The sequence below is a fragment of the Bacillus sp. FSL R5-0603 genome, assembly GCF_038050295.1.
In the GTDB taxonomy this organism is placed as follows: domain Bacteria; phylum Bacillota; class Bacilli; order Bacillales; family Bacillaceae; genus Bacillus; species Bacillus subtilis.
In genome coordinates, this window is the sequence record NZ_JBBOYP010000001.1 from 2,508,436 (window position 1) to 2,566,106 (window position 57,671).

At 36.2% G+C, this 57,671-nt stretch carries 56 protein-coding genes and 11 pseudogenes (1 of these 67 running past the window's edge); 23 read left to right on the plus strand and 44 right to left on the minus strand.

Annotated elements, in window-relative coordinates; translation table 11 throughout:
- Positions 1-102, minus strand: the beginning of a protein-coding gene (locus tag NYE56_RS12925) for a helix-turn-helix transcriptional regulator (RefSeq protein WP_341283952.1). 108 nt of this gene lie to the left of the window's left edge; the window shows 102 of its 210 coding nt (coding positions 1-102); its start codon is at positions 100-102; its stop codon lies off the left edge, out of view.
- Positions 103-257: 155 nt separating this feature from the next.
- Between NYE56_RS12925 and NYE56_RS12930 the strand changes: the two genes are divergently transcribed.
- Complete coding sequence (locus NYE56_RS12930; protein WP_021480133.1) at positions 258-611, plus strand: helix-turn-helix domain-containing protein; 354 nt, start codon at positions 258-260, stop codon at positions 609-611.
- Between the two features lie 298 nt (positions 612-909).
- On the opposite strand, the pseudogene NYE56_RS12935 reads toward NYE56_RS12930, so the two are convergent.
- From NYE56_RS12935 to NYE56_RS12945, 3 genes and pseudogenes are all read right to left on the minus strand, one after another.
- A pseudogene (locus NYE56_RS12935) lies at positions 910-1,273 on the minus strand (transposase family protein); the annotation flags it as partial.
- Between the two features lie 44 nt (positions 1,274-1,317).
- The gene (locus NYE56_RS12940; protein ID WP_341283953.1) at positions 1,318-1,767 is read right to left on the minus strand and encodes an AraC family transcriptional regulator; all 450 of its coding nucleotides are present in this window, start codon (positions 1,765-1,767) and stop codon (positions 1,318-1,320) included.
- Between the two features lie 199 nt (positions 1,768-1,966).
- Complete coding sequence (locus tag NYE56_RS12945; RefSeq protein ID WP_341283954.1) at positions 1,967-2,533, minus strand: cysteine dioxygenase family protein; 567 nt, start codon at positions 2,531-2,533, stop codon at positions 1,967-1,969.
- Between the two features lie 341 nt (positions 2,534-2,874).
- Between NYE56_RS12945 and NYE56_RS12950 the strand changes: the two are divergent.
- From NYE56_RS12950 to NYE56_RS12960, 4 genes and pseudogenes are all read left to right on the plus strand, one after another.
- Positions 2,875-3,078 (plus strand): annotated as a pseudogene (locus tag NYE56_RS12950) (ImmA/IrrE family metallo-endopeptidase); the annotation flags it as partial.
- A pseudogene (locus NYE56_RS21340) lies at positions 3,073-3,297 on the plus strand (transcriptional regulator); the annotation flags it as partial. The pseudogenes NYE56_RS12950 and NYE56_RS21340, both read left to right, overlap by 6 nt.
- A 507-nt stretch (positions 3,298-3,804) precedes the next feature.
- Positions 3,805-4,647, plus strand: a complete 843-nt coding sequence (locus tag NYE56_RS12955) for a sialate O-acetylesterase (RefSeq protein ID WP_341283955.1) — start codon at positions 3,805-3,807, stop codon at positions 4,645-4,647.
- Positions 4,644-5,186: a PadR family transcriptional regulator gene (locus tag NYE56_RS12960; protein WP_015483459.1), complete on the plus strand. Its 543-nt coding sequence runs from the start codon at positions 4,644-4,646 to the stop codon at positions 5,184-5,186. Before NYE56_RS12955 ends, NYE56_RS12960 begins: the two co-directional genes overlap by 4 nt.
- A gap of 196 nt (positions 5,187-5,382) precedes the next feature.
- On the opposite strand, the gene NYE56_RS12965 is transcribed toward NYE56_RS12960, so the two are convergent.
- Positions 5,383-5,919: an ATP-binding protein gene (locus NYE56_RS12965; RefSeq protein ID WP_327829544.1), complete on the minus strand. Its 537-nt coding sequence runs from the start codon at positions 5,917-5,919 to the stop codon at positions 5,383-5,385.
- A gap of 229 nt (positions 5,920-6,148) precedes the next feature.
- Here NYE56_RS12965 and NYE56_RS12970 point away from each other — a divergent pair, with 229 nt between their 5' ends.
- Complete coding sequence (locus NYE56_RS12970; protein WP_341283956.1) at positions 6,149-6,667, plus strand: ImmA/IrrE family metallo-endopeptidase; 519 nt, start codon at positions 6,149-6,151, stop codon at positions 6,665-6,667.
- Positions 6,667-7,065 (plus strand): annotated as a pseudogene (locus tag NYE56_RS12975) (sigma-70 family RNA polymerase sigma factor); the annotation flags it as partial. The gene NYE56_RS12970 and the pseudogene NYE56_RS12975, both read left to right, overlap by 1 nt.
- A gap of 82 nt (positions 7,066-7,147) precedes the next feature.
- Here NYE56_RS12975 and NYE56_RS12985 read toward each other — a convergent pair.
- From NYE56_RS12985 to fumC, 3 genes and pseudogenes are all read right to left on the minus strand, one after another.
- A pseudogene (locus NYE56_RS12985) lies at positions 7,148-7,344 on the minus strand (recombinase family protein); the annotation flags it as partial.
- The gene (locus tag NYE56_RS12990; protein ID WP_080467334.1) at positions 7,302-7,466 is read right to left on the minus strand and encodes a hypothetical protein; all 165 of its coding nucleotides are present in this window, start codon (positions 7,464-7,466) and stop codon (positions 7,302-7,304) included. The gene NYE56_RS12990 and the pseudogene NYE56_RS12985, both read right to left, overlap by 43 nt.
- A gap of 123 nt (positions 7,467-7,589) precedes the next feature.
- Positions 7,590-8,978, minus strand: a complete 1,389-nt coding sequence (fumC, locus tag NYE56_RS12995) for a class II fumarate hydratase (RefSeq protein WP_341283957.1) — start codon at positions 8,976-8,978, stop codon at positions 7,590-7,592.
- 166 nt (positions 8,979-9,144) lie between these two features.
- Between fumC and NYE56_RS13000 the strand changes: the two genes are divergently transcribed.
- Entirely contained in the window at positions 9,145-10,035 is an 891-nt protein-coding gene (locus NYE56_RS13000) for a LysR family transcriptional regulator (protein ID WP_341283958.1), read from the plus strand.
- A 309-nt stretch (positions 10,036-10,344) separates the two neighbouring features.
- On the opposite strand, the gene NYE56_RS13005 is transcribed toward NYE56_RS13000, so the two are convergent.
- The gene (locus NYE56_RS13005; RefSeq protein WP_123373257.1) at positions 10,345-10,755 is read right to left on the minus strand and encodes an Lrp/AsnC family transcriptional regulator; all 411 of its coding nucleotides are present in this window, start codon (positions 10,753-10,755) and stop codon (positions 10,345-10,347) included.
- A 216-nt stretch (positions 10,756-10,971) separates the two neighbouring features.
- On the opposite strand from NYE56_RS13005, the gene NYE56_RS13010 reads away from it, so the two are divergent.
- The 3 genes and pseudogenes from NYE56_RS13010 to NYE56_RS13020 all read left to right on the plus strand — a co-directional run bounded on the left by NYE56_RS13010 (position 10,972) and on the right by NYE56_RS13020 (position 12,870).
- The gene (locus NYE56_RS13010; RefSeq protein WP_268555560.1) at positions 10,972-11,733 is read left to right on the plus strand and encodes an MBL fold metallo-hydrolase; all 762 of its coding nucleotides are present in this window, start codon (positions 10,972-10,974) and stop codon (positions 11,731-11,733) included.
- A gap of 45 nt (positions 11,734-11,778) precedes the next feature.
- The gene (locus NYE56_RS13015; RefSeq protein ID WP_341283959.1) at positions 11,779-12,192 is read left to right on the plus strand and encodes an ester cyclase; all 414 of its coding nucleotides are present in this window, start codon (positions 11,779-11,781) and stop codon (positions 12,190-12,192) included.
- A gap of 266 nt (positions 12,193-12,458) precedes the next feature.
- Positions 12,459-12,870 (plus strand): annotated as a pseudogene (locus NYE56_RS13020) (VOC family protein).
- Between the two features lie 224 nt (positions 12,871-13,094).
- Here NYE56_RS13020 and NYE56_RS13025 read toward each other — a convergent pair.
- The 4 genes from NYE56_RS13025 to NYE56_RS13040 all read right to left on the minus strand — a co-directional run bounded on the left by NYE56_RS13025 (position 13,095) and on the right by NYE56_RS13040 (position 15,409).
- Positions 13,095-13,682 (minus strand): HD domain-containing protein, encoded by a 588-nt coding sequence (locus tag NYE56_RS13025; RefSeq protein ID WP_341283960.1) that lies wholly within the window; start codon positions 13,680-13,682, stop codon positions 13,095-13,097.
- 85 nt (positions 13,683-13,767) lie between these two features.
- On the minus strand, positions 13,768-14,391 hold the full coding sequence (locus NYE56_RS13030) for an FMN-binding negative transcriptional regulator (RefSeq protein ID WP_341283961.1): 624 nt from the start codon (positions 14,389-14,391) through the stop codon (positions 13,768-13,770).
- 25 nt (positions 14,392-14,416) lie between these two features.
- Entirely contained in the window at positions 14,417-14,935 is a 519-nt protein-coding gene (locus NYE56_RS13035) for a GNAT family N-acetyltransferase (RefSeq protein ID WP_341283962.1), read from the minus strand.
- A gap of 18 nt (positions 14,936-14,953) precedes the next feature.
- Positions 14,954-15,409: a MarR family winged helix-turn-helix transcriptional regulator gene (locus NYE56_RS13040; protein ID WP_123373029.1), complete on the minus strand. Its 456-nt coding sequence runs from the start codon at positions 15,407-15,409 to the stop codon at positions 14,954-14,956.
- Positions 15,410-15,525: 116 nt separating this feature from the next.
- On the opposite strand from NYE56_RS13040, the gene NYE56_RS13045 reads away from it, so the two are divergent.
- Positions 15,526-16,152, plus strand: coding sequence for a YczE/YyaS/YitT family protein (locus tag NYE56_RS13045; RefSeq protein ID WP_341283963.1), 627 nt, complete (start codon positions 15,526-15,528; stop codon positions 16,150-16,152).
- A gap of 89 nt (positions 16,153-16,241) precedes the next feature.
- Here NYE56_RS13045 and NYE56_RS13050 read toward each other — a convergent pair whose 3' ends face one another.
- On the minus strand, positions 16,242-17,042 hold the full coding sequence (locus NYE56_RS13050) for a dihydrodipicolinate synthase family protein (RefSeq protein WP_123373027.1): 801 nt from the start codon (positions 17,040-17,042) through the stop codon (positions 16,242-16,244).
- A 129-nt stretch (positions 17,043-17,171) separates the two neighbouring features.
- Here NYE56_RS13050 and pdxR point away from each other — a divergent pair, with 129 nt between their 5' ends.
- The gene (gene pdxR, locus NYE56_RS13055; RefSeq protein ID WP_268555567.1) at positions 17,172-18,551 is read left to right on the plus strand and encodes a MocR-like pyridoxine biosynthesis transcription factor PdxR; all 1,380 of its coding nucleotides are present in this window, start codon (positions 17,172-17,174) and stop codon (positions 18,549-18,551) included.
- A gap of 614 nt (positions 18,552-19,165) precedes the next feature.
- Here pdxR and NYE56_RS13060 read toward each other — a convergent pair.
- The 4 genes and pseudogenes from NYE56_RS13060 to NYE56_RS13075 form a co-directional block, all read right to left on the minus strand.
- Positions 19,166-20,293 carry a Rap family tetratricopeptide repeat protein gene (locus tag NYE56_RS13060; RefSeq protein ID WP_268555569.1) on the minus strand — a complete coding sequence of 376 codons (1,128 nt, stop codon included), beginning with the start codon at positions 20,291-20,293 and terminating at the stop codon, positions 19,166-19,168.
- A 322-nt stretch (positions 20,294-20,615) separates the two neighbouring features.
- Positions 20,616-20,753: pseudogene (locus NYE56_RS13065) on the minus strand (BclA C-terminal domain-containing protein); the annotation flags it as partial.
- 98 nt (positions 20,754-20,851) lie between these two features.
- Complete coding sequence (locus NYE56_RS13070; RefSeq protein ID WP_326980839.1) at positions 20,852-21,160, minus strand: pirin family protein; 309 nt, start codon at positions 21,158-21,160, stop codon at positions 20,852-20,854.
- 91 nt (positions 21,161-21,251) lie between these two features.
- Complete coding sequence (locus tag NYE56_RS13075; protein WP_268555570.1) at positions 21,252-21,581, minus strand: pirin family protein; 330 nt, start codon at positions 21,579-21,581, stop codon at positions 21,252-21,254.
- Positions 21,582-21,967: 386 nt separating this feature from the next.
- Here NYE56_RS13075 and NYE56_RS13080 point away from each other — a divergent pair, with 386 nt between their 5' ends.
- Entirely contained in the window at positions 21,968-22,285 is a 318-nt protein-coding gene (locus NYE56_RS13080; RefSeq protein WP_268555571.1) for a winged helix-turn-helix transcriptional regulator, read from the plus strand.
- Between the two features lie 72 nt (positions 22,286-22,357).
- Positions 22,358-22,980, plus strand: a pseudogene (locus tag NYE56_RS13085) (NAD(P)H-dependent oxidoreductase).
- A 617-nt stretch (positions 22,981-23,597) separates the two neighbouring features.
- Here the strand turns inward: NYE56_RS13085 and NYE56_RS13090 are convergent.
- Both NYE56_RS13090 and NYE56_RS13095 read right to left on the minus strand, forming a co-directional pair.
- On the minus strand, positions 23,598-24,011 hold the full coding sequence (locus NYE56_RS13090) for a hypothetical protein (protein ID WP_268555572.1): 414 nt from the start codon (positions 24,009-24,011) through the stop codon (positions 23,598-23,600).
- Positions 24,012-24,269: 258 nt separating this feature from the next.
- Positions 24,270-24,423: pseudogene (locus NYE56_RS13095) on the minus strand (NAD(P)H-dependent oxidoreductase); the annotation flags it as partial.
- Between the two features lie 362 nt (positions 24,424-24,785).
- Between NYE56_RS13095 and NYE56_RS13100 the strand changes: the two are divergent.
- A complete protein-coding gene (locus NYE56_RS13100) occupies positions 24,786-25,637 on the plus strand; it encodes a RhaT/GlcU family sugar-proton symporter (RefSeq protein ID WP_268555573.1) in 852 nt (283 codons plus the stop codon).
- A 56-nt stretch (positions 25,638-25,693) separates the two neighbouring features.
- Entirely contained in the window at positions 25,694-26,479 is a 786-nt protein-coding gene (gdh, locus tag NYE56_RS13105) for a glucose 1-dehydrogenase (RefSeq protein WP_268555574.1), read from the plus strand.
- Between the two features lie 690 nt (positions 26,480-27,169).
- Here gdh and NYE56_RS13110 read toward each other — a convergent pair.
- Complete coding sequence (locus tag NYE56_RS13110; RefSeq protein WP_341283964.1) at positions 27,170-27,568, minus strand: hypothetical protein; 399 nt, start codon at positions 27,566-27,568, stop codon at positions 27,170-27,172.
- A 416-nt stretch (positions 27,569-27,984) separates the two neighbouring features.
- Here NYE56_RS13110 and NYE56_RS13115 point away from each other — a divergent pair, with 416 nt between their 5' ends.
- Both NYE56_RS13115 and NYE56_RS13120 read left to right on the plus strand, forming a co-directional pair.
- Positions 27,985-28,827, plus strand: a complete 843-nt coding sequence (locus NYE56_RS13115; RefSeq protein ID WP_014477429.1) for a sialate O-acetylesterase — start codon at positions 27,985-27,987, stop codon at positions 28,825-28,827.
- A complete protein-coding gene (locus NYE56_RS13120) occupies positions 28,824-29,351 on the plus strand; it encodes a PadR family transcriptional regulator (RefSeq protein WP_335450918.1) in 528 nt (175 codons plus the stop codon). The genes NYE56_RS13115 and NYE56_RS13120 overlap by 4 nt, the downstream gene beginning before the upstream one ends.
- A gap of 564 nt (positions 29,352-29,915) precedes the next feature.
- Here NYE56_RS13120 and NYE56_RS13125 read toward each other — a convergent pair.
- On the minus strand, positions 29,916-30,077 hold the full coding sequence (locus tag NYE56_RS13125) for a hypothetical protein (protein ID WP_100506537.1): 162 nt from the start codon (positions 30,075-30,077) through the stop codon (positions 29,916-29,918).
- 206 nt (positions 30,078-30,283) lie between these two features.
- Positions 30,284-31,105 (minus strand): multidrug efflux transcriptional regulator BltR, encoded by an 822-nt coding sequence (gene bltR / locus NYE56_RS13130; protein ID WP_041850099.1) that lies wholly within the window; start codon positions 31,103-31,105, stop codon positions 30,284-30,286.
- 116 nt (positions 31,106-31,221) lie between these two features.
- Between bltR and blt the strand changes: the two genes are divergently transcribed.
- Together blt and bltD are read left to right on the plus strand one after the other, a co-directional pair.
- Positions 31,222-32,424 (plus strand): multidrug efflux MFS transporter Blt, encoded by a 1,203-nt coding sequence (gene blt / locus NYE56_RS13135; RefSeq protein WP_341283965.1) that lies wholly within the window; start codon positions 31,222-31,224, stop codon positions 32,422-32,424.
- Between the two features lie 199 nt (positions 32,425-32,623).
- Positions 32,624-33,082: a spermine/spermidine acetyltransferase gene (gene bltD, locus NYE56_RS13140; protein ID WP_041850101.1), complete on the plus strand. Its 459-nt coding sequence runs from the start codon at positions 32,624-32,626 to the stop codon at positions 33,080-33,082.
- Between the two features lie 156 nt (positions 33,083-33,238).
- Here bltD and NYE56_RS13145 read toward each other — a convergent pair whose 3' ends face one another.
- The 3 genes from NYE56_RS13145 to NYE56_RS13155 all read right to left on the minus strand — a co-directional run bounded on the left by NYE56_RS13145 (position 33,239) and on the right by NYE56_RS13155 (position 35,958).
- On the minus strand, positions 33,239-34,543 hold the full coding sequence (locus NYE56_RS13145; protein WP_341283966.1) for a hemolysin family protein: 1,305 nt from the start codon (positions 34,541-34,543) through the stop codon (positions 33,239-33,241).
- A gap of 288 nt (positions 34,544-34,831) precedes the next feature.
- The gene (locus tag NYE56_RS13150) at positions 34,832-34,975 is read right to left on the minus strand and encodes a YrzO family protein (protein ID WP_014477437.1); all 144 of its coding nucleotides are present in this window, start codon (positions 34,973-34,975) and stop codon (positions 34,832-34,834) included.
- Between the two features lie 17 nt (positions 34,976-34,992).
- Positions 34,993-35,958: a DMT family transporter gene (locus NYE56_RS13155; protein WP_268555584.1), complete on the minus strand. Its 966-nt coding sequence runs from the start codon at positions 35,956-35,958 to the stop codon at positions 34,993-34,995.
- 128 nt (positions 35,959-36,086) lie between these two features.
- Here NYE56_RS13155 and czcR point away from each other — a divergent pair, with 128 nt between their 5' ends.
- Positions 36,087-36,953 carry a LysR family transcriptional regulator CzcR gene (czcR, locus tag NYE56_RS13160; RefSeq protein WP_015384170.1) on the plus strand — a complete coding sequence of 289 codons (867 nt, stop codon included), beginning with the start codon at positions 36,087-36,089 and terminating at the stop codon, positions 36,951-36,953.
- 122 nt (positions 36,954-37,075) lie between these two features.
- On the opposite strand, the pseudogene NYE56_RS21345 reads toward czcR, so the two are convergent.
- The 8 genes and pseudogenes from NYE56_RS21345 to NYE56_RS13195 all read right to left on the minus strand — a co-directional run.
- Positions 37,076-37,153: pseudogene (locus tag NYE56_RS21345) on the minus strand (hypothetical protein); the annotation flags it as partial.
- Positions 37,154-37,620: 467 nt separating this feature from the next.
- Positions 37,621-38,688, minus strand: coding sequence for an isocitrate/isopropylmalate dehydrogenase family protein (locus NYE56_RS13165; protein ID WP_268555586.1), 1,068 nt, complete (start codon positions 38,686-38,688; stop codon positions 37,621-37,623).
- Between the two features lie 245 nt (positions 38,689-38,933).
- Positions 38,934-39,398 carry a (2Fe-2S)-binding protein gene (locus NYE56_RS13170; RefSeq protein ID WP_063335475.1) on the minus strand — a complete coding sequence of 155 codons (465 nt, stop codon included), beginning with the start codon at positions 39,396-39,398 and terminating at the stop codon, positions 38,934-38,936.
- Positions 39,391-40,233: an FAD binding domain-containing protein gene (locus NYE56_RS13175; RefSeq protein WP_341283967.1), complete on the minus strand. Its 843-nt coding sequence runs from the start codon at positions 40,231-40,233 to the stop codon at positions 39,391-39,393. The genes NYE56_RS13170 and NYE56_RS13175 overlap by 8 nt, the downstream gene beginning before the upstream one ends.
- Entirely contained in the window at positions 40,220-42,550 is a 2,331-nt protein-coding gene (locus NYE56_RS13180; protein WP_341283968.1) for a xanthine dehydrogenase family protein molybdopterin-binding subunit, read from the minus strand. Before NYE56_RS13180 ends, NYE56_RS13175 begins: the two co-directional genes overlap by 14 nt.
- A 5-nt stretch (positions 42,551-42,555) precedes the next feature.
- Positions 42,556-43,176 carry an NTP transferase domain-containing protein gene (locus NYE56_RS13185; RefSeq protein WP_268555589.1) on the minus strand — a complete coding sequence of 207 codons (621 nt, stop codon included), beginning with the start codon at positions 43,174-43,176 and terminating at the stop codon, positions 42,556-42,558.
- Positions 43,173-44,207: an XdhC family protein gene (locus tag NYE56_RS13190; protein ID WP_335450930.1), complete on the minus strand. Its 1,035-nt coding sequence runs from the start codon at positions 44,205-44,207 to the stop codon at positions 43,173-43,175. Before NYE56_RS13190 ends, NYE56_RS13185 begins: the two co-directional genes overlap by 4 nt.
- Before the next feature lie 67 nt (positions 44,208-44,274).
- Positions 44,275-45,288, minus strand: coding sequence for an FUSC family protein (locus NYE56_RS13195; RefSeq protein WP_335450932.1), 1,014 nt, complete (start codon positions 45,286-45,288; stop codon positions 44,275-44,277).
- Between the two features lie 758 nt (positions 45,289-46,046).
- On the opposite strand from NYE56_RS13195, the gene NYE56_RS13200 reads away from it, so the two are divergent.
- Positions 46,047-46,913 carry a DUF1259 domain-containing protein gene (locus NYE56_RS13200; protein WP_024571956.1) on the plus strand — a complete coding sequence of 289 codons (867 nt, stop codon included), beginning with the start codon at positions 46,047-46,049 and terminating at the stop codon, positions 46,911-46,913.
- Between the two features lie 1,018 nt (positions 46,914-47,931).
- Here the strand turns inward: NYE56_RS13200 and NYE56_RS13205 are convergent.
- The 10 genes and pseudogenes from NYE56_RS13205 to NYE56_RS13250 form a co-directional block, all read right to left on the minus strand.
- Positions 47,932-48,969 carry a flavin-containing monooxygenase gene (locus NYE56_RS13205; RefSeq protein WP_217019454.1) on the minus strand — a complete coding sequence of 346 codons (1,038 nt, stop codon included), beginning with the start codon at positions 48,967-48,969 and terminating at the stop codon, positions 47,932-47,934.
- Positions 48,970-49,056: 87 nt separating this feature from the next.
- A complete protein-coding gene (czcD, locus tag NYE56_RS13210) occupies positions 49,057-49,992 on the minus strand; it encodes a CDF family zinc transporter CzcD (protein WP_341283969.1) in 936 nt (311 codons plus the stop codon).
- 416 nt (positions 49,993-50,408) lie between these two features.
- Positions 50,409-51,731 carry a branched-chain amino acid transport system II carrier protein gene (gene brnQ, locus NYE56_RS13215; protein ID WP_123373017.1) on the minus strand — a complete coding sequence of 441 codons (1,323 nt, stop codon included), beginning with the start codon at positions 51,729-51,731 and terminating at the stop codon, positions 50,409-50,411.
- Between the two features lie 164 nt (positions 51,732-51,895).
- On the minus strand, positions 51,896-52,228 hold the full coding sequence (gene azlD / locus NYE56_RS13220; protein ID WP_003245988.1) for a branched-chain amino acid transporter AzlD: 333 nt from the start codon (positions 52,226-52,228) through the stop codon (positions 51,896-51,898).
- On the minus strand, positions 52,225-52,989 hold the full coding sequence (gene azlC / locus NYE56_RS13225; RefSeq protein WP_046381210.1) for an azaleucine resistance protein AzlC: 765 nt from the start codon (positions 52,987-52,989) through the stop codon (positions 52,225-52,227). Before azlC ends, azlD begins: the two co-directional genes overlap by 4 nt.
- 12 nt (positions 52,990-53,001) lie before the next feature.
- Positions 53,002-53,475, minus strand: a complete 474-nt coding sequence (azlB, locus tag NYE56_RS13230; RefSeq protein WP_015251617.1) for an azlBCD operon transcriptional regulator AzlB — start codon at positions 53,473-53,475, stop codon at positions 53,002-53,004.
- Between the two features lie 628 nt (positions 53,476-54,103).
- On the minus strand, positions 54,104-55,339 hold the full coding sequence (locus NYE56_RS13235) for a cytochrome P450 family protein (protein ID WP_133954233.1): 1,236 nt from the start codon (positions 55,337-55,339) through the stop codon (positions 54,104-54,106).
- 685 nt (positions 55,340-56,024) lie between these two features.
- Entirely contained in the window at positions 56,025-56,591 is a 567-nt protein-coding gene (locus NYE56_RS13240; RefSeq protein ID WP_014480365.1) for a cysteine hydrolase family protein, read from the minus strand.
- Positions 56,592-56,818: 227 nt separating this feature from the next.
- Positions 56,819-57,180 (minus strand): annotated as a pseudogene (locus NYE56_RS13245) (YrdB family protein).
- A gap of 44 nt (positions 57,181-57,224) precedes the next feature.
- The gene (locus tag NYE56_RS13250; protein WP_174245731.1) at positions 57,225-57,380 is read right to left on the minus strand and encodes a hypothetical protein; all 156 of its coding nucleotides are present in this window, start codon (positions 57,378-57,380) and stop codon (positions 57,225-57,227) included.
- Between the last annotated feature and the right edge of the window lie 291 nt (positions 57,381-57,671).

The window sequence follows — 57,671 nt, forward strand, 5'->3', positions numbered from 1 at the left end:
TCTTTCAATTGCCCCTAGCATCTGTGGAGTTATGTTTAAGTCATTAGCAACAACTGTTCTTGACGTGTTTCCACGTAAGGAAAACAAAACTTCCCTTTCCACTCATAACACCCCCTTAGAAACGTTTTGTTTCCTTTTACGATTTATAATATACAGGACACAAAACGTGTCCGTCAAGTGTTTTTAGAAACTTTTTGTTTCTAAATGTAGAAACGCTTAGTTTCCAAGTTATAATTAATAACAAGGAGTGAGTGTATATGTTAGGTAAAAGGATAGCGGCTTTAAGAAAAGAAAAAGGTCTAAGCCAATATGAACTCGCAGATAGATTAGGCTTTTCAAGAGGAAAACTTGCTAATTATGAACAAGGCACTCGCGAACCTGATTACGAAACATTAATCAAAATAGCCGACTTTTTTGATGTATCTACAGACTACCTTTTAAGAGGAAAAGATAAATCATCCAATATAATCACTGACGATGCAAAAAAAGTGTTAAACGATCCTGAAACATTCCTTGCAGCTAAAGACGGTGAAGTAACTGATGAAATTTTACAGGCTGCTTTGGAGATTATTACGGAGCAATTAAAAGAAAGACGGAAATCAGATAAATAAACGGAGTTAGTTTATTATTATTTATTTCTGTTTATTATGTTTAATTCTGTTTACTAATAAGATTTAGATTCTCATTTATATCTCATTCATATCCTCATTTATAAAGTGATTTTTGAATCCCTTACAAACCCTTACGTGGCAAGGGTTTTTGTTGTTTTTCTCATTTATATTTTCATTTATGTTTCTTTTGCATTTTCATATATAAAAAAGAGCGTTTGTTGTGAAAAAAACTGCTAAGTATCGAATTGGAAAAAGAGGGCTTCTTGTTAAAAACCTTGCAAGGTGTAAATGAAAAAAATACGGTTTTCTCGTCAACGCCAACGCTTTCTGCGACCTCTACAAAAGTCTTAGACATGGATTGCTCTTGGATGGACTTTAAAAGCCTTTTGGTCATACTACGTTTTTCATCAATGGATATTAAGCGTTCCCAGATTCACGACACTTGTATCGTCTGCGGTTCAATTGTAAGCCCACTCGGTTTAAACGAATGGGCAAATCAATAATGGTTTCTTTCTTGAACTGTGTTTGTACAACTTGTCAAAACCACATTCAGGACAACGTTCAGGTGGATCGACTGCTTCAACTTTAAACATCATATCTGTGTTATTTTCTTGTGGTGATTCAATTGCAATTAGATCTGAAATACATAGTAGGCCTCTCATGTTTTTCATCCTTTAAACAGAGGGTAGGAAATATCCCTGCTTCGTTACTGTATAGGAACTAATATTTCACACAAATGATTATCAATCATTTGTGAAGTATATCTTTCTATAATTGGTTGTTCTCTTATTGATAGATTATTTCTTTCTATCTCAGTAAAAATACTGCCCCAAAATTCACTGACTGCCTCTTTTATATGGTCAAGCAAGAAAACAGCGTATTTCCCACCAGAAAATTCACCAACATGAGCTGGTTTTTCCACATTAAAATCTTTATTTATAACAACGCAAACATCATAACGACATTCCTCTTTAGGAGTAATCTCTGGGTTATCTTGTGGTATGCCTAAAATTGTAGAATTATCAAATACACCATTCGATTTTGCCCACTTTTTAAAATTCTCCATTAATTCTTTGTTTTGCTTTTCACCATACTCCCCAACATTTCGGAAGTAAGCAATCCTTGATTCAGGTAATTCTTCAATAGTTATTTTCATATTTTAATCCTCCTTTCTTAGAAAAGGTAATTCGATTTAAAATGTTTTTCAAGTTATTTTTAAAAATATTCTGATTATTATGCAGTTTAATTAATCCATTATTCCACTTTACTATATTTTAAGCACATCTGTTAAATAAAAGTAAGCTACATAAACTTTACTCAATGATTTATACAGTCATTAGGCGTAAAGATGCGACTTACTGTCGGGAAGCTGGTACAGGAACCCAGTGACTAACCGCTACCCGTTTTTTCCCCGTATGTGTATCGTAGATATGACGCTCTATTTTTCCAATATTGCCGCCGTACACATGAATTCCTACACACGGATCATTGGAGGCACACTCCACTTTGTGAAGGTCTTGGTCAGTGGAGCAACAGACGACAACCTCCCCTTGCAGAATATAACGGTCATTACATGCTATCAGTTCCTCATTCTTATTAGAAGGCGATGCATACTGTATTTCGTGTTCTGTTCCTTGCACTACTCCAATTACGCCCCACGTTCCATGATCATGGACAGGAGTGGATTGCCCAACATCCCAAACCGTAACCGCGATAGAAAAACTCTCATCGTCAGCAATATACAACGGATACAGAGCGTATTTTGGGTTCGGTTGCCGATACTGTGAAGGGAGAATATTATCGGCCTGTAACAGATGTCTCATCCTCTCCGCAATCTTGCCAGTCAAAACCTCTTCAGTCCCGCCGTCATGAACAATTCGATCCACATCCTTAATAAAAGACTCAATTTCAGGATTTTTCATTAACAAACACCACCTAAACTAAATTTTATATACCCTACCCCTGTATTGTATATGAATTTCATGCTGAGTTTCAAGGATAAATTCCCTTCCTTATCCAATTCAAGGTAATAGATTTTATTCGAAAAAGTACTTTTGTTAAATGCGTATATATAAAGATGTACTTCTGGTCTTCAACAATTAAGATAGGAGATTGATTATTAAGATTCTTTTTAAACACTTTTCATTATCAATTATTGTCATTAATTACTTAGCAGCTCTTCAATAAACATCACCTTTATCTTAGATGCTAATATTTAATGAATCCAATTTTTAGATTGTCGTCTTTAAGGAGGTTTTTCATCTTGAGGTATACAAACAGTCATTTAGAGGATTGGATTGAAAACTTATACAGGAAGATTGATATTACAAAACCAGAACAAATTAATTTTGAACGGATTGCCGAGGCTTTAGATATCAGGCTTTCGTTTAAACCTGTTACAAGCTTCGCACTTAAACACAGCGGAATTTATAATATATGCTTGGACAGCCGAAAAAGCCGATATGAACTAGGTAGTCGTGAGCCTGACTATACTTGATGTTTCTTTGGATTATCTTCTTAAAGGAGAAAGCGATGAAAAAGAATTCCAAGATGAAGCAAAAAAAGTATTAAACGATCCTGAAACTTTCCTTGCGCAAAAGAGGGTGAGGTAACAGATGAGATCTTACAGGCTGCTTTGGAGATTATAACGGAGCAATTAAAGGAAAGACGGAAATCAGATAAATAAACGCAGTTAGTTTATTATTATTTATTTCGGTTTATTATGTTTAATTCTGTTTACTAATAAGATTTAGATTCTCATTTATATCTCAATCAAATCCTCATTTATAAAGTGATTTTTGAACCCTTTAGAAACCCTTACATGACAAGGGTTTTTGTTGTTTTTCTCATTTATATTTTCATTATTTATCAAGACCTAAATCAAAAAAAGCCATAAAAAATAAGGAGTGATACATATTATACATGACTAATATGTATCACTCCTTTAGTTCTTGTTCAATATATCGTGCCCGATTGTGGAAAATCGTTATTGAACTAAAGCCCCCGATAGTTGGATAAGAAAAAGCAAAAGAACTTGCTATTTCTCAAATACATCCACCAAATTTTCAATGTTAGTTTGTTTTTCATACATACTAATAATAAAAGTAAAACCTTATTAAGACTTTACAAGACAAACTGAATTGACTATAGTCTAATTAGACCAAAATATTGATGTAAAGAAGTGAAAAATGAGATGATAAAGTCTTTTTTAATGTTGGGGCAGTCGAATATGGCGGGCCGTGGATTTTTGAATGAAGTAGACCCGATCTATAATGAAAAAATAAAAATGCTGCGCAATGGACAGTGGCAGATGATGACAGAGCCGATTAATTACGACCGTCCGGTTTCCGGCGTTGGCCTGGCGGCATCTTTTGCAGATGCATGGTCGAAAGCTCATCCCGATGAAGAAATTGGCTTAATCCCTTGTGCGGAAGGTGGCAGTTCATTGAATGACTGGCATCCGGAAGGCATCCTTTTTCAGCATGCTTTGTCCGAAGCCCGCTTCGCCCTCCGATCCAGTCAAATTTGTGGAATCCTTTGGCACCAAGGTGAGAGTGACAGTTATCGTTCGCTACATGAAACTTATTACGAGAAATTTACTCTTATCATCGAGACACTAAGAAACGAGTTGGAACTTGATGAGGTACCGTTGATTATTGGAGGGCTTGGTGACTTTCTTGGAAAGACCGGTTTTGGACAGCACGCGACTGAATTTCGACAGGTTAATGAACAATTGCTGCGTTTTGCTAATGAACAACAGAATTGTTATTTTGTTACTGCTGCAGGTTTGACTGCGAATCCTGATGGCATTCATTTAGACGCAGCTTCACAACGCAAATTCGGTTACCGCTATTTCGAGGCTTTTTCGAAAAAGTACCATATCCTGAAACCCATTTCGGGAGAGGAGCAATCGCTGAAAGTGAATGGTGACTATTCTAAAACAGAACAGATTTACCTTCATAGTATGGATTTGGCTTCGGGTAAAATCACGTACGCGGAATTTGAGGCGCGGATGGCGAAGGTGATGAAACCATGATTCCCTTACTTATCCTTGGCTTACTAATCCAAAACCCCGGAGCTCACGGCTATGAACTTCTGGCCTTAATGGAAAAGCGTCATTACAAATACATTGTTAACTTCACGAAAGGTTCATTTTATTACAATCTTCAGCAACTTGAAGAAAAGTGCTTTATTGAACAGATTCAGCAAAAACCCTCAACCAGCGGGCGTGAAATCCGTAACTACAAAGTCACAGATTCGGGAAGGGCAGAATTCGAAAAATTAATGATCAAATACGGCACCAAATCGGAATATGTGAACCTGCAATTTTATGGGGCGTTACTCTTTGCCGATGAATTCGACAAAAATAAATTACTGGATCTGATTCAATCACAAATCGATCAGACTAAAACTCGAATCGAGCTCCTTGATGAATACCTGTCCATCACTCAAGAAATTCCCGGCACAATCGATTACTTTCGCCGTATGAACGAAAATTCCCGTTCACATCACTTGGTTAATTTAGAGTGGTTTGAAAAATTGAAAACAGAAATAGAATCAACTATTGCAGAATAAAAAAATGCAAAGTTAAATATAAGAACATTAGTTACCTAAATATAAAACCTGTGTCGTAGATATCTAGTAACATCATTGATACAGGTTTTATACTCCTTCTTTAATTAAACCAGTAATAGGGTTGTCAACACTTGCCCCCCAACAAGAGCAAGCGAATCTGCTGCGTGTTCTTCTTTATCAATCATTAGCCGTTAGTTTAATTAGAATTCAAAAAATCCAAGACACGGTCAACTCTTTCATTGACTGAGCAATCGCCTTCAATTTTTAACACTGGACAAGATAAATCTTCCATCCAATGTTCATGCAAAGTTTTACTTCTAACTTCCATTCCAGCATTATCATATAAAGAAGCCCACTCTAAAAATGCTTTTGATTGTTCATATTTACTGCCACCGGCTAACACTTCATTTCCATAACGCTGAAATTCCCTATGCCTTAATCTCTCAAGCCGTATTTCCTGTGGAATCCATAAGAAGACGACAAGGTCAAAATAACTTTTTAGATTATCGCCCCAGCCACACACTGCACCAGAAAGAATCCATTTCTCATTTATTGTTAAGTCTTTTTCAAGCAACTTTCTTCTTTCAGGAATTTCTCTTTTTTTAGTGAATTTATCTAACCAATAGTAATTATCAGTATCAAGATGCGTATGAGGCAAACACTTTGACAATGCAGCACCCAATGTTGAAGTTCCGACACCAGAGGCTCCCAATATGTGAATATTTTTTTTCATACTTCCCCCTCCTTATTAAGCAACCAAACTCGCTGTTTGTTGCATAAGGTACCTACTATTATTTTGACATAAATCCCTAAAGACCTTTACTTTTCTAGAGAAATCCAGATGCGTGTTATTCATATTCCATCTCATTAGACGCATTTTCCTATGAAAAAAGTCTTGATTTCCCTATAATATTTAAACGAATCCAATTTTTAGATTGTCGTCTTTAAGGAGGTTTTTTATCTTGAGGTATACAAACAGTCATTTAGAGGATTGGATTGAAAACTTATACAGAAAGATTGATATTACAGAACCTGAACAAATTAATTTTGAACGGATTGCTGAGTCATTAGATATCAGGCTTTCGTTTAAACCTGTTACAAGCTTCGCACTTAAACACAGCGGAATTTATAATATATGCTTGGATAGCCGAAAGAGCCGAACTGAACAATGGTATGATTTCGCTCATGAATTTTGCCATATATATAGACATGAAGGTGATAAAAAAACAATGCCTGCAACTTGGACAGATTATTTAGAGTGGCAGTCCAATTATTTTACATACCACTTTTGCATTCCAACTTTCATGTTGCGTAATATTAATCTTTCGTACATACAATCACATGCAATTGAAAATATAGCTTGGTTATTTAAGGTATCCCCTTCGTTTGCGAAGAAACGTTTGAACCTTTACTACAGGAAGCTGACTCAACATTTATTTAGCCAAACAATTACGGGAAATCTATGCGCCCCCCTTTTGTAATTAATAATGAAATCCTCATGCATTTGCGCGCATTGAAAAAAACAAAAAAAGACGTCTCCCTTCACGATCCGATCGGGCAGGATAAGGAAGGGAATGAAATAAGCCTGATTGACGTTTTGAAATCAGAAAACGAAGACGTGATAGATACGATCCAGCTCAATATGGAGCTTGAAAAAGTGAAACAATACATTGACATTTTAGATGATCGTGAGAAGGAAGTGATTGTCGGACGGTTTGGGCTTGATTTGAAGAAGGAAAAAACGCAGCGTGAGATTGCCAAAGAACTCGGTATCTCGCGCAGCTATGTATCGCGGATTGAAAAACGGGCGCTGATGAAGATGTTTCATGAGTTTTATCGGGCGGAGAAGGAAAAGCGGAAAAAGGCGAAGGGGAAATAATGCAGAAGAAGCCGGATCTCATATTCCGGCTTTCTCTATTTGAAAGAGTTATGAAAATCATTTTTTTTCATCGCTGATAAGCTCTCCGAGAAAGACGGTCTGATCGTAACAAATGACTTGACTTATAAGTCCTTTGCCTGCATCCTCCCTCAAGCGATTCAAAGCCGGACGTTCTAAAAGCTCTCCAGAAAATCCTTCATCGGCATACTTCAAACAATCTTTAGTCCCTGCTTTCTTTATACAGGCCTCGATCTGGCTGTCGATGCTCGATCCCTTGATCGCTTGTTCCTCGGTATATTGCTATCACCCTGGATCTCCTTCCTATAAAGTTTTATTAAATAATGATAGCAATCGTTCATGCATTTGTCAGCTTGCGGTCCCTCGATGATTATTACCTTCATAAAATGCATCACCCCTTGGGTAATGCTATGTAATAAGTGTTTGTCCTAATGAGGCGATTTTCAATGAGTGTAAAAAAAGAAAAAACTAGTTACAGATCAGTAACTAGTTTTCACTTAAAAGATTTAAATGTTTGGTTTCACCATATTTTCTGGTTTAACCATCTCATCAAATTGTTCTTCCGTTAATAGTTCGAGTTGGACAGCAGCCTCTTTTAACGTTAAGCCTTCTTTATGAGCAAACTTAGCAATTTTCGCAGCATTTTCATATCCTATATAAGGATTCAATGCTGTAACAAGCATTAAAGACCCAGAAAGATTTTCTTTAATGGTTTTATCATTAGGTTCAATACCAACCGCACAATGATCATGGAAAGATTTTATTCCATCACTCAGTAGCTGCACGGATTGAAGGAAGTTATAGATAATAACTGGTTTAAATACATTTAGTTCAAAGTTGCCCTGACTTGAAGCAAAACCAATAGTTGCATCATTCCCCATAATTTGAGCCGCAATCATGGTAAGGGCTTCACATTGAGTAGGGTTAACTTTACCTGGCATAATGGAGCTGCCAGGCTCATTTTCCGGGATTGAAATTTCCCCGATCCCACAGCGAGGACCGCTTGCAAGCCATCTAACATCGTTCGCAATTTTCATTAAGTCAGCAGCTAATGCCTTCATAGCACCATGTACATACGTTATTTCATCATGACTAGTTAAGGCATGGAACTTATTAGGTGAACTTTTAAACTGTTGGCCTGTAAACTTCGAGATTTCCTCTGAGACAACTTCTCCAAACTGTGGATGTGCATTAATGCCTGTCCCTACTGCCGTACCCCCGATAGCAAGTTCACGCATTTTTTCAGTTGCTTCCAGTATCATTTCTTTCGAACGATCAATCATATATACCCAACCGCTAATTTCTTGTCCAAGGGTAAGAGGTGTAGCATCTTGAAGATGTGTACGACCTATTTTTACAATGTCATTGAATTTTTTTGCTTTTTCATCTAATGTGTTCCGAAGTTGATCAAGTGCAGGAACTAATTGTTCATAGATAGCTAATACACCTGCAACATGCATCGCTGTTGGGAAAGTGTCATTCGAGCTTTGACTGCGATTGACATCATCATTTGGGTGTATAGTTTGTGTAGAGCCTTTCTCTTTTAATAAAAGTGTTGCAAGGTTTGCTATAACTTCGTTAACATTCATATTGCTTTGTGTACCGCTTCCCGTCTGCCAAACAACGAGTGGAAAATTGTCATCATATTTACCTTCAAGAATTTCATCACAAACTGAGGTAATAACCTCTGTTTTATCACTATCCAAATTCCCTAAACGATTATTAGCAATAGCTGTACTGCGCTTCAATATAGCAAAAGCTTTAACAATACGTTTTGGCATTTTTTCAGAACCTATCTTGAAGTTCTCTTTACTACGTTGTGTTTGCGCTCCCCAAAACTTATCAGCAGGCACCTTTATTTCTCCAAAAGTATCTTTTTCAATTCGATAGTTCATTAAAATAGTCCTCCTTCTGAACATGAAAATAGTTTAAAATTAATATAAAAATTTATATATTTTGCTGCTAAATTTAGCTTAACACTAATAAATCATGATGTATAATGCATAATAAATATGATTTTAATTCCTTTATGTAATGATTTATAAGAAGAGAGGTTTTTTTATGGAATGGGAACAATTAGAGTACTTTCAAACTCTTGCTCGTATACAGCATGTAACCAAAGCTGCTGAAACGTTATCAATAACACAGCCAGCACTTTCTCGGTCTATTGTTAGATTAGAAAATCACTTAGGTGTTCCGCTTTTTGATAGACAAGGCCGGTCCATTAAATTAAATAAATATGGGGAAATATTCCTCAAGAGGGTTGATTCCATGATTCGAGAATATACAGAAGGAAAGGAAGAAATTCAATCTCTTTTAAAACCGGATCAAGGTGAAGTGTCTTTAGGCTTCTTACACACTCTGGGTACGACTATCGTTCCAAACTTAATTGGAGCATTTAAAGATCAATACCCAAATGTTCATTTCCAACTAAACCAGTCTCACTCTAATCAGCTTTTAGATAAACTAAAATCAGGTGAACTAGATCTGTGCCTACTTGCTTCTTTTCCAGTCGAATCAAATATAATGTGGAAACCCTTATGGAAGGAGGAGCTCTTTTTATTTTTGCCCAAAAATCATGTGTTAGCTGCCCGTAAGGATATTACCTTAAACGAAATAGCTAATGAGCCTTTTGTGCTAATGAAGGAAGGTTTCGCTCTTCGAGTAACAATAGATCATATATTTGAACAGGTTAATATTACCCCAAACATTGTATTTGAAGGTGAGGAAGCTGCTACAATCGCAGGTTTTGTGGCAGCGGGTCTTGGTGTTTCAATTCTTCCTGATTTTAAAGGGTTAGACCAAACAAATATCGCAAAGGTTCGGATTAGTTGGCCAAGGTTTGAGCGTGTAGTCGGTATTTCTTGGATTGAAGGGAAGTATCTATCACCTGTCACTGAAAACTTCAAACAATATATCATCAATCAGTTTCCTCAAATTGATTCGATATAGTATTAAGTTACTTTATTGATTCCAAATCATGGTACTTCTAGATGGGTTTAATAGCTCTAAAGCCAAAACAAAAAAGATACCAATATGATTTGGTATCTTCATCTAAATCAAGTCCCTCAACATAGTAAATCCATATCATTGGTTATGAAAGCTTATTTTCATTATACTCTCTATCTTCCATTTTCATCATTTCTATATGTTTTCACGAATTAAGGTTAAAAATTGTGATGAAATTTGTGCCCATATAGATTAGCAATACGTCATCGGTGCCATGTCCGTCAAAAATTGCAAACACCCTAAAGGTACCTTTTATTTATTTATCAAAATTGTCAATTTATAATTAACATGCTTGTTTAATTCCGTTAAAAATTGATCTAGCACTTCGTTATTCGGAAATCTACATTCAAGAAGATAACAGCCATCTCCGCTAATTTTATAATTATTGATTACATATTTCTCTTGTGTTTCTATAAATGTAAGAAACGGTGTATGATATGTGCTTTTTGTATAGATATTCAGCATGGCATGTATGTTCCATCCCAATTTCTGTTGATTTACTCTAATTGTATATCCCTCAATAACACCGTTGTCTTCTAACTTGGCAACTCTAGAGGCAGTTGCTTGCCCTGTCAAATGAACTTTTTCTCCTAATTGTTTCATTGAAATACGGCTATTTTTTGATAACTCTTCTAAAATTTTCATATCAGTATGATCTAACATGTAAATTATTCCTTTCATTAATTCTTCGTGTTTATAAAAGCCCCCTGAAGAAGTATTATTTTTTAATCTGATTCTCTCATTTGCTAACGAATTATACAAAATAAAATACATACTTTCAAAAATCAAGTCAATCGACAGAAAGACTTGATTTGTTCCATGTATTTATACAGCAGCTGTATGTAAACTATACACATATCAAAAAAAGGAGTGTTTCACATGGAAATACAACAAATTCGTAATGCCACACTTGTTGTCGAATATGCAGGCAAAAAGTTTTTAATAGATCCTATGTTAGCTGAAAAAGGTGCTTACCCTCCATTCCCAAATGCGCCAAGACAAGATCAAAATAACCCCTTGGTTGAATTGCCAACATCTGTTGACAATATTATTAAAGATATTGATGCTGTTATTGTTACTCATCTCCATTATGACCATTGGGATGAGGCTGCTAAAGAGGTATTGCCAAAAGATATCAAGCTGTTCTCTCAAAATGAAGAAGATGTAACAGAAATACGAAATGCCGGATTCAAAAATGTAGAGGTTTTAACAAAAGATACAGCCTTTGAAGGCATTCAGTTGATTAAAACAAAAGGCGAACACGGAAGAGGAGAAATTTTAAAACTTGCAGGTCTTGTTTGCGGTGTTGTCTTCAAACACCAAAGCGAGAAAACGCTATATGTAGCCGGAGATACAGTATGGTATGATGCCGTTCAGGAAGAGATTGATACACATCAACCAGAAATCATTGTCGTAAATGGCGGAGATAATCAATTCTACGAAGGCGGTTCTCTCATCATGGGTAAAGAAGATATCTATGAAACATATAAGGCTGCTCCAAAAGCAAAAATTATTGTAAGCCATATGGAAGCTGTAAATCATTGGGGATTATCAAAAGAAGAACTAAAATCCTTTATTAATGAAAAAGGAATCGCTTCTGATGTTTTAGTGCCTGAAGACGGTGAATCATATTCATTTTAGTCTAACACATGAAATGAAGTTTTAACTAGGGAGGGAGCTTTCATTATGTCTGTTGAAAACAATAAAGAATTAGTGCGTCGTTACTTTGAAACGATTGAACAAGAAAAATACGAGGACTTAAAAGACTTTTGCCATAAAGACTTCGTATTCTATCCACGAGTAGATACACCGTTTCCAGGCGTAGAGGGTTTAATTGAATCAGAAAAGAAAAACTTTGATGCTTTTCCACGTTTCAAAATGCCAATTAAAGCAATGGTAGCTGAAGGCGACCTTGTTGCAGCATATTTTATTTTTGAAGGCAGGCATACAGGTATTCCCTTTTCTGGAGTTCCTGCAACAGGAAAAAGCGTTAAATTCTCTCTTATGATGTTGCTACGCATTGCTGACGGTAAAATTATTGAGCATAGAGCTCATGTAGATGTGCAAGATATTCTCCGTCAACTTAGCGCTAATCAGTAAAAAGTTATAAATAGAAATAGTGAGAGACCAAGTAAATAGCTTGGTCTCTTTTTTATAAATGTATGTTAAAATAAACGGCTATGGAATTTGAATATGACAGATGCCATTAATTCCCAGACGAGTATTATCGTTAGCCTAATATTTAATATTCTAAATCTTCTCATATTCCGTTTCCTAAAAAAAATAATGTTTTTTGTGCATTTCAAAAAGGGGGATAACAAATTGATATAATTTACTTTCAACTAACTTGAGAGGTTACATTGCTAATGAAACCACGGATTACAGTAATCACTTTAGGCGTAGATAACTTAGAAAAATTCGCTGCACTTCTATCGGGATGGTCTGGGTCTGCCTACAGAAGGAATAGTTGGTACAAATTTGAACATAGTACAGTAGCCTTTTTTGACTTACAAACAGGACTAAAACTTGCCATTTGGAATCGCAAAGACATCGCACATGAGACAAAAGTTACTTTAACTGCACCGAGCCCTGCCGAATTTACATTAGGACATAATGTAAAGCTAGTCGATAAAATAATGGAACAGGCAAAACAGGCAGGAGCAACTATAACTGATCCTGCTCGATACTTTTTTGGGCGGATACTCCGGTCACTTCCAAGATCCCGATGGGCACTTATGGGAAATAGTTTGGAATCCGCACTGGAATACAATTGAATAAACAAATTAATTAGTAAAACTGATGAGTTTTTGATTTTACTATTTCATAGTTAACTCATAACCTCTTTATATTAGCAACTCAAAACATAACTCATTACTTTTTCAACTTTTTGTTCCTTAACAGCTGGAAGAAATGACTGCCAACCTCTTCGATCCTTTCAAAGACACAAAAAAAGAGAAGTAAACACATGGTTTAATCCTCTAACAAACTCTGTTTCTTTTTCTCTATTCAGTCCAAGGTGAGTGCAAAATACAATCACAGAAATTTTTATTTTTATAGTTTGGCCTAAAGTGTTTAACAATATCCTCCTTCATATTTCCAAAAGTAGTCTCAGGCTTATGTGGGAATGCTTTTATAATTTCTTCACGATAGTCGGCTGGGAATTGTTCAAATCCATCTCCCATTACATCTAAACCAACACCTGAAAAGAGTAATGCCACTTCAAGCTCTTTATGTTCTGCAACGCCAGGTGTAGTATGCAATGCAATAGCATCCCAAACAAGACGAATTGATTCATCCGGAATTTGGTACTGTTGCAAAAAGCTCCTGGCTGCATTTGCACCGTCTACCTCAAATCTTAAATCTAGACTGCTGAATTTTCTTGTTAAGCCTAAATCATGGAATAATGCACTTACATAAAGCAATTCTAAATCATAATGCTGCTTTGTTTTTCTCCCGTTAACTGCACCAAATAAAAATACACGATTTGAGTGATTCCACAATAAATTGTCCCCATGCTCGCGTAAAATATCTGCTGCATCTTTCGCCAATTGAGTATCTGGAATTCTAATACCTGCTACTTCTTGAGGCATACTGAAAATCCCCTCTACAATTTGATTGTTTTCATTAACAAAACTAATTCTTGTAAAGAAAAATCTTAAATTATAAAAATAGCATTTAATTTTCCTTTTTGAACTTGCTCTCCATCAGTTGCGCCATTTGTTGAGAATTTATATCCTTTTCTTCATAGAGTTTATTTACGATGTTCTGATAGTCCTCTTCATGACGATTTTGACTTAATTTATTGGCAGCTTGAATTTCTTGTACTCTAATCTTAAAACCAACAATACCTTTCAATTCTTGTTCTAATAATTGAGGAGAAAGCCTATCCCATAAAACCGGATTTTCACGATGTTTTTCATATTTTTGTAGCAACGATGTTAAGTCTTGTTTTAACTCTTCTTCGTTTAAAATGCTAGCTGTACCATATACATGTACAGCTTGATAATTCCATGTTGGCACATTTTCCTGTTTATACCAAGAAGAAGAGATATAAGCGTGTGGTCCCTGAAACATCACCAGTACATCTTCACTGGTTTCAAATGTTCTCCATTGAGGATTCCCATAAGCGATATGCCCCGTTATAAAGTAAGTATCTCCTTCTTGCACTAGCTGCAATGGTAAATGAGTAGCAATGGGTTTCCCTTTTCTTGTTGTCACAATTGTGCCAAAAGAGTTTTCTTTAACAAAGTCCCAAATCTCATTAATATTTGTTACCTTATAGTATTTCGGAATATACATAACTATCCATCCCCCTTGTAAAAATTTATATGAGTGTCTTGATCATGATGAAGTCAGTTTGTTCTTCATCGCCCATATAAAATGAGTGCGCTCCTGTTTTAATAAATCCCATCTTTTCATAAAAAGCAATGGCATTTTCATTTTTTTCCCATACACCTAGCCAAATTTTCTTTTTATTACATTCCAGTGCAATATCCACAGCTTTATTAAACAGATGTTTACCCAGGCCATGTTTTTGGAATTTCTTCTTTATATAAATCCTTTCGATTTCAAGTGATTCATCACCCATCTCTTCCGACTGAGCATCATTTGTATTGACCTTTAAATATCCAGCTACTTCATTATCTAAAAAAACAAAATAGAATTGTGACCAAGTATTGGATAACTCCAATTCAAATTGTTTAGAGTTAAAAGCTTTTTCTAAATAGGCTTTCATATTTTCAGGTGAATTCTGATCTTTAAATGTGTCGTTGAACGTTTCAATACTTATTTCTTGAAGTATGTTTAAATCTTCATGAATGCACTTTTTTATTATAATGTTCACTTTTATAAAGCTCCTTCTTTATAAATAACTTCTTTTGTTTCCCTTCTTAACATATTCCCAATCTTTTTCTATATTTTTTCTTATTCTTTGAAGAAAATTGAAAATAGACTCTGCTTCTTTTTCAGAAAATCCCGCTAAAGCAACACGATTTGAATGCTCATTTTCACTTTTTATAAATGGAAATACATTTTTCCCCTTCTCAGTTGGAAAGAGTTTTTTTATTTTTTTGTTATGTTCATCATCTTTCTTTTCAATGAAACATTTCATTTCAAGTTTTTTAATTGCACGAGACGCTGTCGTTCTGTCTACTTTGATCATTTCAACTAGCTTTTCTTGGATGATTCCTGGGTTTTCACATATTCGCACAAGATACAAATACTGCCCTTTGGTAAGGTCATGTTCTTTAAATTCGATATTACTTATAGAATCTAACGCCCTTGCAATCATTCCAATTTCACGAAGAATTTCCTTCATCATTACCCCCTTAGAACTTATTTTTGTTGCAAATACAATATAAATAACATATATTGAATATAAACTAACTTTGTTGTAAATACAACAAAAAAATAATAAAAAAGAGGCTGAGTACAATGAAATATTTGTTTTATATATTAGGAATTTCAATCTTAACCCTCGGCATTTCTTTCACGATTCAATCAAACCTTGGCACTTCACCTTTTGATGCTCTATTGGTTGGACTGTCCACAAATGTGGGACTTACTGTGGGAAGTTGGGAAATTATATTAGCCTTAATACTGATTTGTTTCAATTCAATTTTAAAGAGACAAAGACCAGAAATTTTGGAGATGTTAACAGCATTTATAACAGGTATTGGCATTGATATGTGGCTTTTTTTATTGCAGGATTTAATAACACCTGAACAATGGTATAGCAAAGTTGTTTGTTTCGGAATCGGGCTAGTTGTAATAGGAATAGGAACTGCAACATATTTACACACCAATTTTGCGCCAATTCCAATTGATCGATTAACTTTAATCATACAAGAATTAACCAGAACAAATCTATTTTTTGCAAGAACACTCATTTACCTAATATTCTTGATAATGGCAATAATTTTGAATGGACCAATTGGTATAGGGACTTTATTGACCGTTTGTTTAGCAGGGTTAATACTTAATTACTTTATGCCATTTACTAAAACAAACCCTTCTAGTACCTCATTAAATTTAGGTAAAGATAAAAATCGCACAATATAGGGTATGCTGTCGAGTTTTTTCTCGACAGCCTTAAATTTCCTTCCACTTTCTCAAAGTTAGTCCTTTCTATAACAAACTAAGGCGCCATCTTACATTTTTATGATCGGTGATCGACAATTTCCTATTTTTAAACCAATATTTTTATAGTGAGTTTTTATATTAATAAGAGTGTGATCGTTTATAACTTCATTTATAAGTTCGTTTAATCTATTTAAATCTACATGTTTATTTTCTAATAAGTCATTGAAAATTACTTTGATCTCATCAGGATAAACATTTCCAACCAAGCTTGATAGACCATTGCATCCATTTTTAATCATTTCTGGAAGGTTTACATCTCCAGCTGCAAACATAATAAAATTATTAGGGAAGTCTGTTTGTTTATGCCGATGAACATCGCCCCCTTCTTTAAGTCCCCTTATATTTGAATGTCGGCTTAGTAAATCATTAAGTGCTTTCTCACTCAAATTAAAACCAGTCCTGGTAGGGTTATTATAAAGCGCAACCTCTTTAGATGTATGACTAAGAAGTTCGTCAACATAATAAATAGCTTGCTTTTGTGTAGGTCTTATATAAGGCGGAAAACCAATTAATATTGAATGAATATGAGTTTTCTCAATTTTTTCAATTAATTTTATGGCATCACTTGTTCTCGTAGCTGAAACACCAAACATAAGTTCGATATCATCGGATTTTCGCTGACTGAAATACTCAATGATCTGAATACGTTCATCTATGCTCAGTGAATGTTGTTCACCAGTAGTACCGCATATTAGTAATGAATTGATACCGTTATTTTTTAAATGTTCCACAATAGGATCAAATCCTTCTAAGAATAGACTTTCATCCTCATTAAAAGGTGTAGGAATAGCAACATTTAGATTTTTCATTTTAGAAATCCCTCCAAGTGAATATTCTTCATTTCAATGGATTGACAAAGTACTTTTAGGATAAGATAACAACTGACATTTTAAAAGGTACAGTTTTAGTTAAATATACATGTCAGAGGAGAAAAACGAATGAAAAGCATGATTTTCGCTTTCAAAAGCGACACTCCGAAATACAAACAAATTTACGAGCAATTTAAGGCATTAATCGAGCATGGAAATATAAAAGTAAATGAGCAGCTGCCATCCATTCGAGAACTGGCCAATTCCCTGCAGGTAAGTCGCAATACAACGCTAATGGCCTATGATCTTCTTTTAGCAGAGGGATACATTCGCGGAGAATCACGTAAAGGGTATTTTGCAAATGAAGTAGGACCCCTTTTAAGACAAGAAAATGCTGAGGTTCGAGCTGATAAAACAGAAACGTCACAACCGATACTGATTGATTTTCGCGCCGGAGCCGTCGATCAAAAGCATTTTCCGCTAAAAACATGGAGAAAATTATACAATCAGGTTTTGTCATTAGAGAAAAGCTATCTGTACAGTGAACCATTTGGAGAAATGAGCCTCCGTGAGCAAATTGCCACTTATCTCTTAGAATCACGTGGGGTGAAAACAGATGCTAATTCTATTATTATCGGCAGTGGTACGCAACAAATGCTAATATATCTTTGCCACATTCTAAAAGAGGAGTTTTACGGAATTGTAGTTGAAAATCCGGGGTATGAAGGTGCCAGGGAAGCTTTTCAATTTCATGGACTTCATTTAGAAACGCTTCCTGTTTATGAAAGTGGAGCTGACTTTTCTCAATTAAATGCACTTAAAGAGAAATTAATCTATGTGACTCCTTCCCATCATAGCCCTTACGGCGTAAGCATGACCATTCAGCATCGTCAAACACTGATCAATTGGGCGAATAATAGAGAGGGATATATTATTGAAGATGATTATGATAGTGAGTTCCGTTATACGCAACAGCCGTTTCCCGCCCTTGCATCCATTCAATCAGAACGAGTGATCTATTTGGGGAATTTCTCAAAAGCCTTTCTTCCCGGCATCCGTATAAGTTATATGGTTTTGCCGCAGCCCATTTTGCATAAGTATAAAAAACGGTTTCTTCATTTCGAAAACACTGCTTCTTTGCTTAATCAGCTAACCATGTCTGAATTTATAAAGGCTGGTGAATGGACTCGCCATATTAAGCGTATGCGCATTGTATATAAACGTAAGATGCAACACTTAATTTCAAATTTAAAGCAGCAGTTTGGGGATCATGTGACAATCATCGGCGAGCAGTCCGGATTATATATATTAGTGAGAGTTCATCTGAATTGTCCAGAAGAGAAATTAATTCAGCGTGCTTTGCAGTACGGTGTGAAAGTATATCCCACTTCCGTTCATTTCGTTAACACTATGCCTGATAAATCAATCATAAAGTTAGGTTTTGCTCATCTCAACTTTGATGAAATTACATTTGGCTCACAGCTTTTAAAAAATGCTTGGTTAAATTAAACATAACCCAGAAATAGAAGTTGAAAGGCACAGAAAATTTGCTCATATACATAATAGAAAAAAAGAAAAGGCTTAAAACTCTTTCCTTTTTTAGATACCATTTGTCCATACTATCAATCCACTTGCTCCTAAACAATTATAAAAGGCTGTTGAGATTTTTCTCACAGCCTGAATTAATTTAAAGTTTAGTTTTCCAACTTAGTTTCTTTACCTTTTGCTTCTTAATAATCTGGTGTTTTCTTTGACAGCCCCAACCTGTCACTTTCTCCGTTACCTAGCATATATTCAAGATTCTTAATACCAAGCCAAAAGTTATTATGATCTACCGAAAATTTTAATTTGCGGTGCCCTATTGCCTTTTTCTCTCCCTCAAAAGTAAGGTTATCCCCAAGAATTTAAAGGGGGGACTAATTATATCGCATTTGATTCCATTGTTTCTGTTAATATCAAATAAAAAAACCTCCATTTATGAAGGAGGTTTAGGGTAGTATTATCAAGTTTGAAAACGATCAGAGGCAATATGAAATGTGTTTTGAGTTTGATCTTCTGTTAAGTTGGATCCGAAACCACACACTAAAACAAGTGACAAACCCAGGATTAGGCATACCTTCTTTTTAAAAGTCATACAGGCATTCTCCCCTTTGAATTTGTGTTTGAGTCTCAAGCATTTTCTGATGATATACATAGGATGTTTCAAATTCTTTTGAGTTTGCGTAAGCAGCTGCGGTCTCACAGGCAATGTCTTCAATATATGAATAGTTCTTATTTTTTTCTAAGTATTCTATTGTTTGATTAACACCTTGTTGGTCCACTGCATCGACATAAAGAGCTTTTAAATATCCCTGTAATTTTGCGAAAAGCTCATCACCTTGATAAAGAGCTGCTGACAAACCTTTCTTACTTACTTGGATAGCCTCATTCATTTTTCCTTGTTTAAAAAGGATTTTTGCATAAGAAAATAAAGAATGTGGCAAGTTTGTGAGCTTTTCTTTTTCTGTAATCTCCACTGCTTGCTTTATGTATACTTCCGCCTGCTCGTAATCACCACTGTCAGCAAAATTAGTGCCTAAATTATATAGTGCAGAACTAATCAACCTTTTGTTATTCAATTCCCTAGATAACTCTAATGCCTTTTCAAGATGCGGCTGACTTTTTTCGTAATGTTTAAAATCAGTATAATTCCCTGAGATAACAAACATACATTGAACTTTTCGCACCTTATAAAGTTCATATTGATTATAAATATCCAATGCTTGTTTAACGTGATGCATAGACACATGACTTTGCTTCATACCATAATATGCTTCAGCTAACTTAAAATGAAACTCTGCCCTTTCGATCTCATCAGGGACATGTATAAGCTGCTTTTCGGCTTCTCTATAATAGTAGATAGCATTCATGTATTGCTTCTTATCAAACTCGTACATCCCTCTGAAAAACAGAGAATAATATGACAAAAGACCAGATATGCCTTTATTTGAAGTCTCAATTTTTTCGAGAAGTTCGTCAATAGTTGGTCTTATACGTGTTGTTACGGGTTCCAAATAATCTAACATGAGCTGATGACGGAATTTCATTAGGGAGAAGTAAATGAGTAAATACTCATCTTCCTCCATCCGTTGGATTTCTTGCTCCACCTCTGCCTTTAAAATCTCTGCATCCGGGACACTAAATTGACGTATCATTTTATACCATTCATTGATTTTCACGCCAACTTCTGACGATGATAAAACCGGATTCACAGGACCCCTCCTTTTATGTCTTTTTATGTAATATTCTAACATTTCCAAAAAGTGTTTGAACCGCAAAAAAACCGCAAACTTTATATTCGGTTCGTTCATAATAAAAAAGCAGGCATTATGCCTGCTTTTTTGAAAGGACTCTATCAATTAAAAACATAAATAAACTGAATAACAAGGACATAACTAACATGTCGAGCTTAGCTACACATAATCAGTATGTAATCAACTTCATATAAATATGAAGTTAGGAACTTGCTCCCTAAGGACAGATAAAAAAGAAACTCAGTTGAATTCCTTTTCATAACATTAATTTAAACGAATAAATAGCTGGATAAATGATTGAACCTGCTATAGGATCGCCATTACGCATTAACCTAGAACCAGCAAGCAACGAAAGAGTGGTATTAATTTGATATGAGAGATAATAACGACCTGTCACAGGTACAGTAAACATGTTATTGCGTACGATTGTTGTTTTGCTGGGGGGAATCCACAGTTCCTTTATCAAACAATCAAGTTAGATGGGTTTACAGTTAACGGACTAGCCATTGTGCAATTTTATCTTTTAATACCACTAAAATTTCCAGTGAAACTCATTTCTGCATTTAGGTCAACAAGGAACAAAACTAAAGTAGAATCTTTTTCTAAAATAACATTAGTAATTTCATCTTCTCCTCCAGTGATTGCGTCTCCTTTATCTAACCTATGTTTATCAACTATTGCTGCTCCATTCATGATATACAGCCATGGTGTCATCTTCTTTAGTTTTGGTAAGTTAATGGAATCTCCGGCATATCCAAGGTAATCATAAATAAAAATTTGCTGTCTTACTTCTAAGGAAGCATTTGAAATTGATGGCCCAGCGATTAGATTCCACTCTCCAGCTTTCCCTTCGTCATGTGAAAACTAAACTCTAGGTTCTAAATCAGCTTTTTCAGGACGAATAAAAATCTGAAGCCTACAGGGCCTTCAGATGTAGATTCTTAATGGGATATTTCACCACCACCATTAGCATATGTATATTAGGTGAAATCATCACTTTTTCTCCACTAGAGTCTTTGTGAAGCAATTTTCCTTTCCACATATAGCTTAATATCTCATCATTTATATGTTCATGCTTAGGGATGAAGGCGCCTTGTTCTAACTTAGCATGATCAATTCGACTTAAGGGATCAAAAGCAAAATCATCTCTAGTAAAATCTTGATAAATCATTCCTGGTCTTTTCATTTGTAAAGAAAAAATTCCCCCTCCATTGCTGTAAGATTGAGTAGATTTTAAAATGTACATTTTATTTCACTTTTATGTTCACTTATTTAATTATTTATCAGTTGCAAATAATCACATTGTTCTTCTATACTTAAGCTATTGAATTATTTTCCCTTAAATAATCACAGTTTGTTATAATCCTTCCCTTTCCTTACAAAAAAATATATTTCATTTTCTAATCTTACTTTTTATATAATTACAATATTTTAAAAGCAATTTAATCCACTTGATACTAAAAGGAACTATAGAAACAAAAAGTAACTGACACATTCATATGCTTGGACAAAGATCAGCAAAGCAATATCAACCTTTTTAATTCAAAGTTCCCTAATACTTTTTAATTATTTTTGTTACGATAAATGCATAAGTTATTTTTCATCCATATTGATTGAAGGAGGACATATAATATGGGCGAATCGAAAGATTTACAACTTAAAGTAGAAAAAAGTTTCGAGATCCTAGGAAAAAAATGGACAGGATTAATTATTTATGTCCTAATGAGTGGTCCTAAGCGCTTTAGTGAGTTAAGTGAGAGTATGCCTTCCTTAAGTAGAAGGATTCTAACTGAACGTATTAAAGAATTAGAAGAACAGGGAATTGTTGTACGAAATGTAATCCCCGATCGTCCCATACGTTCTGAGTATTCTTTAACTCAAAAAGGAACAGAATTAGGAAAAATATTAGGACCTATTAGTCAATGGGCAGAAAGCTGGGTCAAGGTTTGACAGTTCTATTAGTATTTATGCAAATAAACACAACAATATTTTAAATTATACAAATATGAAAAGAAGAGCTCCATGTCTAATGTTCTCTATATTACAGCACACCCTCTATCTGAAGATGAATCAATTAGCATGACCCGTAGGAAAAGAATTCATTGAAAATTACAAACAAACAAACACACCCTGAAGATGAAGTAGTCCATTTAGATTATATAAAGCTGATATTCCTTATCTAGACGTAGATATATTTAATGCTTGGAAAAAACTTCGCTCTCAATCTTCACTTCAAGATTTATCAACGGATGAACGGTTAAAAGTCGGCCGTTTAACTGAATTAGGTGGACAGTTTTAGTTAGCTGATAAATACATTTTTGTCACACCTATGTGGAATTTTTCCGTGAAAACCTATATTGATGCAATCACGGTGTCAGGTAAAACCTTCAAGTATACAATAGAAGGTTCAAAAGAGTTACTAAAAAAAAGCTCTCCATATACAAGCTCGAGGAGACATCTACTCACACGGTCCTGAAATGGAAAGAGAGATGTGACACCGTAACTTAGAAGTCGTGATGGATTTTTCTGGTATTGAAGCTTTTGAAAGTATTATTATTGAAGGGCAAATGAAATTTCCAGAACAAGCTACTCAAATTAAAGATAAAGCAATTCAGCAAGCCAAAGAGATGACCAAACAATTTTGATCCAAAACATAGTAAGGCCTTGAACCTTATCAAGGCCTTTAAGTTTCTTCAAGCTTTTTCGTTTTATACATCTTCATATACTAATTCATCTAGCTCCTATATCCTCTTTCCTGGCTTGGCTAATCTTCTTCATGTTATTTTTGCAGCTGTGAGGAGAACTTATTAGCTCACATTCCATTTTCCCTAGAACAAAACAAGAGATTTTCCTGATTATTTCTTTTTATGTCTTCCCATACATGCCGGGAAGCAGAGAACATGAGGAACATGTTTTAGAATTTGATTTATACGATCAATACCCTTTATGATCAGTTGTTGAACGCATAGTAAGTGTTTGTATGTCCTATGTAGAACAACCTAGTTATTATGGACTTAGCTCTTTACCGATAGTATTGATTCTGATTATTCAGATTTATGACGTTGAGAAGTTGTCACCGTCTTATTTGTTTTAACTAAAAATAAATAGATGATAACGGACAACATGCTGGTTACAAATATAATAAGTCCTAGTGGTAATGCAGAATATTCACCCGCGATTCCTACTAGTGGCGAAGTAATTAACGGAATGACCCCTAGCAACGCAGAAGCACTTCCTGCAATGTGTCCTTGTGACTCCAAGGCTAATGTAATGGAAGAAGGTCCAATAACTCCAGCCGATGCAATAAAAAAGAAGAGGAATGACTAACGCAAATAATGATCCCCGAGAAATAACTACAATTAGAACAGCGACGCTGGCGAAACAAGCTAGAAATATCCCAACCAGAAGAATGCACTGCCCTGTCATCCCCCCCTGCTAGTCGTCTCACCAACTGTGTTCCAAGGATTAGGCTAATTCCATTCAATGCAAACACTTGATGTGACACATCGTAAATCTTTTGATATATAAATGGAGTTCCAGAAATATAAGCAAATATGCCAGCTGTCATAATTCCTTGTAGAAGAGCACAGCCAATAAAAAACGATTTTTGCAGCAAGGTTTTAAAGTTTATAGATAACTCAATAAAGTTACTAGGTACACGTTGCTTTACGGGCAAAATTTCCTTCCCCCCATTTTGTGATGATCGTTAAAAATACCCCCCAAATTCCTAAAAGGATAAACACCCCCTCCCATGAGGTGAAAGAAATTACAGTACTCCCTAAAAATTGGATCAAGTAATGGAGCGAGGTTTCTAATTAACGTAAGGAGTGAAAGAAATTTTGTTAATTCAATCCCGCTATATATATATCGAACAAACGCAAGAGAAATTACTATTCCAGCAGGTGCGGCAATTCCCTGTATGAATCGTAACGTGATGAGGGATGTATTCTTTATATAAATTAATATGAATAACCTCATCCTTAGAATTTACTTCTTTATATGGTTCAATAAACGCTTTCCCAGCAGCCATACTAAATGACTTTGTATGATCGTAAAGGATGTGCTGTAATATACAATACTTCTGCCATTTTGATTCTCACCTTTCTTTTTTTATAGGTGTTGATCAAACAACACATGGGGTGTGCGATAAACCAACTATGTTACCAATAGTAACTTAGTAACCAAATCATTCAACATTTTCCATTGTAACTACTTTTTCTTTTGAAATAAGATTTCTTGAAACCCAGAGCCAATACCCTTGTTTTATAAGAACTTACCTTAATATGATATAGAACGAACTATTCGAAGAACTAATCAAAATAAAAGAAATGAGAATAAATTTATTGACTACTTTAGTTACCTTAGTTACTATTAGTAATACAAAGTGAGGAAATCGAACTATTCACTTTGTAAATAAATCAAGGGGTTAAAGAAAGGAGGTTTGGATCAAATGGATATTTTCTTAGCCATTCTTCCTGCAATATTTTGGGGAAGTATCGTCCTCTTCAATGTAAAGTTAGGTGGAGGACCTTATAGTCAAACACTAGGAACAACGCTTGGAGCACTGATTTTTTCAGCTGTTATCTATCTTGTTATTCATCCTGTATTGACGCCTTTTATTATTATTGTAGGAGTCGTTTCTGGTTTGTTTTGGGCTGTTGGGCAAAGTAATCAGTTAAAAACCATTGAATATATTGGTGTTTCTAAAACGATGCCTATATCAACAGGTATGCAACTCGTATCAACAGCTTTGTTTGGGGTGATTGTTTTCCATGAGTGGTCAACAGCCACTACAGTTATATTGGGAATACTAGCCCTCATTTTTATCGTGATTGGGATTGTGTTAACCTCTCTTGAAAGCGAAAAAAGTGAAGAACAAGTTGGGCAATTTAAGAAGGGAATTGTCACACTCGTTATTTCTACGATTGGATATTTAATATATGTTGTCGTTGCACGCTTATTTAACGTCGATGGTTGGGTGGCTTTATTTCCCCAAGCTATTGGTATGTTTATTGGTGGACTCATCCTCACTTATAAACATAAACCTTTTAATAAATACACAATTCGTAACATTATCCCTGGTCTTATATGGGCTTCGGGTAATATGTTCTTATTTATTTCCCAACCTAAGGTAGGGGTAGCGACAAGTTTTTCACTATCACAAATGGGAATCGTCATTTCAACGCTTGGAGGCATCTTCTTACTAGGGGAAAAGAAAACAAAGCGTCAACTTATTTCGATTGCAATAGGCATTGTGCTCATTATTTTGGGTGGAGTGCTGCTAGGAATAGCAAAAAGTTAAAAAACTAACAGAATATCTATTAAAAAATAACAAATTAGAACTAGGAGGAACTTATAATGTATGATGATTTAAAAGATAAAGTAGTCGTGATTACAGGCGGATCTACAGGACTAGGACGTGCAATGGCTGTTCGCTTTGGACAAGAACAATCAAAAGTGGTGATTAATTATCGTGATAACGAAAATGAAGCATTAGAAGTTAAAAAAGAGGTTGAAGAAGCAGGCGGACAGGCTATTATTGTACGTGGTGATGTAACAGTAGAAGGAGATGTCATTAACCTTGTACAAACAGCTGTAAAAGAATTTGGTACATTAGATGTGATGATTAACAATGCAGGTGTTGAAAACCCTGTACCGTCGCATGAGCTTACTTTAGACAATTGGAACAATGTAATAGACACAAACTTAACAGGTGCCTTCCTTGGTAGTCGTGAAGCGATTAAATACTTTGTAGAAAATGATATTAAAGGGAATGTTATAAACATGTCTAGTGTACATGAAATGATTCCTTGGCCACTATTTGTTCATTATGCAGCTAGTAAAGGTGGTATGAAGCTTATGACAGAAACACTAGCACTTGAATATGCACCAAAAGGAATACGCGTGAACAATATTGGACCTGGAGCGATGAACACACCAATCAATGCTGAAAAATTTGCAGATCCAGTACAACGTGCAGATGTTGAAAGTATGATTCCAATGGGATACATAGGTAAACCAGAAGAAGTAGCGTCTGTAGCAGCATTCTTAGCATCTTCTGAAGCGAGTTATGTAACGGGCATTACACTCTTTGCAGATGGTGGGATGACGAAATATCCTTCTTTTCAAGCCGGAAGAGGTTAATCCATATAATGAAAATAAGAAGGCCTTGAGGCTTTAGAGAAAGAAATAGATGAACTTCTTATAAAAAACAAAAAGTGAAAGATGGAAGTCTACGGACACTGAACTTATGGCACCAAAGCTGTTTGTTTGGTGTCCTTCTTTATATACTTTCAAACTTTTTTCAAAGCAATTATAACATTATTATATTCAACACGATCATAAAAAAATTTTCATTTAGTCAAGAAAACTGGTTAGTATCCTCCATCTCTACTTAAAATAGAGATAGATTTTACGCTAATTGTATTGAACCGCCTTCTTATTACAAAGTTTAATTGCAAAAAGGTACATTATATCTACTCCCTTGCGGTTTTTTTGCGGTCAAGCAAATCTTTTGCGACTTGACGCCCACATCACAGCAATCCTTTTATACAGAAAAAAAGGAGTAAACCATGTGTTTACTCCTCTAACTTAGTTTCTTTACCTTTTGATTCTTCGTAGTCTGGTGTTTTCTTTGATAAGCCGTCTCAGCTGCTTGGCATATGATCACATTTTTTTATAAGAAACCAAAAAGTTATTGCAGTCTCACCGAAAATTTAAAATGCGGTGCCCTATTGCCTTTTTCTACTGACGAAAACAATTTAGAGCAGAGTATAACACAAAAGAACCGCGACTGGCGGTTCTTTTAGTGTATATTCCTATTTTACTTCATTATTATTGGACAGTACCATAATCAAAATCAATGTCTTTCTTGTCTAAGTCCCCCTTAACATTTTTAGCATAGCTCATGGTTAAATGTACGTTTTTATCTATCCACCAAGTTCCATCATCAGTATTCGTATCCCAAGTAACATCTATATCTCTGCCCAAATTCTCAAAAAACACCAAATTTCCAACAGCTACTGTTTTTCCGTTGATCTTGTAATATATTAGAAAAATTTTCTTATCAAATATACCTGTCCCATGCTTTATGATTGTTAAACTATAAGGCTTATTAGGACATTGTTCTTCAAGTATCACTTCAGGATTTAAAAATAAAACATAACAAATGAATAGAATTGGTACAATCGTTAACCTTTTTAATAATTTTTTATTGATATTTAACCCCTTCAACATAGCTCTCCCTTTTTAACAATCCATTTCAGTTGAGATACACCCTCATCATTGAACGTGAACCTCATAGGCATGACAGGATTTTTGCTGTATTTTCATTGTTTATCAAGACCTAAATCAAAAAAATCCATAAAAAATAAGGAGTGATACATATTATACATGACTAATAGATATCACTCCTTTAGTTTTGTTCAATAATCGCGCCCGATTGTGGAAGATCGTTATTGAACTAAAGCCTCCGATAGTGGGATAAGAAAAAGCAAAAAAACTTGCTATTTCTCAAATACATCCATCTAATGTTCAATGTTAGTTTGTTTTTCATACAAAGTAAAACCTTATTAAAACTTTACAAGACAAGCTGAATCGACTATAGTCTAATTAGACCAAAATATTGATGTAAAGAAGTGAAAAATTAGATGATAAAGTCTTTTTTGATGTTAGGGCAGTCGAATATGGCGGGCCGTGGATTTTTGAATGAAGTAGACCCGATCTATAATGAAAAAATAAAAATGTTGCGCAATGGACAGTGGCAGATGATGACAGAGCCGATTAATTACGACCGTCCGGTTTCCGGCGTTGGCCTGGCGGCATCTTTTGCAGATGCTTGGTCGAAAGCTCATCCTGATGAAGAAATTGGCTTGATCCCTTGTGCCGAAGGTGGCAGTTCATTGAATGACTGGCATCCGGAAGGCATCCTTTTTCAGCATGCTTTGTCCGAAGCCCGCTTCGCCCTCCGATCCAGTCAAATTTGTGGAATCCTTTGGCACCAAGGTGAGAGTGACAGTTATCGTTCGCTACATGAAACTTATTACGAGAAATTAACTCTTATCATCGAGACGCTAAGAAACGAGTTGGAACTTGATGAGGTACCGTTGATTATTGGAGGGCTTGGTGACTTTCTTGGGAAGACCGGTTTTGGACAGCACGCGACTGAATTTCGACAGGTTAATGAACAATTGCTGCGTTTTGCTAATGAACAACAGAATTGTTATTTTGTTACTGCAGCAGGTTTGACTGCAAATCCTGATGGCATTCATTTAGACTCAGCTTCACAACGCAAATTCGGTTACCGCTATTTCGAGGCTTTTTCGAAAAAGCACCATATCCTGAAACCCATTTCGGGAGAGGAGCAATCGCTGAAAGTGAATGGTGACTATTCTAAAACAGAACAGATTTACCTTCATAGTATGGATTTGGCTTCGGGTAAAATCACGTATGCGGAATTTGAGGAGCGGATGACGAAGGTGATGAAACCATGATTCCCTTACTTATCCTTGGCTTGCTAATCCAAAACCCCGGAGCTCACGGCTATGAACTTCTGGCCTTAATGGAAAAGCGTCATTACAAATACATTGTTAACTTCACGAAAGGTTCATTTTATTACAATCTGCAGCAGCTTGAAGAAAAGTGTTTTATTGAACAGATTCAGCAGAAACCCTCAACCAGCGGGCGTGAAATCCGGAACTTTAAAGTCACAGAATCGGGAAGGGCAGAATTCGAAAAATTAATGATCAAATACGGCACCAAATCGGAATATGTAAACCTGCAATTTTATGGGGCGTTACTATTTGCCGATGAATTCGACAAAAATAAATTACTGGATCTGATCCAATCACAAATCGATCAGACTAAAACTCGAATCGAGCTCCTTGATGAATACCTGTCCATCACTCAAGAAATTCCCGGCACAATCGATTACTTTCGCCGTATGAACGAAAATTCCCGTTCACATCACTTGGTTAATTTAGAGTGGTTCGAAAAATTGAAAGCAGAAATAGAGTGAACTATTGCATAATAAAAAATGCAATGTTAAATATATAAGAATATTAGTTACCTACATATAAAACCTGTGTCGTAGATATCTAGTAACATCATTGATACAGGTTTTATACTCCTTCTTTAATTAAACAGTAATAGGGTTGTCAACACTTGCCCCCCAACAAGAGCAAGTGAATCTGCTGCGTGTTCTTCTTTTTCAATCCTTCGTATTAATAACCACTTTTTACACCTACTTAGTATTCAAGTAAGTCAACTGATTTTTCTCCTTCTTCCGCTAAACTGCTGCCTAGTCGAATAAGAAAAAATGATCTCCCATAAGGAAGAATCACTTCCTCTAATTGAAGCAGAAAAGGTGAACATCGTTCTCGACATAAACTAAAATTTTTTATATACCTCTGCGTAAGCAACTTTCAATTGATTGATATTAAACCCCTCTAACAAGAAAACTCCGTTTAACAATCAATTTCATTTTAGATACACCCCATCATCTGAACGTACTTCATAAAAAAGCGAGTTTATTGTGTGGAAAACCGGTAAGAATCGAAATGGGGAAAAAGGGATCTTTTTGTTAAAAACCTTGCAAGGTGTAAGTGAAGAAAATAAACAATACAATTATCGTTACGACAATAATTGTTTCTTTAATATAATTTTTATCATCTTCAAATTCTTGTTTCTTAAGCTCTTCTCTATATTTTCTTTGAACCTCTTTCATCTTTTCATTCATTTTCATGATTAAACCCCTTTGAAGTTTATTTTATTCTCCTTGCCCCTTTCACTAGACTTTTTAATGTTTTACAAATAATTACAGGTTGACATTGCTTTTTACTCAATGGTCAGCTTTTTAAGTTCGGTTGTGGGCTCGTTTTTAGTAAACCAGTTTATATTCTTCTTGGGCACACAATAGTAACAATTTTTCCATATGAAAATCTCGTAATCTTACACCTCCTTAACTTGAAGGAGGATTTTGGCATATGTATTTTCATACCCGTCAACTACCATCTCATCCAGCATATATTCCTCATATGCATTTTCCCCTATTTGCATTCCATTTCTTTCAATGAACTCAATGATTCTCCGGTACGCCTCTTCAGTATTTCCGCCTATTTCATATCCAACTGCATACAGGCCTTTTGGCCGTACATGATAATTTATGTTCTCTGCCCCATCTTTTACTTTTATATAAAAGTAACTGTAATTGTAGAAGTCTTTTTCTAAGATTTGTTCCCGTGCAAAGATTCCGCCTATCGGATATCCTTCATCTAATTCATATTGCTGAACTTCATGAATGAGTTCTGAAATGGCTGCCACATATTTTCGTTCCGGTAAGTTTAATGTTTTTCGGCTTAACATGAATGTTTCTTCATTTAAATATTCAAAAGAAATTGAGGAAAAATCAGTCTCAAGTGCTTGTTCTGTAAGCGTCACTTTTGTTTGTAAGATCGTTTGCAACTGCTTAAGCTCATTTATTTTTTTATCAATCTCAATAGACTTTTCTTTTAGAACATGCAGGATCTTGTCTGGTGTTTTTCCTTTTATTAGACATTTTATTTCTTTTAATGGAACCCCAAGCTCTTTAAATAGAGTGATGACTTGAAAAATCTCAAATTGATGATAGGAATAATATCTATACCCATTTTCTTTTTTTATTTCCGGCGAGAAAAGACCAATCTCATCATAATGAAATAAGGTTTGTTTTTTTACACGGCAGAGCTTCGAAAACTCCCCTGTTGTGAAATACTTCTTAACATCTTCGCTCATAAAAACCTCCTTGACTATACGGTAACCATATACCTTATGATTTGATTGTACTTGAAAAAAGCTTCAAGCGAAAAGGATAGGTAAAAAGGGTTCAATTGAGTAAAAGGGGAATTCAGATGAAAAAATCAATAAATGAGCAAAAAACGATATTCATTATACTATTAAGCAACATCTTCGTAGCATTTCTTGGTATCGGTTTAATCATTCCAGTTATGCCTTCTTTTATGAAAATCATGCATTTATCCGGCAGCACAATGGGTTATCTTGTTGCGGCTTTTGCCATTTCTCAGTTAATTACTTCACCTTTTGCAGGTAGGTGGGTTGACCGTTTCGGGAGAAAAAAAATGATTATTCTCGGGTTGCTTATATTCAGTTTATCTGAGTTGATTTTCGGATTAGGGACCCATGTTTCAATATTTTATTTCTCGAGGATATTGGGTGGTGTAAGTGCGGCTTTTATCATGCCCGCGGTAACAGCATATGTAGCTGATATTACAACCCTAAAGGAAAGGTCAAAGGCTATGGGGTATGTTTCTGCTGCAATTAGCACCGGCTTTATTATTGGGCCTGGTGCGGGAGGATTTATTGCCGGCTTTGGCATCCGCATGCCGTTTTTCTTCGCCTCCGCCATCGCGTTAATAGCAGCTGTCACTTCCGTTTTTATACTAAAAGAGTCATTGTCGACAGAAGAACGCCATCAACTCTCATCTCATACAAAGAAATCAAATTTTATTAAAGACTTGAAGAGATCCATTCATCCTGTCTATTTCATTGCATTTATTATCGTCTTTGTAATGGCTTTTGGTTTATCAGCTTATGAAACTGTATTCAGCTTGTTTTCTGATCATAAATTTGGCTTCACACCAAAAGATATTGCAGCCATTATTACGATTAGTTCCATTGTTGCGGTAGTTATTCAAGTTTTACTATTCGGGAAATTGGTCAACAAACTTGGAGAGAAAAGAATGATTCAGCTGTGCTTAATAACCGGTGCGATCTTGGCTTTCGTGTCTACTGTTATGTCAGGATTTTTAACTGTTTTGCTTGTAACTTGTTTTATTTTTCTAGCGTTCGATTTGCTACGTCCCGCCTTAACCGCTCATTTATCCAATATGGCCGGTAACCAGCAGGGTTTCGTAGCAGGCATGAACTCCACATACACCAGCCTGGGAAATATATTTGGACCTGCTTTAGGCGGTATACTATTTGATCTTAACATTCATTATCCTTTCCTTTTTGCAGGTTTCGTTATGATTGTCGGCCTTGGTCTTACAATGGTTTGGAAAGAAAAAAAGAATGATGCTGCAGTTTTGAATTAATTCATTTTCTATAAAGTCAAGTCATTTGGATGCAGGGAATGCCCCTGGTTAGGCACAATAAGAAAAGGTACTTAATTTGATAGGCTACATGTTGCTTGATGTGAAAATAGTTTATGCTGAGTTTTAGCAATATCAGGATTTCATCTGCCATCACCTTAAGCCGCAGCCTAACCGGGATAAGAAAAAAGGAGAATGTAGTATGAGTATAAACATAAAAGCAGTAACTGATGATAATCGTGCTGCAATTCTTGATCTGCATGTCAGCCAGAATCAATTATCATATATTGAATCTACAAAAGTATGTTTAGAGGATGCAAAAGAATGTCACTATTATAAACCTGTCGGGCTTTACTATGATGGAGATCTAGTCGGTTTTGCAATGTATGGATTGTTTCCCGAGTATGATGAAGATAATAAAAACGGACGAGTCTGGCTTGACCGATTTTTTATTGACGAACGCTATCAGGGAAAAGGATTAGGGAAGAAAATGCTTAAAGCCCTCATTCAGCACCTTGCTGAGCTATATAAATGCAAGAGAATTTATTTAAGTATATTTGAAAATAATATTCATGCTATACGCCTTTATCAAAGGTTTGGTTTTCGATTTAATGGTGAACTCGACTTTAATGGTGAGAAGGTAATGGTAAAAGAGCTATAGATATCCAAGCCTCCTTGTTTGCTGAGAAACGTTTGAACTTCGATAATGATTACCTACTTAAACTGCAAGATCATTGTTTAAAAAAGCCTGGATGAAAATTTCATCTCAGGCTTTAAGCATCTTATTAGTCAAAATCTCATGTGCTTTATCTAGATGTTATTCTTTTTTTCGGACAATTTCTAAATAATTAATATGCCGGCCAACTGTTTTGTGCACTTTAAAAATATACCCATCGGCTTCTATAACGGATCCAACTGCAGCGTCTATTTGTTGAGTCATAAACCAGCCGCCTATCGTATCCACTTCGTCACTTGCTAACGTCGTTCCCAATAAATCATTTACATCCTCAATGAGCACTTTCGAATCTAAGATAAAGTGATTATCATTTACTTTTCTAATATCAGGCACTTCATCTTTATCAAATTCATCTCTGATTTCCCCGACAATTTCTTCAAGAATATCTTCAGCAGTGACTAAACCTGAAGTGCCGCCATATTCATCCACAAGAATAGCGATATGTGTTCGCTCTTTTTGCATTTTTACCAATAAATCATGAATTGGAACGGATTCAATAACATGGATAACAGGGTTGATATGATTTTCTAACTTGAAATCCTCTTTTATCTTCTGGTCTGTGTCAATATAAGCTGACAAGAATTCTTTAGCATTGATAAAACCAATGATTGAATCTTTATCTCCATTTAGGACTGGGTACCTTGTATAACTCTCTGTCTTAATGGTCTTAACAATAGTTTCATAAGAATCCTCACTAGAAATCGCTACGATCTCTCTTCTCGGAATCATAATTTCTTTGGCGATTCTTTCATCAAATTCAAAAATATTATTTACATATTTCAACTCATTTTTATTGATTTCACCGCTCTTATAGCTTTCAGACAGTAAGATGCGCAGTTCTTCTTCAGAATGAGCAAGTTCATGTTCTGATGCAGGTTTCAAACCGAAGAGTCCTACTATAAACCGGGCTGAACCATTTAAAAACCATATAAAAGGGAACAGGATGCGGTAAAACCAAATAATTGGCTTTGCAGTCAAAAGAGTGATGGTTTCCGCTTTTTGGATAGCGAGTGTTTTAGGAGCAAGTTCTCCAACTACAACGTGCAAAAAAGTCGCCATCACAAAAGCAATCACTAAGATCAATACATGTGAGACTGTTTCACTTACATGAAAATGAGCAAATAAGGGGTGCAAAATCACTTCAAAAGTCGATTCTCCAACCCAGCCAATTCCCAACGCTGTAACCGTGATCCCTAATTGACAAGCTGACAAATATTCGTCCAAATGAGTAATGACCTTTTTGGCTGATACGGCACCTTTTTTTCCCTCTAATATGAGTTGGTCAATTTTTGATGACCTGATCTTTACTATCGCAAATTCAGTCGCAACAAAAAATGCTGTTAAGACAATTAAAAGAGTAAAGATGATAAGGTTAATGGTTGTCAATGATTTGCCTTACCTAGTAAGGCGTACACCTCCGATGTGAATATTTTCTTTTATTTTTATAACATTCGTTTTTTCTGAATAAACAAAAAACAGTATATATAACATCATAAGTTCAAAAGAACCTAAAATCAACTCTGAATGATGTAAATAATCATCTTTTCCGTATGGAGAGTGGTTCCCATAGTATTCAACTAGCGATTGGTGACGTTTTAAGACTTAAAATAGAAAGCAAAATAAAAACACACCTGAATTTTCTGGTGTGTTTCAATAATATCCAACCGTCTTGATTTATTTAATGTCTTTATTAAGGTTTTCTTTTAAAATTTGAATCAATTCCGCCTGTTGCTTTATATTTTTGCGGCCATTTCTATTAATTGCAGCAAGTTCACAGACAATTCCAGCTGAAATGAAAAACAATAAACCTTCAAACATTTTAAATCCCCCACCGTCTAAGTGATAGTCAAATTTGTTTTTTCTTTTTTCAATACCTGCTTATAATCTTCCTTACGCTGATATATGTTATTTAAAATGAGTCCAATAATGACAAACAGTGTTCCTACTATATCAAATGCAGTTATGTTATATCCTTTGATCACCATGATTAACAATGTAGTAATGGGGACAAAGTTAATAAATAAAATCCCATTAATGGATGATAGGATTTTAATGCCATAGTTCCAACTAAGGAGGGCTATGATACCTGGTAAAGTAATCATAAATAAAAAATCATACTTAATTGCTGCAATCACTTTAATACTCGGTACCGACACGTAACCTTGCGCGGTAAATATAGCTGTCACGATTCCTGTTATAGCTGTGCCGAATAAACATGTCAATGTTGAATAACGAAGTGTGGACCACTCTTGGAATATCTGTCCCCCCATTGTGTAGACAACCCACCCTAAAACACCAATTAATATAAAGAGTAGCGAGAATAGATGATCCCCCAATGAAAAAAAGAAACTTATATTACCTTTGGTTATGACCATCGAAGCCCCCAAAAAGGCAATCAATATACTGATCATTGTGTATTTTTTAGGTTTCACATGTTTATATCCCCATAGAATAACAATTGAAAGCATCGGCATGAGTGCCTCGGCAATGGATGCTGTCATAATTCCAGACTTCCCCATCAACCTTTGACCTAAAAAAATAAGAACATTGTATACAGTAAACGCCATCACCCCAAATAAAATGATCCATTTTGCTTTACCCTCTAAATGAAATGATTTTTTTCCTTCTCTCACTAATAATAAAATCACTAACATAATCGTTACCACACCGTAGCGAATAAATGAAAAATAAAACGGATCAATAAATTCTAATGCATGATCTGCAACTGGAAACATCGCGCCCCAAGACATACTTGCTACTAAACATGTAAGGGCACCAATGAATAATTGACTTTTTTTCATTGAATTCCCCTCCTTTTCTTTAAAATTACAATGAGAATTATAAAAAGAAGTAAGCATCAAGTAAAATGAACAAAAGTGATGAAAAACATCATTAATAATGATACTTTAATGAAGGGGGGAGGATCTTCATGGAACTGCGAGACTTACAAATTTTCAAATGCGTAGCCCATCACAAGAGTATTACCGGTGCTGCAAAAGAGTTAAATTATGTACAATCTAATGTAACTGCGCGGATTAAGCAATTAGAGAATGAGCTCAAAACACCTCTTTTCAATCGCCATAAAAAAGGGGTTTCACTAAGCCCAGAGGGCCGAAAAATGATTGAATACGTTAACAAAATTTTGAAAGATGTTGAAGAACTGGAGCAAGTCTTTCTAGATACTGATATACCGTCTGGAATATTAAAAATCGGTACAGTGGAAACAGTGAGGATACTGCCGACCATCATAGCTTCCTATTATAAAAAGTATCCTAATGTGGATTTATCATTGCAGGCTGGTCTAACAGAGGAACTTATTAAAAAGGTCATGAATCACGAATTAGACGGAGCTTTTATTTCAGGCCCTTTGAAACATTCTATTCTGGAACAGTATGATGTTTATACTGAAAAACTTACTCTAGTAACCAGTAACAAAACGTTTAATATAGAGGATTTTTCAACGACTCCGATTCTTGTTTTTAATCAGGGGTGCGGGTATCGGTCTAGGCTTGAACAATGGCTCAAAGATGAAGGTGTGCTCCCAAACAGAATGATGGAATTTAACATCCTGGAGACAATCTTAAATAGTGTTGCACTTGGACTCGGTATAACAGTGGTACCGGAATCTGCTGTTATGCATCTAGCTGCACAAGGTAAGGTTTATTGTCACCCATTGCCTGAGAAAGATAGCTGTATCTCAACAATCTTTATACGCCATAAAGATGCGTACCTGACAAATTCAATGCGCAGCCTCCTTAAGACCATTGTTGAACATAAAAATATGAGTATGTCTTAAAGTGCTTTTTCTATTTCTATGTTCTAACTTCTTAAATAAAAGAGAAGGCGCATCTCCACTTCGCTACCCTTATTCACGCAAAAAATAGAGCAGTAAACATGTGAGTTACTGCTCTGCTTCGTTTATTCACCGTTCATTTGTTTTACAATGTATTCAGCATCATTTCCTACGCCTTGAAGCAACGCTGAACCACGCCTATACATTTCTGTTTCAACATATTTTCTTTAGATAAGTAACAATTCCTTCAAGATATATTATGCAAAATGCTAGTTGATCTTCTCACTCAAATAAAAAATTTAATGATGATGGTGGTCATTCTGTACGATTTTGGCTATGATTGCCCCATATAAATCTGCTCCTCAATGAAGTCCATTAATGCGTATGTATTATTTCAAATCTGTTATTGAGCATTCTAACCTGATACAACATATATATGAATATATATTTTTTAAAAATTCGGGTTATTCCTTTAATCTTCCCTATATAGGTTAACAAGAATCATCGTTAGCATTAAAAAAAGAGGAGCAAACTCATGGTTTACTCCTCTATCTCAGTAGTGCTATGTAATAACTGTTTGTCCTGATGATTAAAAAACACCATTTCGTCTCAAATCATTGGTGTTTTGATCGTAACTACACATCCCTTGCTAAACTCTCATTTTTTCACCTTAAAGGCTGATCCGCTCTGCAATTAATTCTGCAAACTCTAGTGTTGAAGATTGACCTCCAAGATCTCTTGTTTTGATTCCAGCCTTAACAGTTCCAAAGAGAGAATCTTCCATTAATTCCGCAACTTCTTTCAGCTTTTTATCGCGATATTGAGTATTGAGCCATTTAAACAACATAGCGGTAGAAAGCATAATTCCAATAGGGTTTGCGATATTTTCTCCTGCAATATCAGGTGCCGAACCGTGAGCAGCCTGTGCCATTGCCTGCTTTGCGTTTGAATTAATTGACGGTGCAAGCCCTAAGCTGCCAACTAATTCCCCTGTTAAATCTGACAGAATATCCCCAAACATATTTTCCGTCACGATAACATCAAAATCTTGTGCACGACGAACTAAATGCGCCGCCATCGCATCAATATGATAATCATCTACTTCTACTTCCGGGTATTGCTCTGCAACTTCACGGCACGTATTCAAAAAGAGACCCGATCCAAGTCTTATGACATTCGCTTTGTGGACGATGGTAACTTTCTTACGGCGATCCATCGCACCTTGAAATGCTGCATGCGCGATACGTGCAATCGCTTTTTTAGTAAAAACCCCTGTTGATACAGCCACCTCTGAAGTAATTTGCCATTCCCCTACACCAATATACATATTTCTGTCAGCATAGAACCCTTCAGTATTTTCACGATAAATAACCAAATCAGCTTCTCCTGCTATGCTTTTAATTCCAGGTATAGTCTTTGCTGGCCTTATATTGGCATAAAGGTCAAAATGATGACGAAGTTCTCCACTCGGATTTCGTTTTTCTTTGTGTTCCTCTGGATATGCAGCAGAATCATGCGGGCCTAAAATCCAGCCATGACACTTCTCTAATTCTTCTTTCACAAAAGCAGGCATCGGATCATTATATTTTTTTATTGCATCCCATCCCATTGGTAAATCAATTAAATCCAAGGACACATCTGCTTTTTGAGCTGCAGCCTCCAATACCAAGGTTGTTGCTTTCACAATTTCCGGGCCGATTCCATCTCCATGTAAAACTCCAATGTGATATGTTGTCATATAACCATCTCCCTGACGCCAATTTAACTTGCAAATCACAGCTCTTTAACATAAATCCTCTAACTAAAAGTAAACAAAACATTCCTCTCTCTAGAAAACTTAACAAACTGCAGTCTAAAGATTGGACTTAAGGATTTGTAGATGTTTATGATTCATAGTTCAAAACAATTGAGGTTAGATGGTAGAGATCTACAAGCACAAATCAAATGTATTATAGTTCTCCGTACAATCGCAAGATAAACGGGCTAATGAGCCCCTTTCCCTGTATGTAAAACCGATTTAACCGCTTCTTCAATCTCCCTATAACCCGTACATCTGCAAATATTGGACTCCAGCCAATTTTTGATCGTTTCATCACTAGCATTCGGCTCAGTATTCACTAAAGCATGGCAATTCATGAGAAAACCTGGTGTACAATAACCACATTGAAACGCAAATTTTTCAATAAAAGCCTTTTGAATTGGCGTATTGATAAGTCCTTCAATTGTCGTAATATTCTTTCCTTCCCCTTCTACTGCAAGCATTAAACAAGATTTCATTGGTACCCCATCCATTAATACCGTACAGGCGCCGCAATCACCATTTAAGCAGCCTGGCTTTGAACCAGTTAATCCAAGACGAAGACGAAGGGCATATAACAAAGTATCGGCTGGTCTGACGGTAATCTGTCTTTCCTTACCATTTATTTTTAATGTAATAGGATTAGACATTTGGGCCTCCTTCTAATTCATGTAAGGCATCTAAGATTGTATGTTGCAAAACAAATATTCGATATTCAATTGAGCCTTCTGCATCATCAAGAATAGGTTTGGGTACATACTGTAAAGACCTGCGTACTCTTTCTTCTGCTGATCGGCTTTTATCGTTAAGCACAGCCTCCATTTCAGCAGAACGAAACGGAAAGGGACATACGCCGCTGAAGGCCATTCTGATCTCATCATCTTTTTTCAGCGCACAGACTGTCACCAATGGATACCCGACATTCCACTGCTGTCTTCTTTTGATACTGACAAATGGCAAGTCAACGTACGTTCGATCGATAAGGATATGAAATAAAAAATCCCCTTTTTGTAATTGTATTTCCCTGTTAAACACTTTATTTATAGGATGGTAACGAAGCCCTGCTCTCCCTGCAACCCCTACCAAACTATCGGAAATTAACAACGGCAAGACTGCCTCACGGTAATATATGTCTCCGCAAATATTTCCACCCAAGCTGATTTTATTTCGAGCCGTCCGGTCGGCAATTTCACTTACTGTTTTACTTAATAACGGAAATGGATTTTCTTCCTCCACTTTCGTTAATGACACACCTGCTCCGATCACGAGATCATTTTCATAAAAACGGATAGTATGAAATTCCGGAAGTGCATTAATATCTATAACTGCATCCGTATATATGAGATTCAACCTTCCTAACGTTATAATTTCTGTGCCGCCAGAATAATACAAAGGTGTTTTCTTTTCGGCCACAAGAGAGTGAAATAGATTGGTTGTTTCTTGAATTGTCTTCGGTTTAAAGTATTCAAAATCAAACGGTATCATCTTTCCACCCCTCTTGCGTCCTCCATAATCGTTCAGGAATAAGAGGAAGATGATTCAATTGGACACCTAAAGCAGCAGAAAGGCAATTTCCTAATGCTGCTGGCATCCCCAACAGTCCATGTTCCCCGCCGCCACGTGCCCCATAAGGTGCAATAATATGCGGAGTTTCAATAAATTCAATGATATATTCAGGATGCTCTCCATAGCGAAGGGGTCTGTACGTTCTAAGTTGAGGATTTAATACTCTTCCATATGGATCAAATACAAAGGTTTCTCTTCCTCCAAATGCGATTCCCATACTCATCGCCCCCATCACTTGACCCCTTGCAGCTTTTTCATTCAATACAGTTCCTATATCCACAACAGAGTAGGCTTTTGTAATTCGATACGTATAATCCAATTTATCTAACTCAACTTCAATTCCCTGAGCACCTACAGCCCACTCGGGACCCGGCTTTCCTTTTCCTGTTTCTCGGTCTAAATTCGTCATCCGGGTTAATGTGTAGTTGCCGCTCGCAATAATTTGGCCGCCAATGGTATTTCCATTAGGAAATGTATATCCGTAAGCAATGTCTTTTATTTCAATATTTACATTAGGATTATCTAAAAAATAAACCTTTCCATCAGCCACTTCTAATTCCTCGACAGGAACTCTTAAAACACATGATGCCACTTCCTTAAGCTTTCGAATGGCTTCATCCGCCGCATTTAGTACGGCTCTTCCTCCCATTAAAGTCCCTCTGCTTCCTACAGTTTTCCAATGCTCAGGTGTTGTTTGTGTATCTACAAGCATTTTTACGTGAATTTTACTTATATCCATTTTCATTCGTTCCGCTAAGATTTGGGCTAACACTGTTTTTGTCCCTGTTCCTATTTCCACTACCCCTGACATCAAATTAATGCTTCCATCAGGATTAAAGGTTAAAATAACCCCAGATGTTGCATTTGTATCAAATGTCGAGGTTTTCCAAATGCAGCTCATTCCCTTTGCCCGTATCTTCCGATCATCGATTTCAATTCTCTGCCCCTCGTCCCAATTCATTAATTCCTTCAATCTTTCAATGCATTTTGGTACATTTCCGACCGTGCTTGAATTGAGAAGAACTTGAGTAGGTGTAGTATCACCAGGACGAATGGCATTTTTATAGCGAAGTTCTAATGGATCTATGTTTAGCTTTTCTGCCAATACATCCATCGTTCGCTCAAAGGCAAATAAAACTTCAGCATGACTATAGCCTCTAAATGCACTGGGATACGGATGATTCGTATACATACAATATGAATCACACCATATATGGTCGATTGCGTATGGACCCGTACAATCAACCGCTCCAGCTCGGCTGACGTCAACGCCTTTATCGGAGTAAGCTCCGCCATCAAATAAAAATTGAATGTCTGCCGCCTTTAAGATTCCATCTTTTGTTGCTCCTAATTTGACAATAGCATCCAATCCGATATGAACAGGAGATGTGATCATATCCTCTTCTCTCGAATTAAATAATTTTACGGGCTGGCCTCCTACTGCTTTTGATGCCAAATATGCAATAACCTCTAACTGAACTGCTGCTTTTCCCCCGTATGCCCCTCCTACTAAAGGTGTTTTGACGATTACCTTTCCAGGTTCAATTCCAAAATACCACTCCATTAATTTTTTTATGGCAAAAGGAGCTTGAGAGGATGTGGTAATGATAATCTCCCCATCCGCTCGAATTTCAGCAATCGAGCATCTTGTTTCCATAGCAGCGTGATCAGAAGGATTAAAGGAAATTTGAAACTCTGCTACCACATCACTTTCCCTAAACCCTTCTTCAATGTTTCCTTTTCTAATTTTATTTAGGTTTGCGATATTTGTCTTTGGAACTGGGTATACACCTTCCTTCTTCTCATAACTGTCCAAATGTTCATGGACGAGGGGAGCATTCTTCTGGAAGGCTCCACGGGGGGAATTGACGACGGGAAGAGGTTCATAGGACACTTTGATGGCACACACTGCCTTTTTAGCTATGATTGGATTTTCCGCAACAACAACAGCAACTGGCTCACCATGGTATCTAACTTTTTTATAAGCAATCGGCGACCTGTCTTTAATTTCTTCACCTACAAGCGGAAAAGGTTCATCGCCCAATATCGCTCTCACTCCAGGAATCTTCCAAGCTTCCGAAAAGTCAATAGAAGCAATATTGGCATGAGCATATGGACTAATCAACATTTTTGCGTGTAATGTACAAGTTTCTTCAAAATCATTTGTATATTTCGCCTTTCCTGTCACTTTTTCAAGGGCCTCTTTTCGAATAACACTTTTCCCGATATACTCCAACTCATTCACTCCCCGAATTTATTCAGTAGTAAAGTGTAGTCTTCAACTGTATCTACGTCATAAAAAAGCAAAGGGTCTTGAAAGTTGATCATTTTTCCCGTATTTATCATACGTTCACGGATGACATACCGAGCGCCTTGATCTCCCTTTAACTGATGTAATATTGGAAAACATTGATTTGAGAATAAGATAGGGGGCATAGGAAGATGTTGATTTTCAGCAGCTATAAATGAATAGTGGTGCTCCCTTTGGTAGGAATCAATTAACGTATTGATAATATCTGCGGTGACAAATGGCTGATCTGCAAGGATAATGATAACGGCATCAGCCTCATACTCTAATGCTCTTTTTAAACCACATTGTATGGAGCGGCTTTGTCCCTTATCCGCTTGCTCACATTCCACCTGACTCCACTTATTTGACATTGGATATAAAAAGAAAAATGCCGAAAGCCAATGGAGTGAATCTCCCTTTCTAGTGATAACGAAAATATGATCTAGTTTAGATAATAAGGCATTTTTAAGAGCCAGACTTCCTAGGGAGACTCCATTAAGAAGTAAACTTCGCTTATCCGTCCCCATACGTCTGCTTGTACCAGCTGCCAGATAAATGGCTACTGTTTTCATGAGGTAGACCTTTGTTTTCGCATTTTTTTAATCATCTCGCCAACAATACTTATCGCAATTTCCTCAGGGCCTTGTGCCCCAATGGGAAGCCCAATGGGGGAATGAATATCTTCTGGAATCTCAGCCCCACCTAATAGCCGGTCCGTACGCCTCCTAGGGCCTAATACACCTTTATAAAACACATCCATATTTTTAAATTTATGTAAAATGATCTGATCTTTTTGAAAGCTGTGTGTCATAATGACTATAAAATCCCTTTGTGTAATGCTCAGACCCTCCATTACTTCTTCCAGTACTCCTACAATCAAATCGTTGGCTTTAGGAAAATGGCCGCTATGACATAAAGCAGGACGCCAGTCAATCACTGTGACATGAAAGCCTATATCAGCTGCCAAAGAAACTAATGGCTTAGCATCTTCCCCTGCTCCAAAGATATATAAACAAGGTTTTGGAACCATCTGATGGATAAAAAATAAATCAGACGTATGTTCATCCCTTTTGATTCCCTTTTCCATATCATAAAGGGGATTCTTATTTCTCAGTTTTTGAATATAGCCTAGTTCCTTAACATCCTCAGTTCCAAACACGCTGCCGTCTTCAACGATATACATATCTTCCCTTGACTCTAAGTTTTTAGTAAATCGTTTCATTCGAGTAACAGACTTTTTTACATCTAAGTATTTCTTTACTATCCTAAGATTTTTTTCTAATTCCCCTTTTACAGGCTCGAGTAAAACCGTCAAAACACCATTACAGCCAACTCCCTGTCCCCAGGATAAATCGTCCTCCTCACTCATATCAAAATGAACAATCAAGGGCTCTCCTGTAGCCCAAACTCGCTCTGCCCTTTCAACAAGATCTTCTTCTAAACAACCGGCAGATAACATTCCAACTCTTGTTTTGTCCCCTAAAATTAACATGGAGGCCCCTTCTTTTTTATAAGCGGACCCCTCTACTTTAATTATGGTAGCCAATACCATAGCATTCTTAGAATCGGCGATTACATCCAAAATTCGGTGGATATCATCCATTTTACTCCCCCGCTTTTACCTCATTACATCTACATCTGTATATCCATATTCTTTTTCCGAAAAAATATTATAAGTTTTTCAGCAATTTAATGGTTTCTAAAAAAAAAGAGTCTTTATAGACCTTATGATTAGGCGGTGGGTACAACAGCATTTTTGAACGGAGAGATTCCAATAGCATTTTCTGTTCGTTCTGTTTCCAATTGTTTATTTCACCCTGTTGTATTCCTTTAAAATCATCAAAAAATTCACTTAACATTTTTAAATCATTGCCCAACTCCATTTTGTCGCTTGAAGATAAAGCCCCTTCTTTTTCCCATTCTTTTAACGTTTTCACTATATTTGATATATACTCATATCCTGCATTCATCTTTTGCATCTGTATTTGATATCTTGAAAGAATGATTTTATGCTTTTTACTGATTGGGTTGAATTTTAAGCTCTGAGAAGCCGTTTGTAACATTTCTTTTGTCGTATGTAACTCCTGTAGGAGATTGTTCATTTTATACTCCACTAAGTCCCCTTTTCCTTGTCCCCACTCAGATTGAACCCATTTGGAAAGTTCTAAAAGTATGTCAGAAAGCTGATGAGCTAATTTCTGAAAAGATTCCGCTGCCTTTTTTGTATAGTTTGGCGGAAAAAAGAACATATGAACCAAAATGGCGATGATGACGCCGATCATCGTATCGATTATTCGATCCATTGCATAATCTTTAGAGTTTCGTTCAAACGTGAATACTAATAAAATGGTGAGGGCTACCTGATGTAAAACCGTTTCATCTAATCTTAACCACTTTGCAATGTAGGTCCCACCTAACATTAATAGGCCTAATATCAAACCATTCATATGTAAGTGACTAACAAGATAGGCTGTTAAAATGACCCCAATGGCAGTTCCCACAATACGATGAAGAGAAAATCGAATTGACTTATCTATGGTCGTTTGCAAACATAATATAACGGATAGAGGTGCTAAATATGGGTGTTCAGAGCCCACTAGTTTTGCCACTTCCCAAGAAACAGCAGATGCAATCGCCATTTTCCAAACCAAGGATGTTTTGTTTTCAATTTTTTTCTCCATCATATTGCTCCTCCTTTCAGCGAACCTTTTTCCATTAATTTTCTGTTACTCAAAGGATTTTATACCGTCATATTAAAGCTCTTTCCAGTGTTTTCTAAACGATCAGCAGCAGACAGGTTGATTAACTTGACGAAGTTAACTTAACCATGATTGAGCAAACGATACATCATTGACCACTCTTTACAGCAACCGAAAAAGGCCATGGACAAATAAAGGCATATTTGACTCAAGCAGTTATCCTAGATACGCAACAACCCCTTAAAATAGACCGCGACTATCATTATCGTTAGATTCGCAGACCCAGGTTTTCAAGAAACAAGAGGTGGTAGATTTGGCGAAATGGGCATTATCATCAATTCTATTTTATGAAAAGTTTTATTACAGACGCTTTTTATAGATTTATTCGAATTTAATTTTAGGCATTTGTCTTATACGCTCCACAAGATCCTCAATAAGAGAATTTTGTTTTATATTCCAAAGCCTATTAAACCACATTTGCTTATTAGCGTTTACAATGAATGATTCTTGTAAAGGGGTACAAATAGGTATTGTTTTTCGTTGCCAGATAGTAAAGATGTGTCATGGACGCCACACTACATATTTCCATGTAAGAAAACCACACCATTGTGGCTACTAATTTTTTTTTTAGAGGATTAAATAAGAAGTGGATTTCCCCTGTATAGACTAATGCCGTGTTACATTTTTTCCATTTCCACATATGTTTATAGTAAGTAGTAAATTTATTCAGGAGGAGATATTCAGTGGAAGAAATGGGCATGGAGCCATCTCAACTTTGTAGGGAATTTGCAAGGATTCTCAATTCAACACCTAGTGTCGTAAATGGTGTATGTACGGCTACAAGATTTCGAAACAACATTCATCCAGTGGTACTTGGAAGAAGAGCAGAAGCATTTCCTTTTATTCCTCAAGCCTTTTCATTTGAAAGCATGGATCGGAATGGCAGAGCTTTATGTTTAGGTGAGACTGTTTTACTTCAAGAAGAAGTGAACCCGTTTATGACTGAGTTACGCGAATTTGGTATTATTGTAACTGCCGTTCATAACCATTGGCTGTTTGATAAGCCACGTCTGATGTTTATGCATTTTGAATCAATAGACGAACCTCTCACCTTTGCAAGAAAAGTCAGGGAGGCTATGAAAGTTCTTATCAAGAGAACAGTCCGTGCGGAAGCAAAAGTTGATGGTGAAATGATTAAACAGCATGGTCTTTGTGACGAATTCAACGATATTCTAGGTGGAACCATGCATACTTTTGAAAATGGAATTTGTACAGTGATGAGATCACGAACGAATATAAAACCAGAAGTACTAGGAAGACCAGGAAGATCATTTTTACTCATTCCTCAGATGTTTTCATTTGAATCAATGACAAAAGATGGCCGTGCTCTTTGTAGTGGTGAAACCGTGATTCTCCAAAAAGAAATCAATCCATTTATCAGTGTGCTTCGAGAACATGATCTTATTGTAACGTCACTTCATAATCACTGGTTGTTTGATAAACCAAGACTGATGTATATTCATTTCGAATCAATTGATAAACCTATCAACTTCGCATTAAAAGTAAGAGATGCTTTAAAAGTTCTTACTGATAAAGAAGTTAGAGGTTAACATTATTTTGGGCAAAAAAAGCGATTTAAAAAATCGCTTTTTACATATACTAAAAGAGTCCCTTAATATAGCAGAAGTATATTATCAGAAAAGTTAGGGATGCTTTTATTGCGTGAAGCAAATCACTTTCTACATATGTAAACCTTCATTCAATGAAGGCTTTTATTAGCAAGTTAGAAATGTCATTTTTTATAAGATTATTTTGGGCGATTGCCTTGATCAATAAACAAGCTAGGTGCATATCCTGCCTAAAAGTCTTCAATGAAAGGGGTACAGATATGCATTTTCCATCCAAACCGTATGATTATTATTACGATTTTCGTCAACACCTTGATTTAAGTCAAGCAAATAATGAAATGCGAAGCCTTTTATATACTATTCGCCAAATTCCAATACACTCATCCTCCTTCAAAGAGTCAATGGCTACAGTTGTGAAAGACTTGAGAGTGGTTAGCAGGGCTCTTGCTCTAGGATGCGGCATGAGTTCAGAATTCAGATTTCTTCCAGATACCTGGGGATTACGTGAACTTCATATTGTGCACGCGAAATACCTTACTCCATTGAGTTATCACGTTTATTCTGCCTTAGGTGCGGCGGAGCTTCTAGCCTCCGGACAAGGACGCGCGCCTCATTTCCCTCTTATGGTAGGCTGCATGAATTCGATACTTCGCCTATGGTCAAACTTCCCTGCTGCTATAGCAGACCTTCGAAGAGCATCCGGTCAACAATACGCGTCATCGGTAGACGAGGCAGAAAGTCTCCTAAGACCAATGGTCCCATACACACAACGGGCATTATCAGTCAGTCATTCTACAGTTCATCCAACTATTTGGGAGGCAACCTTACGTGCTACACATTTAGCACGGGAAGTACGGCAGAAGGTTGCACAATCAGTGAGCCAGGGTACCTCTTATTCATAAGTCAACAGTGATACTTTTGCGGCATTACACAGTAACATCAGTAAACTTATTTACACAAAAGTAGAGCAGTAAACATGTGAGTTACTGCTCTACTTCGTTTATTCACCGTTCATTTGTTTTACAATGTATTCAGCATCATTTCCTACGCCTTGAAGCAACGCTGAACCTCGCTTATGCTGCCAAGGCAAACCTATAAAGTACAATCCTTCTACAGGTGAAACACCTCTATGATGTATGATTCGGCCTTCTTTATTCAAAACACCTTTTATATTTATCCAACATAGGGGATTCCTAAAACCCGTAGCCCAAATAATATTGTTTACTTCTAATGTAGATGAATCTTTAAAAATGATTTCATTTTGCTTTGCGGCAATGACTCTTTTTTTTAAGATAATCTCCTTCTGTTTTATTGCATGTTTTAATTCATGCCCAAATACTGGATCACCTTTCTTTTGAATGAATTTGCCTACTATTGATGTATGACTTGCATGTAAAACTCCTAATTTATCAAACCACCAAAAGATGCTTCTTTTTCCGATCATTAAAGGGAAATAAACTAGTTTATTACTACAGGCTAAATATGTAACTCTTTCTTTGGATAATTCAACAGCTATTTGAGCACCACTATTCCCACCACCAACTACTAGTACATTTCCATATGCCAATTGTTTTGAATTCTTATATTGTGATGAGTGTAGTTGATTAATATGATCGGCTAAATCCTTTGATATTGATGGAATATTAGGGGTATGAAAAGGACCTGTAGCAATGACAAGATTCTTCGTTTGATATTCTTCCCGATTTGTTTTTATTAAGAAATGATTCTTTATTTTTAGGACACTTATTACTTCTGTCCGTAATTGGATTGGAATTTCAAATTTTTTAACATACTTCTTTAGATAAGCAACAATTTCATTTTTTGAAGGAAATCCATGTTTTTCTCCTTCAAGATGCATTCCAGGCAAAGAGCTATACATTCGAGAAGTAAATAAAACTAATGAGTCATACCGATCTTTCCAGCTCTCCCCCACCTCATGACTTTTATCCAAAATGATAAACTTTTGATCGGACTGCTTAAGATAATATCCTATCGAGATCCCTGCTTGACCAGCCCCGATTACTATAGTGTCGTACACATTATCACCCCGCCAATTTCAAATTGTCAGTAGACAGAATCTGCAAAATGCTAGTTAATCTCCTCACTATAAAGTTAGATAAAAAATTTAATGGTGATGGTGGTCACGCGGCTTCTCCATTTTGGGCTGACAAAGGATCGCATCGTCGTGATTATGCGCTTCGGTTTCCATTTGAATGGTTACGTGCGTAATGCCTTTATGCTCAAGTTCATGTTCAATTTCGCGTAAAATATTTTCACTTTCTGAAATGGTCAGTTGATCGTCAACAACTGCATGGCAAGAAAGAGCATTCAATCCGCTTGTGATAGACCATATGTGTAAATCATGAATGTTTTGAATTCCCTCTGTCCCTTCAATTGTACGAATGATATCAGAGACATCGATATTTTCTGGAGTTCCTTCCATTAAGATGTGAATGGAATCTTTAGTCACATTGTAACCGCTTCTTAGAACAAGAATAGCCACAATGATACTAGCCAATGGATCTGCCCAGCCCCATCCAAAGAAGATGATAAGTATGGCAGCTAAAATGGCACCTACAGAGCCGAGCATATCGCTTATTACATGTAAATAAGCTCCTCTTATATTCAGATTATTCTTTGTATCTCCGCCACTCATCATAATCCAAGCGACCAATAGATTCACAACTAACCCGATGATACTAATTGTAAGCATGCCGGTTGTTGCTACTTCTGGTGGATTAGAGAAGCGTTCGATTGCTTCATAAATGATATAAAGAGAAATAAGAATTAATGCAGCACCGTTTATCACAGCTGCAAGAATCTCAAATCGTTTATAGCCGAATGTCTTATTGTGATTTGCCTTTTTTTCAGCTAATGTAAAAGCAATCAGGGCAACCATTAATGAAATTGAATCACTCAGCATATGGCCTGCATCAGATAAAAGCGCCAGACTATTTGTTAAAAATCCACCAATAGCTTCTATTATCATATAACCTGTAATCATGATAAAAGAGATCAATAAAACCTTTTTATTTGCTCCTTCATTATGATTGTGACCCATAAAAAACTCCTCCTTACCTAAAGTTTATTGATACATATGTATTTATTATTTCAAATCTGTTATGAAGCATTCTAACATGATGCAAATAATATTTATATATGAGCATGTGTTCATATATAAATATATCTGTTCTTTACTGAAATGTCAAAATATTTTTTATAGAAACCCACAATACCTCCTTAATTATTCTCTTATAAACATAAAAAAGCGGAGCAAACCCATGGTTTACTCCGCTAACCTAGTTTCTCTATCCTTTTCTTCTTCATATCTCTTATAAAAGGTATTGCGGTACCTCGATGATTTTTACCTTCATAAAATACATTATGCTATGTAACAGCTGTTTGTCCAAATGAGATTAAAAACATGCAAGCACTTTATCCTTCCTGCAGATCTGAGTGATATTTGCTGTTGATTGATCAACTTGTTTTTGTTCGGAATATACTCAGTATATAGCCGCATATTCCCCCTGCAATAGCTGGAATGAGCCACCCCAGCCCTATGTTATACATAGGAAGAATCTGAGTGAAAATACGATTCACAACTTCAATTTTTATTCCAGCCTCCTTCAAACCGTCAAATAGGCTGATGATGAATGCGAATAATAAACTGCCTTGATACACTTCTGTCTTCCCTTTAAATACAGAATGCAAAAACGTTAAAATAATTAAGGAAATCGCGATAGGATACATCGTCAGTAAGACAGGCATTGACACCTTAATGAGCAGGGTTAATCCTATATTTGCGACAAGCGTACTAAACACTGATAAAACGACAGCAATTTTTTTATAAGAAATGTTCGGAAATAATTCATGAAAAAATGAAGAACACGCTGTGATCAGTCCGACACTTGTCGTCAGACACGCCACTGTAATCATTAAGCCCAATAAAATTGAACCATAAGATCCAAAATAATAGGATGAAACCTTAGCCAAGACCTCTGCTCCATTTTCTAAAATCCCCAGTTCTTCAACGCTGGAAGCCCCCATATAGGAAAGGGCTGTATACATAACTGCTAAGAGTACAGCTGCAATCGCGGCTGCTTTTGCACAAACACCCATCAGCTGTTTTTTGGTAGAAGCTCCTTGTTCTTTCAATGCATTCACGATGATAATTCCAAAAACAAATGCTACAAGGGCATCCAAAGTGAGGTATCCTTCCTGAAATCCTTTAAAAAACGCTTGTGATGTGTACCCTTTTGATGGTGCTTGAATGGTTCCAATTGGGCGAATAAGAGCTACCACTACAAGCAATCCGATAAATGTCAGCTTAATTGGCGTCAAAAATTTTCCAACTATATCAATGATTTTTGAAGGATTGAGTGATAACAAGCATGCCAATGCGAAAAATAATATTGTAAATATGATCAATGAGACAGGGCCTGCATCATTTGATAAAAAAGGCTTTACCCCAATTTCAAACGATACGTTTCCTGATCTCGGGATAGCGAAAAAAGGCCCGATTGCCAAATAGAGAATCGTCGTAAATACAATGCCAAACACCGGGTGAACACGGCTGGCTAACGACTGTAAGTTTTGTTTATCCGAAAAAACAAATGCTGTTATAGCCAGTAATGGCAATCCAACTCCGGTTACTAAGAAACCTGCATTAGCGATCCATACATTTTTTCCAGCCATTTGACCAAGCATAGGCGGAAAAATGAGATTTCCTGCTCCAAAAAACAATGCAAATAGCATTAATCCTATAATGATGATATAGGAAGCAGACACTTTTTTTGACATTATATATCCTCCGATTAAAGTAGACACTTCTTGAATAGCCAGGAAACATTACAGATGCTATTTGCACTGGCGCAGTGTTGATTCCAAAATAAGTTTGTGTCAGTTTTATATATTTTTATCAAGTTCAATAAAAGCATGATCATTTTGATAGTTTCCGATATCGGTTAAAAAACCAATTGCACCAAAACCATATAAACAACGGTTCCCCCCGCTATGGAAAGAAGCATATTTTTCTTCCACAAGTGAAGCAGTACAACTGCAGCTGCCCCAACCAATTCAGGAATGCCATGACTTCCAGAAAGCAGACTCACATCTTTTAAACAATAAATGACCAAAAGCCCGATTACCGCTGATGGCAGCACTTTACCAAGATACTGTACATATTTCGGTGTCGGTTTGCCAGACGGGAAAATCATGAATGGAAGGAACCGTGTCAGCATTGTTCCAAGCACGACCATTGCAATGGTGATCATTTGCTGCGTCATAGTCATCGTCATACGGAAACCTCAGCTTTCTCCAATGGTTTTCTCAGAACAGTCAGTACCCCTAAAATGGCGAGCATAGCAGGAATAATAAATTGGTTTCCGCCAAAAAGGATAAGACAGGCTACTGAAAGTCCAAGTCCTGTGAGAGCACTGTAATGCTTTTTTTCTTTCATCCATTGTTCTATGAATATCACAATAAACAGAGCAGTCATCACAAAATCAAGCCCTTCGGTATTAAACTTCACGTACGACCCAAAAATACCTCCTATCGCTGCCCCCGCGACCCAATATAAATGGTTAAGCAGTGTCACAAAAAACATAAACCAGCCCTTGTCAACATTCGCCGGAACATTAGCGGTGTAATTGATAGAAAATGATTCATCGCACATTCCGAAAATCAGATAAAGCTTTTTCTTTCCAGTCCCCCTGTACTTATCCAACATGGAAATTCCATAAAACAAATGCCGGGCATTGACCATTAACGTCAAAAAAAGAGCATTCATAGGGTTGAACGCACCAAGTAAAAAATTCGCTGCAACAAACTCCATTGAGCCCGCAAATATCATAAAACTCATGATGATTGGATAGATTGCGCTAAATCCCAAAGAATGCATAAAGATTCCATAAGCTATCCCCAAAAACAAAAACCCCGCAAAAATCGGAATTGTATATGGGAATGCAGAACGAAATGCAGCCCATATTTGACTTCTCTTATTCATATGAGTGTTTATAGCAGGAGAGCTTAAATGTAACGATTCTTTATTTTTATTCAAATCAACAACCTCCTACATTTCATCAATTGGCACACTGACAGTTCTTTTTTCTGTACTCATGACTATGCTTGTGTCAACTCCACTAATAGCAGGGTTCTGCATTAATGAATCAATGATAAAATTCCGATAACTCTCCATGTCCTTCGCCACAATCTTAAGCATATAGTCATGGCTTCCTGTAAGTGTGTAGCATTCTTGAACCTGTGGGAATTTGTTTATATCCTCTAAAAATGAATGAATTGTCTCCCTATTTAAGGGTGATAAGTTGATGAGAGCTAGTGCTGTGACTTCGATTCCAAGTTTTTTCTCATCAACAATAGTCGTAAACTTTTTAATTATACCTGCTTCTACTAGGTTCTTTGTTCTTGCAAGGCAAGCTGATGGTGAAAGCCCAATTTTCTTAGATAAATTTAAATTTGATATTGAAGCATCTTCCTGCAATTCTCTTAAAATGGCCTTATCAGTTTCGTCAAGCATAATACCCATTTCATAACCCCCAATACCCTTAACTGAATTATATTTCATCCAATTTAAATGATAACGAATTTTTATTCGATGATCAAATATTATTTAAATTTAAATCCTTTCAAATGATTATTCACAGAATAAAATTACACTCGATATTAACTCATAATTAAATTATCTTACATCAGAAAGAAGTCATGGGAGAGTTATGTACTTGTGTGACTTGATACCAACACTAAGAAACTTATCAGAAGCCAAAAAGTTATTGCGGTCTCACCGAAATTTTAATTTGTGGTGCCCTATTGCCTTTTTCGGCGAACGAAAATTGTTAAAATTCACAAAACAGAAAGTCTACTCTATCATTATTTTTCTCATTAGAAACTATGCCCTCTATTATTTTATCTTAACAAACGTTTACTATGTAACAGCTGTTTGTCCAAATGAGGCTGAAAACAAATAAAAAACACCGATAGGGGGAAACTATTGGTGTTTGCAAGACATTTTCATGCCCGGTAGGCATAAATAATGCTAAACTTTGTTTTTGAAAAAAGCTATCATACCAAATTTTTATGTTACAGCTTTTACTATCGTTTAATCTAATTGAGGAGTAAAACGAGATATGTTTGAAAATCACATATCCCCAAAAAAATTAAAAACTAAGCGGCAGTTCTTCGAGTGCTCTCATCAGAAAATTCCCTTTCCATTTCATTTGTTCCTTTTCGCCTTTTAACTGTATATTTGGACAGCGGCGTAATAAGGTGGAAATCGCAATCTTGGCTTCTAAGCGGGCTAACTGTGCACCAAGGCAAAAATGATTGCCATGGCCAAAAGCAATATGGCGGTTGTTCTTTCTTTCAATATCAAATATGTCGGCATTTGGAAATATCTTTTCGTCACGGTTTGCTGATGCTAAGGAAATGATGATCACATCTTTCCGTTTAATCTCCTGCCCATGCAGTATAAATGGTTCAGCCGTCCAGCGAATTGTCGTCAGCTCAACAGGGCTGTGAAACCGCAATGCTTCTTCTATGGCTGAATTCATCAGGTCCGGCTGCTGGCGGAGCTTTTCTAATTGATCATTGTGACACATCAGAGCATATGTCATATTGGTGATTAAGTTTACGGTTGTTTCATGACCTGCAACGATAAGCAGCATAATCATCGAGTACAATTCTTCTGTACTTAATTGTGCGCCTTCACTTTCCGCTTGAATTAATGCACTGATTAAATCTCCTGAAGGTTCGCTCCTTTTTTTGCGAACTAAGGATTCCAGATATTCAACAAATTCTCCTAACAAATGATCATTCTCCTGAAGTCTTTCAGGGGCATCTGAAAAATCAATAATTGCTTGCGACCACACTCTGAATTTTTGACGATCTTCTAGGGGAATGCCAAGCATTTCACTTATCACGATAATCGGCAAAGGAAACGCATAATCGTCTACTAGGTTCATGAGTTTGTTGGGTTGTACTTTATCCAATAAGGAATCTGCTATATGTTGGATTTTGTCTTCCAACTGCAGAATCATCCGATGAGTAAATGCTTTCTGAACAAGAGTTCGCAAACGATTGTGATCCGGGGGATCTGAATTAAGCATATGCTTTGTTAAAGGCTCTTCATTCTTCAACAGAACAGGACGGTTCTCTTCTTTTGCGGTTATTACATTTTCATAGTTTTTCTTTAATTTTTCATTCTTTAATAAATGTATTGCATCATCATATCTCGATATGAGCCAGCCTTTCCCCAGAGCTCCTAAAGATAATGGGTAGAGAGGCTGTGATTTTCGCAATTCTTTATAAAATTCATACGCTTCATCTTTAAATGCTCTCGAAGACAATTGACTTTCCGTCAAAATGGTTACACTCTTTTTTTCTTTTGAAGACATTCATTCGACCTCCATCTTTATGAAAGGTTATGATAATCTTTAAATATAAAATCAGGACGATTTGTAAAATGATCTATTGAGATCAGTATTCGTGATAAGGGCCAAAATGCCGCCCCCGCATTTTGAAATAAAAGGTATGAGACAGTCATTAATCATTTTATGCCCAAACTCTTTCCCTGATAAGATGGCGAAACTCCTAATACTTCTAAATACCATGCCGGCTCTTTTAAGGATTTGTAGGATTTTTTTACCTCCATTAGTTACTGTCAACATGTTCAATACTGAAAATCCCCCATTTTGATTAATGTTATCCCCCCTGCTGCTATATAATCGATCAAATTAATGTCGGGTTTATTACGATGTTTTAATAGAGCGGCAACAACAATTTCACCATTCTGAATGTCAACAAAAAAGAAATGCTTTTTAAAATATGCTCTTGTCAGTACTTTATGCATTTCAAAAATAAATGAATGATCTTTTTTCGCGTTTTACGAGTAAATCCATAAAAGGATATTGATTGAAAAATTCATGGAGTAGCTTTGCCACTTTGCTTATTCATCTGCCCTTGCTTGTCGATAAAGAAACATTGATACATCTCCTCTGAGCAGTAAAGCAGGAAATCGAATTAAAGCGCCCTTCCTATTGGAAAGGCGCCTGCCGTTTTACTGTGCCAAAATGTTTTTCATCAGTGAGTTTTTATAAAATCATTTATTAATTGATCAGTTGTCAATATTGTGGCAAATTCATCATGCAATGTAGCTAGAGATATATTATGAATAGTCGCCGCATCATAATATGTATCATTTTGGTCTCTCATTCCGAAGGCTGCAGTTGCATCTGAAATCAGGTATGTATCAAACCCTAAATTACCACTCATTCTTGTGGTGGTTGATACACAGTGAGGCGTGGTTAAACCAGTTATGACTACAGTGGTTATTTCATTTAATTTTAAGAATTCTTCTAAATTCGTACCAATAAAGCTGCTATTTACTGTCTTGGTTATAATGACTTCTTCATCCATAGGCTTAACTATTTCCTTTATCGCAAACCCTTCATTCTTTGGATGGAATAAAGAATGAGGTTTATCAGAAGTGTGTTGTATGTATATGACTGTCCATCCTTTTTCTCTCCATAATTTTAGTATTTTACTAATGTTTTCTTCCGCCTTTACGTTATTTCGTTCCCCCCATTTTTTATCATCGAAGGCTTTTTGTACATCCACAATGATTAAAGCTTTTTTCTTTTCTTCCACAAGATACCCTCCTATGTAGAATTTCTATTTATTACTACCTAAATACAAATTTTACTTTTGTACAATTGTTTAATGATGAATTTCAAATGAGCGCCTTCTTTATTGGAAAATGCGTTCTAAACTGCAACTGTGCCCAAGCCGTTAACCTTCAATAATCTAATCTGAGAATCACTGGCTCTACAGAGAATGTTAAAAAGCACTCTAATAACGAGTGCTGAAATTAAAGACTATTGATTTAGAAGCCATTTAATACGCTCAGCTGAAATGATGTAGTGGAGTATTATTAGACATAAAAAGATAATACCAACTGGTTTTAAATGACTAAAATAAAGCGCTGCAACAGCCATTGCAAAGATCAATAATTCAATAACTAACCTTGTTACCCCGTTTACAGCTATTACAGTTTGTCTTCGACATGAGGTACTGCAAATACAGACCAGACAATCATAACTGCAATAGGTAAAACCAAAGTTAAAACATATTTAAAATAACCATTAAAGCTTATCCAAGCAAACACCCCTAAGGAGATTAGTGCAGCGATTTCAAGGGTGAATCTTAAAAGTAAATTAGTCTGATTTAGTTTTTCCAACTCCTCTTAAAAAACACCCCCGCAGGAGATGCTCTTTCTCTGCTTTATTTCAGCGTATAAAAACTTTTCTGTTCTTCCTCTTTAGATTTTATTGTAGTTTTCGGCGAGATTACCTCTACTTTTGAAGAGATGATACCGACTGCTGCTGTTACCAATGCTCCGATTAATAGAACGATGATAAGTATAATGAAATATGACAACTTTTCCCCTCCTATCCAGTTAATTATCCAAATAATCAGGAAGTTGTCTACAATTTGCAGAATTTGTCGAACGAAGTAAAGAATATACCATAAAAGCTGAATATTGACCTCGCTTATCGCTGGGAGACTTTACTCATTGTATGAATTACAGTAAATAAATTGCCTTCCCTTTTGAGAAGACGTTCCTCTCTTATATCCATTTGTTGCAACTTAGCTAGACTCTTCCAATAGGCTTCCTTTTGGCGCAGCTGCTTCTAGTCGAAATTGAGCAACACCTGAATGTTTCATTGG

Excerpts from the sequence above, each read along its gene's own strand:
- NYE56_RS13125 (WP_100506537.1), bottom strand. The coding sequence starts at position 30,077 with ATGAAAATGAATGAAAAGATGAAAGAGGTTCAAAGAAAATATAGAGAA.
- NYE56_RS12990 (WP_080467334.1), bottom strand. The coding sequence starts at position 7,466 with ATGAAGGTAATAATCATCGAGGGACCGCAAGCTGACAAATGCATGAAC.
- NYE56_RS13000 (WP_341283958.1), top strand. The coding sequence starts at position 9,145 with ATGGAATGGGAACAATTAGAGTACTTTCAAACTCTTGCTCGTATACAG.
- NYE56_RS13175 (WP_341283967.1), bottom strand. The coding sequence starts at position 40,233 with ATGATACCGTTTGATTTTGAATACTTTAAACCGAAGACAATTCAAGAA.
- brnQ (WP_123373017.1), bottom strand. The coding sequence starts at position 51,731 with ATGTCAAAAAAAGTGTCTGCTTCCTATATCATCATTATAGGATTAATG.
- czcD (WP_341283969.1), bottom strand. The coding sequence starts at position 49,992 with ATGGGTCACAATCATAATGAAGGAGCAAATAAAAAGGTTTTATTGATC.
- fumC (WP_341283957.1), bottom strand. The coding sequence starts at position 8,978 with ATGAACTATCGAATTGAAAAAGATACTTTTGGAGAAATAAAGGTGCCT.
- NYE56_RS13050 (WP_123373027.1), bottom strand. The coding sequence starts at position 17,042 with ATGAAAAATCTAAATGTTGCTATTCCTACACCTTTTAATGAGGATGAA.
- NYE56_RS13010 (WP_268555560.1), top strand. The coding sequence starts at position 10,972 with ATGGAAATACAACAAATTCGTAATGCCACACTTGTTGTCGAATATGCA.
- bltD (WP_041850101.1), top strand. The coding sequence starts at position 32,624 with ATGAGTATAAACATAAAAGCAGTAACTGATGATAATCGTGCTGCAATT.
- NYE56_RS13235 (WP_133954233.1), bottom strand. The coding sequence starts at position 55,339 with ATGTCTTCAAAAGAAAAAAAGAGTGTAACCATTTTGACGGAAAGTCAA.
- NYE56_RS13005 (WP_123373257.1), bottom strand. The coding sequence starts at position 10,755 with ATGTTAGATCATACTGATATGAAAATTTTAGAAGAGTTATCAAAAAAT.
- NYE56_RS12940 (WP_341283953.1), bottom strand. The coding sequence starts at position 1,767 with ATGAAAATAACTATTGAAGAATTACCTGAATCAAGGATTGCTTACTTC.
- NYE56_RS12960 (WP_015483459.1), top strand. The coding sequence starts at position 4,644 with ATGATTCCCTTACTTATCCTTGGCTTACTAATCCAAAACCCCGGAGCT.
- NYE56_RS13170 (WP_063335475.1), bottom strand. The coding sequence starts at position 39,398 with ATGTCTAATCCTATTACATTAAAAATAAATGGTAAGGAAAGACAGATT.
- gdh (WP_268555574.1), top strand. The coding sequence starts at position 25,694 with ATGTATGATGATTTAAAAGATAAAGTAGTCGTGATTACAGGCGGATCT.
- blt (WP_341283965.1), top strand. The coding sequence starts at position 31,222 with ATGAAAAAATCAATAAATGAGCAAAAAACGATATTCATTATACTATTA.
- NYE56_RS13080 (WP_268555571.1), top strand. The coding sequence starts at position 21,968 with ATGGGCGAATCGAAAGATTTACAACTTAAAGTAGAAAAAAGTTTCGAG.
- NYE56_RS13120 (WP_335450918.1), top strand. The coding sequence starts at position 28,824 with ATGATTCCCTTACTTATCCTTGGCTTGCTAATCCAAAACCCCGGAGCT.
- NYE56_RS13025 (WP_341283960.1), bottom strand. The coding sequence starts at position 13,682 with ATGCCTCAAGAAGTAGCAGGTATTAGAATTCCAGATACTCAATTGGCG.
- czcR (WP_015384170.1), top strand. The coding sequence starts at position 36,087 with ATGGAACTGCGAGACTTACAAATTTTCAAATGCGTAGCCCATCACAAG.
- NYE56_RS13040 (WP_123373029.1), bottom strand. The coding sequence starts at position 15,409 with ATGAAGGAAATTCTTCGTGAAATTGGAATGATTGCAAGGGCGTTAGAT.
- NYE56_RS13015 (WP_341283959.1), top strand. The coding sequence starts at position 11,779 with ATGTCTGTTGAAAACAATAAAGAATTAGTGCGTCGTTACTTTGAAACG.
- NYE56_RS12945 (WP_341283954.1), bottom strand. The coding sequence starts at position 2,533 with ATGAAAAATCCTGAAATTGAGTCTTTTATTAAGGATGTGGATCGAATT.
- NYE56_RS12930 (WP_021480133.1), top strand. The coding sequence starts at position 258 with ATGTTAGGTAAAAGGATAGCGGCTTTAAGAAAAGAAAAAGGTCTAAGC.
- NYE56_RS13185 (WP_268555589.1), bottom strand. The coding sequence starts at position 43,176 with ATGAAAACAGTAGCCATTTATCTGGCAGCTGGTACAAGCAGACGTATG.
- NYE56_RS13150 (WP_014477437.1), bottom strand. The coding sequence starts at position 34,975 with ATGTTTGAAGGTTTATTGTTTTTCATTTCAGCTGGAATTGTCTGTGAA.
- NYE56_RS13075 (WP_268555570.1), bottom strand. The coding sequence starts at position 21,581 with ATGTACATTTTAAAATCTACTCAATCTTACAGCAATGGAGGGGGAATT.
- NYE56_RS13195 (WP_335450932.1), bottom strand. The coding sequence starts at position 45,288 with ATGATGGAGAAAAAAATTGAAAACAAAACATCCTTGGTTTGGAAAATG.
- pdxR (WP_268555567.1), top strand. The coding sequence starts at position 17,172 with ATGAAAAGCATGATTTTCGCTTTCAAAAGCGACACTCCGAAATACAAA.
- NYE56_RS13190 (WP_335450930.1), bottom strand. The coding sequence starts at position 44,207 with ATGGATGATATCCACCGAATTTTGGATGTAATCGCCGATTCTAAGAAT.
- NYE56_RS13165 (WP_268555586.1), bottom strand. The coding sequence starts at position 38,688 with ATGACAACATATCACATTGGAGTTTTACATGGAGATGGAATCGGCCCG.
- azlB (WP_015251617.1), bottom strand. The coding sequence starts at position 53,475 with ATGGGTATTATGCTTGACGAAACTGATAAGGCCATTTTAAGAGAATTG.
- bltR (WP_041850099.1), bottom strand. The coding sequence starts at position 31,105 with ATGAGCGAAGATGTTAAGAAGTATTTCACAACAGGGGAGTTTTCGAAG.
- NYE56_RS13045 (WP_341283963.1), top strand. The coding sequence starts at position 15,526 with ATGAAATATTTGTTTTATATATTAGGAATTTCAATCTTAACCCTCGGC.
- azlD (WP_003245988.1), bottom strand. The coding sequence starts at position 52,228 with ATGACGATGACTATGACGCAGCAAATGATCACCATTGCAATGGTCGTG.
- NYE56_RS12955 (WP_341283955.1), top strand. The coding sequence starts at position 3,805 with ATGATAAAGTCTTTTTTAATGTTGGGGCAGTCGAATATGGCGGGCCGT.
- NYE56_RS13100 (WP_268555573.1), top strand. The coding sequence starts at position 24,786 with ATGGATATTTTCTTAGCCATTCTTCCTGCAATATTTTGGGGAAGTATC.
- NYE56_RS13155 (WP_268555584.1), bottom strand. The coding sequence starts at position 35,958 with ATGAAAAAAAGTCAATTATTCATTGGTGCCCTTACATGTTTAGTAGCA.
- NYE56_RS13030 (WP_341283961.1), bottom strand. The coding sequence starts at position 14,391 with ATGTATATTCCGAAATACTATAAGGTAACAAATATTAATGAGATTTGG.
- NYE56_RS13115 (WP_014477429.1), top strand. The coding sequence starts at position 27,985 with ATGATAAAGTCTTTTTTGATGTTAGGGCAGTCGAATATGGCGGGCCGT.
- NYE56_RS12965 (WP_327829544.1), bottom strand. The coding sequence starts at position 5,919 with ATGAAAAAAAATATTCACATATTGGGAGCCTCTGGTGTCGGAACTTCA.